At 28.7% G+C, this 43,725-nt stretch carries 44 protein-coding genes and 1 pseudogene; 8 read left to right on the top strand and 37 right to left on the bottom strand.

What is annotated here, in order from left to right:
• Positions 1-136: 136 nt before the first annotated feature.
• The gene (gene secA, locus QZ286_RS03160) at positions 137-2,683 is read right to left on the bottom strand and encodes a preprotein translocase subunit SecA (protein WP_291255532.1); all 2,547 of its coding nucleotides are present in this window, start codon (positions 2,681-2,683) and stop codon (positions 137-139) included.
• A gap of 281 nt (positions 2,684-2,964) precedes the next feature.
• Between secA and QZ286_RS03155 the strand changes: the two genes are divergently transcribed.
• Positions 2,965-3,327, top strand: a complete 363-nt coding sequence (locus tag QZ286_RS03155) for a PAS domain-containing protein (protein ID WP_291255531.1) — start codon at positions 2,965-2,967, stop codon at positions 3,325-3,327.
• Between the two features lie 24 nt (positions 3,328-3,351).
• Positions 3,352-3,678, top strand: coding sequence for a hypothetical protein (locus QZ286_RS03150; RefSeq protein WP_291255530.1), 327 nt, complete (start codon positions 3,352-3,354; stop codon positions 3,676-3,678).
• Between the two features lie 65 nt (positions 3,679-3,743).
• Here QZ286_RS03150 and QZ286_RS03145 read toward each other — a convergent pair whose 3' ends face one another.
• The 9 genes from QZ286_RS03145 to QZ286_RS03105 all read right to left on the bottom strand — a co-directional run bounded on the left by QZ286_RS03145 (position 3,744) and on the right by QZ286_RS03105 (position 12,255).
• The gene (locus QZ286_RS03145; RefSeq protein ID WP_291255529.1) at positions 3,744-5,006 is read right to left on the bottom strand and encodes a PTS transporter subunit IIC; all 1,263 of its coding nucleotides are present in this window, start codon (positions 5,004-5,006) and stop codon (positions 3,744-3,746) included.
• A 12-nt stretch (positions 5,007-5,018) separates the two neighbouring features.
• Entirely contained in the window at positions 5,019-5,405 is a 387-nt protein-coding gene (locus QZ286_RS03140) for a PTS sugar transporter subunit IIB (protein ID WP_291255528.1), read from the bottom strand.
• A 13-nt stretch (positions 5,406-5,418) separates the two neighbouring features.
• Entirely contained in the window at positions 5,419-5,856 is a 438-nt protein-coding gene (locus QZ286_RS03135; RefSeq protein ID WP_291255527.1) for a PTS sugar transporter subunit IIA, read from the bottom strand.
• Between the two features lie 18 nt (positions 5,857-5,874).
• A complete protein-coding gene (locus QZ286_RS03130; protein WP_291255526.1) occupies positions 5,875-6,525 on the bottom strand; it encodes an L-fuculose-phosphate aldolase in 651 nt (216 codons plus the stop codon).
• Between the two features lie 23 nt (positions 6,526-6,548).
• Positions 6,549-8,591 (bottom strand): PTS sugar transporter subunit IIA, encoded by a 2,043-nt coding sequence (locus QZ286_RS03125; protein ID WP_291255525.1) that lies wholly within the window; start codon positions 8,589-8,591, stop codon positions 6,549-6,551.
• Between the two features lie 197 nt (positions 8,592-8,788).
• Entirely contained in the window at positions 8,789-10,099 is a 1,311-nt protein-coding gene (locus QZ286_RS03120) for a Sapep family Mn(2+)-dependent dipeptidase (protein WP_291255524.1), read from the bottom strand.
• The gene (locus tag QZ286_RS03115) at positions 10,089-10,571 is read right to left on the bottom strand and encodes a GrdB-related putative oxidoreductase (protein ID WP_291255523.1); all 483 of its coding nucleotides are present in this window, start codon (positions 10,569-10,571) and stop codon (positions 10,089-10,091) included. Before QZ286_RS03115 ends, QZ286_RS03120 begins: the two co-directional genes overlap by 11 nt.
• 2 nt (positions 10,572-10,573) lie before the next feature.
• Complete coding sequence (gene celB / locus QZ286_RS03110; protein ID WP_291255522.1) at positions 10,574-11,938, bottom strand: PTS cellobiose transporter subunit IIC; 1,365 nt, start codon at positions 11,936-11,938, stop codon at positions 10,574-10,576.
• On the bottom strand, positions 11,938-12,255 hold the full coding sequence (locus tag QZ286_RS03105; protein WP_291255521.1) for a PTS sugar transporter subunit IIB: 318 nt from the start codon (positions 12,253-12,255) through the stop codon (positions 11,938-11,940). The genes celB and QZ286_RS03105 overlap by 1 nt, the downstream gene beginning before the upstream one ends.
• Positions 12,256-12,457: 202 nt before the next feature.
• On the opposite strand from QZ286_RS03105, the gene QZ286_RS03100 reads away from it, so the two are divergent.
• Complete coding sequence (locus QZ286_RS03100; protein ID WP_291255520.1) at positions 12,458-13,594, top strand: replication initiation protein; 1,137 nt, start codon at positions 12,458-12,460, stop codon at positions 13,592-13,594.
• A 133-nt stretch (positions 13,595-13,727) separates the two neighbouring features.
• On the opposite strand, the gene QZ286_RS03095 is transcribed toward QZ286_RS03100, so the two are convergent.
• From QZ286_RS03095 to QZ286_RS03060, 8 genes are read right to left on the bottom strand one after another with little or no spacing between them, the layout of a single operon-like run.
• Positions 13,728-14,480, bottom strand: a complete 753-nt coding sequence (locus tag QZ286_RS03095) for a KDGP aldolase (protein WP_291255519.1) — start codon at positions 14,478-14,480, stop codon at positions 13,728-13,730.
• Between the two features lie 15 nt (positions 14,481-14,495).
• Positions 14,496-15,599 carry a DgaE family pyridoxal phosphate-dependent ammonia lyase gene (locus QZ286_RS03090; RefSeq protein WP_291255518.1) on the bottom strand — a complete coding sequence of 368 codons (1,104 nt, stop codon included), beginning with the start codon at positions 15,597-15,599 and terminating at the stop codon, positions 14,496-14,498.
• A 15-nt stretch (positions 15,600-15,614) separates the two neighbouring features.
• On the bottom strand, positions 15,615-16,253 hold the full coding sequence (locus QZ286_RS03085) for a DUF4310 family protein (RefSeq protein WP_291255517.1): 639 nt from the start codon (positions 16,251-16,253) through the stop codon (positions 15,615-15,617).
• 17 nt (positions 16,254-16,270) lie between these two features.
• Positions 16,271-16,984 (bottom strand): DUF4311 domain-containing protein, encoded by a 714-nt coding sequence (locus tag QZ286_RS03080; protein ID WP_291255516.1) that lies wholly within the window; start codon positions 16,982-16,984, stop codon positions 16,271-16,273.
• A 12-nt stretch (positions 16,985-16,996) separates the two neighbouring features.
• Entirely contained in the window at positions 16,997-17,281 is a 285-nt protein-coding gene (locus QZ286_RS03075; RefSeq protein ID WP_291255515.1) for a DUF4312 family protein, read from the bottom strand.
• A gap of 13 nt (positions 17,282-17,294) precedes the next feature.
• Positions 17,295-17,660 carry an SFCGS family glycine-rich protein gene (locus QZ286_RS03070; protein WP_291255514.1) on the bottom strand — a complete coding sequence of 122 codons (366 nt, stop codon included), beginning with the start codon at positions 17,658-17,660 and terminating at the stop codon, positions 17,295-17,297.
• A gap of 27 nt (positions 17,661-17,687) precedes the next feature.
• Complete coding sequence (locus tag QZ286_RS03065; protein ID WP_291255513.1) at positions 17,688-18,053, bottom strand: hypothetical protein; 366 nt, start codon at positions 18,051-18,053, stop codon at positions 17,688-17,690.
• Between the two features lie 8 nt (positions 18,054-18,061).
• Positions 18,062-19,171 (bottom strand): amidohydrolase/deacetylase family metallohydrolase, encoded by a 1,110-nt coding sequence (locus tag QZ286_RS03060; protein ID WP_291255512.1) that lies wholly within the window; start codon positions 19,169-19,171, stop codon positions 18,062-18,064.
• A gap of 268 nt (positions 19,172-19,439) precedes the next feature.
• Here QZ286_RS03060 and QZ286_RS03055 point away from each other — a divergent pair, with 268 nt between their 5' ends.
• A complete protein-coding gene (locus QZ286_RS03055; protein WP_291255511.1) occupies positions 19,440-20,609 on the top strand; it encodes a replication initiation protein in 1,170 nt (389 codons plus the stop codon).
• 45 nt (positions 20,610-20,654) lie between these two features.
• Here QZ286_RS03055 and QZ286_RS03050 read toward each other — a convergent pair whose 3' ends face one another.
• From QZ286_RS03050 to rplU, 13 genes are all read right to left on the bottom strand, one after another.
• Complete coding sequence (locus tag QZ286_RS03050; RefSeq protein WP_291255510.1) at positions 20,655-20,807, bottom strand: hypothetical protein; 153 nt, start codon at positions 20,805-20,807, stop codon at positions 20,655-20,657.
• Positions 20,808-20,826: 19 nt separating this feature from the next.
• The gene (locus tag QZ286_RS03045; RefSeq protein ID WP_291255509.1) at positions 20,827-22,317 is read right to left on the bottom strand and encodes a carboxypeptidase M32; all 1,491 of its coding nucleotides are present in this window, start codon (positions 22,315-22,317) and stop codon (positions 20,827-20,829) included.
• 18 nt (positions 22,318-22,335) lie between these two features.
• A complete protein-coding gene (locus tag QZ286_RS03040; RefSeq protein WP_291255508.1) occupies positions 22,336-22,806 on the bottom strand; it encodes a thermonuclease family protein in 471 nt (156 codons plus the stop codon).
• Between the two features lie 172 nt (positions 22,807-22,978).
• Positions 22,979-24,454: a GntP family permease gene (locus tag QZ286_RS03035; RefSeq protein WP_291255507.1), complete on the bottom strand. Its 1,476-nt coding sequence runs from the start codon at positions 24,452-24,454 to the stop codon at positions 22,979-22,981.
• 44 nt (positions 24,455-24,498) lie between these two features.
• A complete protein-coding gene (gene ilvD / locus QZ286_RS03030; protein ID WP_291255506.1) occupies positions 24,499-26,223 on the bottom strand; it encodes a dihydroxy-acid dehydratase in 1,725 nt (574 codons plus the stop codon).
• 148 nt (positions 26,224-26,371) lie between these two features.
• On the bottom strand, positions 26,372-27,058 hold the full coding sequence (locus QZ286_RS03025) for a FadR/GntR family transcriptional regulator (protein WP_291255505.1): 687 nt from the start codon (positions 27,056-27,058) through the stop codon (positions 26,372-26,374).
• A 15-nt stretch (positions 27,059-27,073) separates the two neighbouring features.
• A complete protein-coding gene (locus QZ286_RS03020) occupies positions 27,074-28,210 on the bottom strand; it encodes a glycerate kinase (RefSeq protein ID WP_291255504.1) in 1,137 nt (378 codons plus the stop codon).
• A gap of 29 nt (positions 28,211-28,239) precedes the next feature.
• Positions 28,240-29,496: a GntP family permease gene (locus QZ286_RS03015; protein WP_291255503.1), complete on the bottom strand. Its 1,257-nt coding sequence runs from the start codon at positions 29,494-29,496 to the stop codon at positions 28,240-28,242.
• Between the two features lie 140 nt (positions 29,497-29,636).
• Positions 29,637-30,716 carry a sugar diacid recognition domain-containing protein gene (locus QZ286_RS03010; protein ID WP_291255502.1) on the bottom strand — a complete coding sequence of 360 codons (1,080 nt, stop codon included), beginning with the start codon at positions 30,714-30,716 and terminating at the stop codon, positions 29,637-29,639.
• Between the two features lie 77 nt (positions 30,717-30,793).
• Positions 30,794-31,111, bottom strand: a complete 318-nt coding sequence (locus QZ286_RS03005; RefSeq protein WP_291255501.1) for a hypothetical protein — start codon at positions 31,109-31,111, stop codon at positions 30,794-30,796.
• A 684-nt stretch (positions 31,112-31,795) separates the two neighbouring features.
• Positions 31,796-32,080 carry a 50S ribosomal protein L27 gene (gene rpmA / locus QZ286_RS03000; RefSeq protein ID WP_005883067.1) on the bottom strand — a complete coding sequence of 95 codons (285 nt, stop codon included), beginning with the start codon at positions 32,078-32,080 and terminating at the stop codon, positions 31,796-31,798.
• On the bottom strand, positions 32,081-32,416 hold the full coding sequence (locus tag QZ286_RS02995) for a ribosomal-processing cysteine protease Prp (RefSeq protein ID WP_291255500.1): 336 nt from the start codon (positions 32,414-32,416) through the stop codon (positions 32,081-32,083).
• A 19-nt stretch (positions 32,417-32,435) separates the two neighbouring features.
• Positions 32,436-32,747, bottom strand: coding sequence for a 50S ribosomal protein L21 (gene rplU / locus QZ286_RS02990; RefSeq protein ID WP_204688680.1), 312 nt, complete (start codon positions 32,745-32,747; stop codon positions 32,436-32,438).
• A 212-nt stretch (positions 32,748-32,959) separates the two neighbouring features.
• On the opposite strand from rplU, the gene QZ286_RS02985 reads away from it, so the two are divergent.
• Entirely contained in the window at positions 32,960-33,664 is a 705-nt protein-coding gene (locus tag QZ286_RS02985) for a tRNA threonylcarbamoyladenosine dehydratase (RefSeq protein WP_291255499.1), read from the top strand.
• Between the two features lie 11 nt (positions 33,665-33,675).
• The gene (locus tag QZ286_RS02980; protein ID WP_291255498.1) at positions 33,676-34,179 is read left to right on the top strand and encodes a flavodoxin; all 504 of its coding nucleotides are present in this window, start codon (positions 33,676-33,678) and stop codon (positions 34,177-34,179) included.
• Between the two features lie 87 nt (positions 34,180-34,266).
• Here the strand turns inward: QZ286_RS02980 and QZ286_RS02975 are convergent, their stop codons facing one another.
• Both QZ286_RS02975 and QZ286_RS02970 read right to left on the bottom strand, forming a co-directional pair.
• Positions 34,267-34,638 carry a hypothetical protein gene (locus tag QZ286_RS02975; protein WP_291255497.1) on the bottom strand — a complete coding sequence of 124 codons (372 nt, stop codon included), beginning with the start codon at positions 34,636-34,638 and terminating at the stop codon, positions 34,267-34,269.
• Positions 34,639-34,679: 41 nt separating this feature from the next.
• A complete protein-coding gene (locus QZ286_RS02970; RefSeq protein WP_291255496.1) occupies positions 34,680-36,011 on the bottom strand; it encodes an MATE family efflux transporter in 1,332 nt (443 codons plus the stop codon).
• Positions 36,012-36,143: 132 nt separating this feature from the next.
• On the opposite strand from QZ286_RS02970, the gene QZ286_RS02965 reads away from it, so the two are divergent.
• The gene (locus QZ286_RS02965) at positions 36,144-36,554 is read left to right on the top strand and encodes a hypothetical protein (protein WP_291255495.1); all 411 of its coding nucleotides are present in this window, start codon (positions 36,144-36,146) and stop codon (positions 36,552-36,554) included.
• Positions 36,555-36,881: 327 nt separating this feature from the next.
• Positions 36,882-37,040 (top strand): annotated as a pseudogene (locus QZ286_RS02960) (IS256 family transposase); the annotation flags it as partial.
• A gap of 75 nt (positions 37,041-37,115) precedes the next feature.
• Here QZ286_RS02960 and ppk1 read toward each other — a convergent pair.
• The 4 genes from ppk1 to QZ286_RS02940 all read right to left on the bottom strand — a co-directional run bounded on the left by ppk1 (position 37,116) and on the right by QZ286_RS02940 (position 43,512).
• Complete coding sequence (gene ppk1, locus QZ286_RS02955; RefSeq protein WP_291255493.1) at positions 37,116-39,233, bottom strand: polyphosphate kinase 1; 2,118 nt, start codon at positions 39,231-39,233, stop codon at positions 37,116-37,118.
• Positions 39,226-40,158, bottom strand: a complete 933-nt coding sequence (locus QZ286_RS02950; protein ID WP_291255492.1) for a rod shape-determining protein — start codon at positions 40,156-40,158, stop codon at positions 39,226-39,228. Before QZ286_RS02950 ends, ppk1 begins: the two co-directional genes overlap by 8 nt.
• A gap of 264 nt (positions 40,159-40,422) precedes the next feature.
• Positions 40,423-41,745, bottom strand: a complete 1,323-nt coding sequence (gene der / locus QZ286_RS02945; RefSeq protein ID WP_291255491.1) for a ribosome biogenesis GTPase Der — start codon at positions 41,743-41,745, stop codon at positions 40,423-40,425.
• 3 nt (positions 41,746-41,748) lie between these two features.
• Positions 41,749-43,512, bottom strand: a complete 1,764-nt coding sequence (locus QZ286_RS02940; protein ID WP_291255490.1) for a YgiQ family radical SAM protein — start codon at positions 43,510-43,512, stop codon at positions 41,749-41,751.
• Positions 43,513-43,725: the final 213 nt, after the last annotated feature.

The following is a 43,725-nucleotide window of genomic DNA, read 5'->3' as shown; positions in this document are numbered from 1 at the left end:
TTTTTTGTGCTGCCAAAATTTAAATTAAGAAATTAAAAACCTAGGAAATCAATTAAATGATTTCTATTTTTTTGCAAAAAAAGAAAAAGGCGTTGCAACTGATATTTAAAAACCATCAGTTTGCAACAGCCCCTTTTTATAGAAAATTTATCTCTTTAACTTTTAAAGTTGCTCCAAATATCATATATATAGCTTCTTCTTTAAAATTACTAATCATCTCTTGAAATATCTCTCCTGCTAATATTTTATATTCTATCACAGGATTTTTTTGAGCATAACTCCTTAAATGTATACTAGATTTCAGATCATCTAGCTCTTTAATATGGTTTCTCCAATTTTTATCTAACATTGTTAACAGACAGTATTTTTCAAGTTGTGGCATCACACCTACACCAAAAGAGTTCTCTTTTTCAAAATATTTTTTCTCTAAATCTAGATATATTCTCTCTACACACTCATCTATATTCATAGATCTATATTCTTCTAAATTTTCAATACTATGCTGAAATCTTTGATTAAAATACTCAACTAGATTCTCTACATCTAATCTATCATCTATATCTTTCACTATGTTTTTTCTTACTATCTTCTCTGTAACCTCTCTCAACATATTCAAAACTGAACTTTTAAGAGTATCACTACTCAAGATTTTATCCCTATTTTCATAGATAGATTTTCTTTGCATATTTATAATCTCATCATATTCAAACAATCTTTTTCTAGCTGTAAAGTTTCTATTCTCTATACTTTGCTGAATTTTTTCAATTGTTTTTGTTATAGTTGGATGTAAAATCTCCTCATTGGGTTTAAAGTTAAATTTATCAACCAATTTTCTAAAATATTCTGATCCAAATACTCCCATTATCTCATCTTCAAATGATAGAAAAAATTGAGATTCTCCAACATCTCCCTGTCTACCAGCCCTACCTATTAACTGATTATCTATTCTTCTTGATTCATGTCTTTCTGTTCCTAAAATAAATAATCCACCAGATTTTTTTACTTGATCTTTCTCAATTTCACAAATCTTCTTATATTTTTCATAACTCTTCTGATACTCCTCTTCTCCCTGTTCTAAAGAATTTTTCATCGCTAATTTTTCTGGATTTCCACCTAAAAGTATATCAGTTCCTCTTCCAGCCATATTTGTTGCTATTGTCACAGCTCCAAATCTTCCAGCTTGTGCAATTATGTCAGCTTCTTCATTATGGTATTTAGCATTTAATACACTGTGTTCTATCTCATTTTCTTTAAGTAACTGTGATAATTCTTCAGATTTTTGTATAGATGATGTTCCCACAAGAATAGGTTGCCCCTTTTTATGTATCTCCTTTATCTTATTTACAATACCATTTAGTTTCTCTTCATGAGTTCTATACAGTATATCTGCATGATCTTTTCTTTGAACTGGTTTATTTGTTGGAATAATTACTAAATTCAGATTATATGTATTTACAAATTCGGCAATTTCAGTCTCTCCTGTCCCTGTCATTCCAGATAATTTTTTATACATCTTAAAATAGTTTTGAATAGTTATACTTGCTATTGTTTCACTTTCTCCTGTTATTTCTAACTCCTCTTTTGCTTCAATAGCTTGATGTAGCCCATCTCCAAAGTGACGTCCATCCATTATTCTTCCCGTAAACGTATCAATTATAGCAATTTTATTATCCTTCACTATGTATTCTTTATCTTTTCTATATAGTTCCTTTGCATATAGGGCCTGTTTTAAGTAATGAGTTAACTCTACACTCTCTGTTGAATAAAGATTTTCAATTTGAAGTAGACTTTCAACTTTTTTTATTCCCTTCTCTGTTAAAATAACATTCTTATCCTTTTCATTAACTTCATAATCTTTCCTCAATTCCTCTGGAATATCATTAAGTTTTTTTCCTCTTTCATTCAAATCATCTATCTGTTGTAATTTCTCTGTTTCATAACTTCTTTCCAATATATCTGCTACTTGTCGAAAAAGTATATACAAATTTACCTTATCATTATTCGCTCCAGATATTATTAATGGTGTTCTTGCTTCATCTATCAATACAGAGTCAATCTCATCTATAATACAACTACTAAATCCACGTTGTACCTTCTCCTCTCTATTTTGTACCATATTATCTCTCAAGTAATCAAAACCAAATTGTGCTGTAGTTCCATATGTTATATCTGCATCATAAGCTACTTTTCTCTCCTCAGGACTACTATTATTTAATACTACTCCTGTTGTAACTCCCAAAAAATCAAAAAGAGGCTTCATTATCTCTCTATCTCTAACAGCTAGGTAATCATTTACTGTTATAATATGAACTCCCTTTCCTTCCAATGCGTTTAAATACATGGGGCAAGTAGCTACCAATGTCTTTCCTTCTCCAGTTTTCATCTCTGATATCTTTCCTTCAAAGAGTACTATTCCACCCAATAATTGAACATCATAATGCCTCATACCTATAGTTCTTTTAGATGCCTCTCTAACAACAGAAAAAGCTTCAATCAATATCTCATCTAAAGTCTCTCCTTTTTTTAATCTCTCCCTAAACTCTATAGTTTTATAACTTAACTCATCATCTGTTAATTTTATAAACTTCTCTTCCAATAGATTTATTTTATTAACTATTTTTTTTAATCTCTTAATCTCTCTATCATTTTTCGTACCAATAATTTTCTTTACTATATTTAACATACTGTTTTACCCTTTCATTGATAATATACTAATATTGTTAAATATGTTATCACAATTTTATCTTTTATTTTTCTATTTTAGGATTTATACTAAAAAAACACTTCATTATTTTTTGAATTTTTTATTAATTCTGTCCAAAAAAAGACAAATAAATTTAATAAACGTGATATAATTTGTGGCATCAAAATAATAGAAAGTAATTGAAAATTTATACAACTATTTATTTTGGTAGTTAATTTTAATCAGATTGATATTACAGCTTGTAATGAAAAGGAGTCAGTATGCTAGGTAATACAAATTTTAAAAAAATATTACTAGATGTTTTAAATGAAATCTTAGATATAAATTTAGAAAAGGATATCGTTTTTATAAAGGATTCTGATTTTAAATATGTCTATGTTAATAATAAATTTTGTGAGATTTTCTCTCTAGATCAAAATACTGTAATTGGAAAATGCGACAATAATTTTATCCAGGACAAAACTACTCTAGAGAACTGTTATCTCAGTGATTGTAAGGCTTTTGAAGATAATTTTATAATAATTGAAGAGACTACTTTTGGTAAAAAATTCAATGTTCTAAAATTAAAAATTAACTTAGGTCACAATAAAAATGGAATTCTCTGTTTAGCAAAAGAGAATTAAATCTAAAGTAAGGATATTATCAAAATGTATAAGATCAAAACTGAAATAAAAAAACTAGAGAGAGAAAACTATAAACTAAACCTAATCATTGGTAAATTTAAAAAATTAGATAGAAAATTTTATCTATTTGAAACAAAGTTTAAAAAAGCTTTAAAAAATGATAGAGCTAACTTTCATTCAACTATTCCTAAATTGAATATACTTGAATCAAAATTAAATAGAATCCAATTTGAATATAGAAAATTGGAGAGCGAGTGTGGAGATATCAGTATATATCAGATGAAAAAACTTGTTAAACTTAATAATAAAAAAATTTACCAACTTTATTCTAAACTCAAAGACAACTTTTAATTTCACACAAGAAAAGACTGAGGAATCTCAAACTCCTCAGTCTTTTTTTTATTATTCTATCTTATCTAAAATAATGAAAAGATCTTCCAAATTACATATGATAATACATGTGAACCAGCATCCAATGAAGATACACTTCCTACACCTTCAGGTATTGCAAATCCAACCTCTTTTGCTATTGTTGTTAGTAATGGTGCCATAGCTGAACCTATTAAAAGTATCAAGCTCATTACTATTATTGAAGATACTAATGCTCTGAATAAATTTCCTTTAGAAGGAATTATTGCCCAAGTTAATAATATAGGTATTATTCCTAAATCTGCAAAAGGTAACATTGTATTTCCTGGTAAAACCACTGCTAATAATAGTGATATAGGTACCATAATTACTCCTACTGACATTATTCCTGGATCTCCAATAGCTATTGCTCCATCAAGTCCTATATATACTTTTCTTCCTGGAAATCTAGCATTCATAAACTCTTGAGCAGCTTCTGATAATGGAATTAATCCTTCCATCAGTATTTTTACCATTCTTGGCATTAGAAACATTACAGCAGCTAAATTCATTGCTAACATCAATACTTCTTTCCATCCATATCCTGCTAAAGCTCCAATTATAGCTCCTAAAATTAATCCCATTATAGCTGGATCTCCAAAAATTGACATCAATGAATTTGTATTTTTATTTTCTCCAGAGTTCATTCTGATATCAATTTTATTTATTCCTGGAATCATATCTATTAATTTATTAATTCCATATCCTACAGGCAACCAGTTTATTGACTCCATATGAGCGAAAGTAACACCTTCCATTCCAAAGTATTTACTTATTATTGGTGCTGCCCAGTCAGCTAATTTTATGATTATCACTATTGAAATTGCTGTTGCTATTAAAGCTAATACCATAGAATGTGTTGTATAATATACTAAGGCTCCGGTAAAAATAAAGTGCCAGAAATTCCATAAATCAACGTTCATTACATTTGTCCAATTCATTGTCAACATAATTAAATTTATTACTAATGCTAATATGAAAACCCAAATTACTAATGGTGTTGCAAATGAAATAGCTGATTCTACTGGCCACCCTACATCCATTGTTGTCAAATTAAGATTAAATCTTTCTGACATCTTTTGTGTAGCTGTTCCTAAATTTCCAACCAACATTCCTATTACTAAATTTACTCCAACAAATCCTATTCCTATTGTCAAACCTGATTTAAAAGCATCTTTTACCCTTAATCTAAAAAATACTCCTATTAAAAATATTATAATTGGAAGTACGACTACAGCTCCCATATCCAATAAAGCTTTTATTATTCCCATAAAATTCCACCCCTATTTTTTTATACTATCTATAATTTCATCTAGTGCTTTTGTTAATCCTACTCCTGTTAAAAAAGGTACTCCTGAAAATACAGGACAATCAAATGTTAATCCTTGTGGTAAAACTACAGTATGTATTACAAAATTTGGCTTTTGTACTTTAGCTAAATTCTCTAATTCTCCTATTTTACATTGAGTTATCTCAACTTTCAATCCTCTTTCTTCAAATCCTTTTTCTATTTTCTTTCTTGCCATAGTTGAAGTAGCAACTCCACTTCCACAAGCTATGATCGCTCTATATTTTTTATTATCTGTTGTATTTACCTCTTCAACTACAACATCTTTTTTCTCTACCTTTTCTCCCTCATTATTTTTAAACAATTTGCTAAATAACCCCATTTTCTCCTCCATTCTACATTAGAAACTCTAATATCTCTTGATTACTCATATTTATAAAGTTCTTTAATTTTTCTTCATACTGTTCAAATAAGTCCATTAGTACTACTAAAATATCATTTTTATTTTCCTTAGTAAGTGCCATTACAAAGAAAACATTACATTCAACTTCTTTATCTAAGTCATCAATACTTTTAAATACTACTGGTTCTTTACTTAAAATAATAGCTATCTTATCTTTTAATACATATTCATCATCTGAATGAGAGATAGCAGTCTTTGTTCCACCTTCTAATATCAATCCAGTAGGATACTCATTTTCTCTTTTTTTTACAGCAACTATAAATTTTTCGTTTACAATCCCATCTTTTAAAAATTCATTCCCTACTTTTTCCAACACTTCATCTCTTGTCATCTTCTTATCAATTCTAAATATATACTTCTCTTCAAACATTCCTCTTCACTCTCTATTTTATAGTTTACAATATGATCCAAATTTCTCTATGTGTCTATCTATTTCATCTTTAGGTAAAATTACTGGCTCTCCAATTGATTTTGCTTTAACATACAATTCAGCACAAAATTCTACATATTCAGTTATTGCAAAAGCATTTTCTATATCTTCTGCTCCAACATTAACTCCGTGATTTGCTAACAAACAAGCTTTAGCTCCTCTAATTGCTTCAGTTGCATTTTTAGCTAATTCAGGTGTTCCAAAAGTAGCATATTCAGCACATTTAACTTCATTAGTCCCTGTTATTGCTATCATATAATCCACTGCTCTTAATGGTTCTCTTAAACATGCTATCGCTGTACAATTCATTGCATGAGTATGAATAAATGCTCCAAAATCTTTTCTTTCTCTATAAGCACTTAAATGCATCTCTGTTTCTGAAGATGGTTTATAGTCTGGATTTCCGTCAACAATCTTTCCTTCTAAATCGACTACCATAATATCATATGGTGTTAAAATATCATATGGAACACTACTTGGAGATATAGCCACTAAATTTTTCTCTCTGTTATAAATAGAGATATTTCCTCCTGTTCCCTTAGTCAACCCTTTTTGTACAAGTAAGTTTAAGTATTTTACTACTTTTTCTCTTTCTAATTGTAGTATCATTTTTTATCACCCCTTCAATTATTTTAAAGATTTTTCTCTATTATTTTTAACACTTCTTTTTTATCTAAACATTTTTCTAACTTTATTCTTAATTTTTTTTCTTCTAAAAGTTGCTTTAATTCCAAAAGTCCTTTTATATGTTCTTCTGAATTCATAGTACATAAAGCAAATATATGTTTGACAGGTAATCCTCCTGGAAAAATAATATCTTCTGCTAATTGTACATATGATAATCCTGTTTTGAAAACATTTCTCTCCATATCTCCGTGAGGTAACAAAACTTTCTCATCTATCAACATATATGTTCCCAAATCTACAATTTTATTTTTCATCTCTTCTATATACTCTTTATCTATGTAACTATTTTTTAATAATATCTCTCCAGCTTCTTCAATAGCTTCTTGCCAAGAATCAATTTTCACACCTAATCTTATATTTTTTAATGGTAATAATTCTAATAATGATTTTGAAACTAAAGAGTTTATCTTCTCTTTTTCAGATGAGTATTCTAACAATTTTTTCTTTATTGTCCCTCTATCTTTAATATCAATATAGTTTTCTATCACTTCTAATATCTCTTCAACTTCTATTTCTATCTTTTTATTTTTTATTCCATAACTTAATAATTTTATAATATCTTCTTTTTTTAAAAAAGCATTTACTCTTATTATTGGAATACTTATTTTCTCATCTTTTATCTCCATTGTTGACAACACATAATCAACATCTAACTCTGTTATATTGTTAATATTATTTAGTGGTACTATATCCACAACCTCTATATCAAATAGTTCCTCTATTTCTTGCTTTAATAAATTAGATGTTCCATATCCCAAACCACAAACAATAACAACTCTTTTATGATTTCTTATTTTTTCCTCTTTTCTTTTTAAAGCTAAAATAAAATGTACTACTAAAAAAGCGATTTCATTATCTGAAAAACTTTTTCCTATATAATTTTCAATCTCTTTCACAAATTTTTTTATATTCATATAATAGTTAGGATATTCATATCTTATCTCTTCTGCTATGGATTCTTGTAAAACAAGATTGTTTTTCAATCTATATATAGTTGGAACTATATGATTTATTAAACCTTCTCTCAAAACTTTATCTTCATTTAAATTTATTTCTATCTCTTTGCTCATCTTTCCTATTAAATTATCAATAAATCTCTCTATTAAAATCCAATTCTCATAAAATGAATACTGAAAATTGTAGGTGTGTGCTCCCAAAATAAACTCTGTTATTTTTATAATCTCTTCACTATTTATTTTGATATTTTTCTCTTCTAAAAGAGCAATGTTATTTTGAATCACCTTATAATCTTCTGTACTTTTTATGAATTGAGAATTTTGACACTTCTCAAGACGCAATTCCTCTCTTAATCTCTTCAATGTTATTAATAAATATATAAAAATAATTTGAAAAGCTTCATCAGAAATTTTCTTTTTTAAATCTATTTTTATTTTTTTAAAAAATACTGCTACTCTCTCAATTAGATCCTTCTCTAAAAAATCCTCTATAATTTTTCTTTTTAATAAATCCAAATCTTCCAATAACTCTATTTTTTCATTTTTTACTACAAAATAATTTCTCAATTTCTCTAAAATTAATTTTCTAATTTCCAGCTCTTCTCCAACTATAATCAGTCCTTTGTTAGCCTTAGATATGATCTCTATGTTCTTTTCTTTTAATTCTTTTCTTAATATTTTTAAATCTTGTTTTAATGTGCTTCTACTTATATTTAAAATAGTTATAATTTTTTCTGCTTTATAACCTTCTGGATTAAATAATAGTAATAGTAGTATTATCTCTATTCTTTCATTGGAACCAAAGACATACTCTTCTTGTTCTAAAATTTTCTCTAAAAATGAAATTTCTCCCTTAAATTTTATAATCTTTTTCTCTATATAAATGAAATTTTTTTGAGAAGAAAAATTTTCATTTAAATCTTTTATTCTATATCTTATAGTTCTCTCTGATATTTTCAATTCTTCTGCTACTTCTTCAATGCTCTTATTAATGTATCTCAATAATTTCAAAGTTAAACTATCATAATACAACTCTTTTTCTCCTCCTCAAAACTTTTATTCCTTTATAGTATTATATTAATATATTTTACTTTTTTTTAAAAGGTCTTTTTCCTTCATTATTTTGTGAAAAAAACAACTTTTAATATTATTTTAATACTTTTTGTTTTATAAATATCTACAAAATATAAAAAAACTGAAGAATTACAAACTCCTCAGTCTTTTTTTTATTATTCTATCTCTAGTAACTTATAAATTGCCAAAGCATATATTTTTATTAATTTATAAAAATGCTCCACCTCTATATATTCATCTCTATTGTGAGCAATTCCTTTTTCATTTGGAAAAGATGGTCCAAAAGCTACTATGTTAGGTACTTTTCTAGCATAAGTTCCACCTGTAGTAGTAACTGGGGTACTATCTAGGTTAGTCATTTCTAAATATGCTTCAGACATCTTTCTAACCATTTCACCCTCTCTATCCTTAACTACACTTGGCATTGAAAATTCAATTTCAAACTTACCACTAACTCTTTTTTCAATCTCTTCAACTATAGTTTTTTCACTACAATTAACAGGGTATCTTACACTTAAATCTACCTCTAGTTTTTCCTCATTTTTCTTAATCTCATATAAGCTCACTAAGACCTCTCCTGTCTCAGGATTCTTATACTTTATTCCCAATCTCTCTCCATAAACATCTGAAAATAGATCCAATATCTCTTTAAAAGCAGATCCAGCATCTAATTTTTCCAATATCTCATCTGAAATTGAGGAGATAGCATTAATTAGTGAGTTGCTTCCTAAGTATGGATTATTTGAAGGAGCTTTTTTTCCCTCACCAACTATTTCTTCTATTTTTTCACCATTTTGATAACAGATTTTTGTATAATCTGGAATAAAAGCTTTTGAATACTCTCCCTCTATTCTCTCTAATCTATAACTTTTTCCCTCAAGTAGAGGATAAGTAAGTTTTATTCTCAATACCCCATTCTCTCCATAGACTACTGGAAATTTACAATCAGGAGTAAATCCCATAACTGGGGGCTTCTCCTTAGAAAGATAGTAGTTCATGTCACTCATTCCACTCTCTTCATCTGTTCCCAAAACTATTCTAACTTTTCTATTAAAATTTATTCCCAACTCTCTTAAGATTTTTACACCATAGATACAAGCTAATATTGGTCCTTTATTATCTAATACACCTCTAGCGTAGAATTTCCTGCTATCTTTTGTCAAAGTATATGGTGGAGTCTTCCAACCTGTACCCTCTGGAACCACATCTAAATGTCCAAAAATTCCTATATAGTCATCAGATTCTCCCATCTCCAATATTCCAGCATAACCATCTAAATTTCTTGTTTTAAATCCTAGTTTTTCTCCTATATTTAATCCTGTTTCTAAGACTTTTCCTATCTCTCTTCCAAAAGGATAACCCTCTTCCTTTTCTCCTTTTAAACTTCTAATTGAGATTAAATCTGAAAAATCTCTCTCTATCTCAGGTTTTAAATTATTTAGCAAATTTTCAATTTTATTTTTCACAGCACTCAACAGCTTTCTTAACTATATTTTTCAAAGCATCATTTAAGCCTATTCCACCTTTTTTAGGAGTTTTTACTAGATCTAATCCACTATATTTTTCATATGCTGGATTATCTTCACTCATAGCTCCCACACAAGGTATATTAGTATTTTCTCTTAAGAATCTTACTAAATAACCACACATCTCTCCAAATCTTTCATAGTTAAATGCTGGTCCACAAACAATGACATCAGCTTCAAGTTTTTTTGCCATAGCTGCTATTTTCTTACTATTTTCTAGTTCATTTTCTAAAAAATTCTTGTCACCACAGAATATTGTTGCTATTATCTTAGCATCAAACTCCTTTAGATATGGTTCCATCATAACTCCAGGCCCTAAAGCTCCCTTTTTTCCAGCTAGAGATAGAGAAGAGTTCTCCTCTCCACCTTGTCCAGCTTGTGTTTGATTTAATACTAACATTATCTTTGTCATAGTTACACCTCTAAATCATCAAAAGAAACATCTTCAAAAGAGATATCGTCCTCTTCTTCCTTCTCCTCTTCTTTATTTTCTTCCATTAAATATTGTTTATCCATGATTTTAATAAATGGAATATATATTAAAACTCCAATTACGAATAGTATTCCTTGTAAAATTGCTCCTCTTACTCCTGTTGTTAAGAATCCAGAGAAAATAATTGGTGTTGTCCAAGGTAATTGAACACCATTTGTATATGGTACCAATCCAAAGAACATAGCATAGTAAGCTACAATAATATTGAATGTAGGAACTATTATAAATGGAATTAACATCAATGGGTTTAACATCATTGGTAATCCATAGATAATTGGTTCATTAATTCCAAATATTCCTGGTAATAATGATAAACTTCCTAAATTTCTTATTCTCTTACTTTTACATACAAATAACATTGCTACTATCAATGATAATGTACTTCCAGCTCCTCCAAATGTTGCAAACATATCTTGGAATTGTCCTGTTATTATATTAGGTAGAGGTGCTCCTGTTTTGAAAGCCTCTAGGTTTTCAATAGATAAAACTCTTAATATTGGGTTATATACAGCTCCAACTACACTTGAACCATTTATTCCAAAAAACCAGAATAGGTGTAAGAATATATATGAAATAACACAAGCTGGTAAAGTTGCTCCTATAGACACCAATGGTAACTGTAAAAACTTGTAGATAAATGTATGAATATCATTAAATTCTGTCATTTCAAATAGAGTTTTTATTATAAATACAACTATCATAACTATAGCTGAAGGAATTAAAGCCTCAAAAGATTTTGCTACTGTAGGTGGAACTCCTTCAGGCATTCTTATAATTATTCCTTTCTTTATTATCTTAGCAAATAGTTTTACTGATAATATAGCTGTAAACATACCAACGAAAACACCTTTTGATCCCATCCAACCTAATGGTATACCACTTACAGAATAAGTGATTGAAGAACCTTGAGGAACGAAAGATATAACAAATGGTGTTAAGATAAAGAATGATACTAGAGCTATTGCTGCAGAGTTTATTCCATTTACCTCCTCTTGACGTCCATAACTATATCCTATTCCTATAACTGCTAATATTGTCATTACATCAAATGTTGCTGATACTGGATGTGATAATTTATCTGCCCATCCCTCTCCAAAGAATCTTGCCCAAAACTCATTCCAACCTGGTATTGGAAAGTTAGCAACTAGAAGGAATAAAGATCCTACTATTAATAGTGGTGAAGAAACTAAGAATCCATCTCTAATAGATATTAGATACTTATCTCTTCCAATCTTTTCAGCCAATGGCATTAAAACTTTTTCCAAATTTCCCATTAATTTATTCATTATTTACCCCCTTTTAATACTCTGATTATCTCTTTTAATACTTTTTCTCCGTTCATAGCTCCATAATCAGCTGTATCTACTACCATTACTGGAGTTGGTGCATACTTCTCTTTCATATCTTCAAACATAAACTTTACTTGTGGTCCTAGTACTATGCAATCAGGTTTTTGTTCTGGTATTATTGTATGAGCCTGTGCATATGAATGAGCCTCTATCTCAATTGGTAAATTAAATTTCTCCACTACTTTATTCATTTTTGCAACTAATAAGCTAGTTGACATTCCTGCATAACAAAATAAATAAACTTTCTTCTTCATAAATACTCCTCCAACTTCATATATCATATATTTTTGTACCTATAATATATATTACATTTCATTTTCTGTCAAAACAGACATTTTTATTTCATTTTCGTTGATTTTAATTGATATTTCAATAAAAATATGATATTATTTACATATAACGAGAGTCTTTTTTTATCTTTTTCGTGTGTATTTTTTTTTAGGAGGTACTCAAAAATTGCAAAATTCTTTCATACAACATCTTACTAAAAAGAATTTATCTAATTTTCAAATAAATTTTAATAAATTTTTAACAAAAAAGGATAAGGCCATTCTCCTTATTTTTAAAAATAATAATTATAATCGTTACTCTGAAATCAACAAAGAGATTTTTTTAGAGAAAAAAATATACTCTGACTATGAGGAGTTGGAAAAAAATATTTTTTACGATCTTTTAAAATTAAAAGAGAAAAATATTATCATCTCTTATGATGACAAACCAATTACATATATATCTATAATATCTTCATTCCATATTGACAAAAATATTATCTGTATAAATTTTTCTCAAGAGTTCTATAGCTCTTTTAATGAAAACTCTTTTTTTAACAAGTTAAATTTAAATTATCTGCTTGAATTTAGAGAGAGATACACACACTTACTTTATCAAAAATTTATTCTTGATAAACAAAATGAATATATTTTTGATATTGAAACTTTAAAAACACTATTCAATTTAAACGATAAAAATTATAGTAGATTTTATGATTTCGAGAAGAATGTTCTTCTTCCTATTATTGAGGATATCAATAGTAATTCAACACTAAAAATCGTCTATGAAAAGGTCAGAGCTTCTGATCATAAAAACTCCAAAATTTTAAAATTAAAATTTATTTGTACATTCAATTACGAAAACAATAAAATTATAAACTATTTATTAAATATAATCAAAGATAGAATTGAAAATTTTGATCATGTCTATAATGAGATGAAAAAAATACTTGATATTGAAGGAAAACAGTATATAGAAGAGAGAATAAACTATGCTATAAAAATAAATCCTAAAAATTTTGAAAGTTATCTTTTAAAACTTTTAACTTTAGATAACTATAAAAAAGAGATTGTACTATTTAAAAGAAGTGAAACTTTTACCTCACTTTTTGAATTACATAGCTCTGTTTTAAAGATGATAAAAGAGCTACACAACAGAAATATAATTATTAATTTTGAAATTTTCTCAATTCAATTTCTATCAAAAATATTTTTTCTAACAAAAGATAAAGTATTACAATATCATGAAAAAAATTATAGTATCTACTTAGATTATAAAAAAGAGGGGCAATCAACTTTCTTGGTAAAACAACATCTTAACTAAAAATTTAAATAGTTAAATATCCCTAGTTTATATAAAATTAGAAATTATTTTAAATGAAAAAAGAGAGTATAGAAAAATATTTCTCTATACTCTTTCTTCATATTTTAACAATTTATTTCTAATATTCTCTATTTTATTCAGCTAATAACTCTTTCATCATTTCATAAACTTTTTTTACATCTTCTATTTTTGTTTTTCCAGTTTCTGAATCTATTACAGCATTATAAATATGAGGCATTACTTTTTTAACTCCTGCATCTAAACATACCTTTGTTATAATTTTAAAATTTTCTAGTGTTATTCCACCTGTAGGTTCAAGCATTGGAACTCCATGTCTTACACATGCCTCTGCTACAACTTTTAACTCTTCTATTGATTTTAATCCTCCCATCGGAAAAAATTTTACTGAATGAGCTTTCATATCTAATAACATAGCCATTGCTGTATCTACATCTACAATTGCATCTTCTTCTTTAGAACTTAATTCTCCTGTTGAAATTTTGACTTTTCCAAGTATTCCTGTAGGACTCATCAAAACATTTATTGCAGTTTCATCTGCTGATAATACTTTCATAGCCCCTGCTGCATATCCAGCTCCTGTAAATACTTGATTTACATGTCCTGGATTTGTTGCTGCTGCTATAAGAGCTGCTTTTTGAAATTGTGCTGGATCTCCAGAACCTAATCCTACAGATACTACTGGAACACTTTTTTGAAATTCTTTTACATATTCTATTCCTTCTTCTACATTATTAAATTGTTTAGATAAAACACCTACAGCCGTATACCCTTCAATAGCTTCATATACTTCTTTTCCATTTTCTTTATCTTTAGCTAAAAAATTTACTGCTAATTTATCTTTATAAAACTTTATTTTTGTTCTCATATTTTCTCCCTTTGTTTATTTTAAAATTTCTTTTATTCTTTTTGCTATAAATTCTATATCTTGTTCTGTTAATGCTCTCATATCGACATTTATAATACCCAAATTCGCATAATGCTTTCTAACATGTATTTCTACTTCCCCTTGTTGAAGTTGTTTCATAAATTCTTTTCCACTAATATTAGTTAATTCCTTATTTAGACTAATTTGAACTCTATAAATTTCTCTACCAGCTTCATCCTTTACTATAGATGTAGATACCTTATTTTCATCATCTAAATTTTTTATTAATAAATTAGCTAATCTTATTTGCTCTTCTACTATTTTATTTTCATCTCTCTTCGAATATTCTTCAACAGCTTTCAAAACTCCCATCATACACATTTTTCCAATTTTCATAGCTCTACCTATTCCCTTATATTGAAGTTTTATTGCTTTAATATATTCTTTTTTCCCTGTTACAAATCCTGAGGCTGGACCACACAATGCCTTAGCTCCTGAATAAATTACTAAATCTCCCCCTAATTTTAGATATTTTTTAATATCTTCTTCAGCAGCAGCATCTATTATTAATGGCAGTGAATATTTATGTGCAATCTCTGCCATTTCTTCTATTGATAACATTCCTTTTTGAACTGAATGATGTGATTTTACATAAAGTAACCCTACTACTTTATCATCAATTGCTTCTTCTATATGTTCTTTTTTTACTTCATTACTATAACCAACTTCAACTGGAACTCCTCCTCCAAGTCTTATCATTGTAGTTATTGGTGCTCCAAAATTAACAGAATGACCTTTTTGTAAGATAATCTTATTTTTTAATCCTGTACTATCCGGCATTCTTTCAACTAATGATATATTTTCCCCTGTAATCAATCCTGCTGTAGTCAGAGCTATTGCTGCTGATGCACTTGAAGTTACACATGTATCTTCTCCATCAGTTATTTTTGATATCAGTTCACCAACACGATCAATCAAATCATCAATTACAACAAAATTTTGTCCAGCTTCTTTCATTGTTTCAACTACTGTATCACTAACTTTAGAAACTCCTAAAGCAGTCATCTTCCCACTGCCATTAATTACTCTCTTTAATCCAATTTTTTCATAAATATTCATTTTTCATCTCCTATTTTAAAATAGTAACGCTAATCCTCCTAAAAGCATTGCTCCTATTATTGCTCCTCCAGCTATATGTCTATCATATTTATAAAATAATGCTGCTCCTAAAAATGCCCCTATTCCTGCTGGTATATTATATTGAATAGCTGATAAAATAATTAATGGTCCTAAAAATCTTCCAGTTGCGTTTCCTGCTCCCATCATTATTCCAGTTCCACTTGCAGACATCCCTTCTGGCATAGCTTTTCTTATTCCTATTATTATTAATCCTATTAAAACTCCAATAACTCCTCCACATATAAGTGCTAATGGAAAATTTTTAACTGGTGTCTCTATTCCAGAAGCTAATAGTAATGCTGGTATTCCAACTCCAACTCCTGTCATTAAAGCACCACCAATATCTAACAAACCAACTAAAGGTCCTTCTAATATTCTTGCTATTAGAAATCCTGCTGCAAATCCTGCTGCCGCTGCATAATCTCCACCATTAAGACCTTGATCTAGCATTTTTACAACAAATATTTCATTAAATGCTCCAACTTTATGAACTACATACATGTGTGTCCCCGCAAATATAGCTGCACAAGCCATTCCTACTAACAAAGGAAATGATATATCTGCTAATAAAAAATTCTTTTTATTATCTTTCATTTAGATTCCTCCACTTTTTATAATCCTAATTTCCCTAAAAATCCTCTAAAATATGCAATTATTACAAATAAAACTATAACTATGGTTATCATAATTTTAACTGATTTATTGTATCCACTTTCATCTATTGTTTGTCCTATCAAAATTCCTAATACTATTCCTGGAACAGCATTTCCCATTATCATGTGTGACAATCCTCCCAAAACTGTTGCCCAAATACCTGTTATTTTTCCTGCATCTAAAGCTGCAAGCCAAAAGACTATCGGCATAACTGGATTTATCATCATTGCTGCTGCTGGTGATAAAATTTCTTTTGCTATATTAGCTAATGAAAGTGGAATTAAAAAAGCTACTGTATTTAAAAAAGTAATTACTATTGCCCCTATTATTCCTCCTACAACTCCCATTTTAAAAGGATCGTATAAAGTTTCTTCTACTTTTTTATTCTTCACTAATAATATTGCTGCTGCAAAATTCGGTATTACTCTATGAAATACATCTTGAGTTAATGCTCCTGAAGCTACTACTGCTGCCGCTGAGTTAAATAAAAAACCTAATCCAAATGAAAAATGAGCCATTGTATCTCCTTGACATGCATTTAATTCCCCTAATGTTCTAAAAGCTCCCATTGATTGAGAATTAGGAGTATGAAACATCCTTGCAGCTCCTGCTGTTAAAGCAGCTCCACCTATAAAGCCAATTATTAATGATTTTATTATTATTGTTAACATACTTTCTCCTCTCTATATTTTTATATACTTTACTTCATATTCTATTTCTAATTCAACACAATATACCGTTTTCTCTCTCGGCATAAAAACTTCTAAAAACTTTTCTATTTTTTTCTCTTCTTTTATATCTATGAGATATGTTTCTATTGGTTCTAGTTTTAAAATAACTCCATCAATATTTTCTTGAACTTTTTTTCTAAATGAGGCAAATATCTTTCCTAATGCTTCTTCTTTTGTTTTCCCTATTTCTTTTATTATTATATTTTTCTTTTCAATTTTTAGCTTTGCCTCTCTCATCTTATTCACCTTCTTATAAATTATTTATTCTTTTGTATTCTTCTACTAATTTTTCACCTAATTCTTCAGTATCTAAAAATCCAAAACCTACAACTTGATATCCTTGTTTTATTGCAGTAACTCCTGCTTCTACTGACCTCAAGTGATGTGTTGCTTTATACCCATATTTTGTTTGAGCCATTATTGCTCCTGCTCCTCCACTTCCACAAAATGAAATTCCTATAGTTGCATTATTTTCCTTCATTACATCTCCTAATTTCATATCTGCCGCCATTCCAGAAATAACTATTGCTTTTCCTCCTGCTTTTTCTACTCCTTTAGCCACATTTTGACCTTTTCCCAATCTGTGTCCTATTACCACAATTATTTCTTTTTCCATTTTTCCTCCTTAATAATTTCCTTATCTTTATTCTTGTTTTTGCATTTCAATTGCTAATTGTAACTGAATTCCTGCTAAAATAATTTCCATTCTATTTAAATCTCTAACATACTTTTTTGCTAATGGTTCTATTAATTTTTCTGCAACTTTAATCGCTCTTATTTCCACTTCCTCTTCTGGGCAATCTTCTCCACAATTTAAAGGAATATCTTCTTTTAATCTTTTCATTAGACTTACCATATGTGCATAAAAAACTAATTTAAAATCTGGCTGAAATTCTATTTCTTCGTCTTTTAAAATTTGAGTAATATGTTTTATATCTGCATCATAAGATAGAAACTCCTCATCTGCCATTTTTAATCTTTCTTGTACATCTTTTAATAATAACTCCATATTTCCTCCTATATTTCTATCAACTCTTCTTTTATATACACAAGTTTAATTTTTATATATTTATTAATTTCTAATTTTACTCCTACACTATCTTCTACTTGAATTTTATCATTTTTTATTTCAAAAATAGTAAAATCTGCAAAAGATCCTTTTTTTAATTCTCCTAAATTATTTAGTTTAAAAACTTGAGCAGGAATATTTGTTACCTTTTCTATACATCTTTCTAGTGGTACTCCTAGATTCCACATTTTATTGATAGTCGTCTCTAAACTTTGCACTGGCTTTAGTATATTTCTTTCATATAAATCTGTACCTATTAACTCTGCTTCAAAATCTTTTTCTAATGCTATTTTTGCTGTATCAAATGAAAAACTTTCAGATCCATGTCCCACATCAAATAGCACTCCTTTTTTCTTTGCTTTAAAGACTTCTGGAATAACATTTCCTTCTCTAATTAATCCAGTTTTTTTATTATTATAACAATGAGTTACTACATCTCCCTTTTCTAATAAATTTAATACTTCTTCTACTTTTGGTGGAGCATTCCCAATATGAACAACCAAAGGTAACTTTAATTCCCTTGCTATTTGCTTAGCTCTTTTTATAGGTTCAATTCCTTGTTCTTTGACCACCGATCCACTGGCTCTAGCTTTTAATCCAACTATTACTCCTTTATATCTTCTTATAATTTTTTCTATTTTCTCTTTTTCGATATTATTTAAATTCGATAATTCACTCAAAGTTCTCAATCCTAAACTTGAAATATTTAAATTAGAAAATATTCTTGTTTTTGATTTTAATACAAACTCTTCATAAAATTCATCCATTGTATCTGCCCCTGCAGTTCCAGCATCTATTATGGAAGTAACTCCCATTTTTATACCTATACTATCAGGAATTGCACTTATTACAGTATTTTTAGGAAAACAATGCACATGGACATCTATAAATCCTGGTGAAATAATTTTATCCCTTAAATCTATTTCTTTTACTCCAGGTTTATCAATTACTTCAGCTATTCTTTCTATTCTACCATCTTTAACTAAAATATCCGATTTTTTATAAAGAAAATTATTCTTAATATCTAATAATTTTCCATTTTTCAGTATTAACTCCATTTTTACCACCGCCGCTTCATAAAATTATATAACATTTCGTATCAAATATAAACTTTATTTTCAATATCAGTTATACTACTTTTTATATTTTTTGTCAAATTTTGATTTTTCGTCGTTATTTTTTTATATATTTTTTATTATTTAAACTTTAATTTAGTAAAATAATATGTTATTATATGTATAACGAAAAAATAAATTTATTTTTATCGTTGATAAAATCATAAAATATATATTTTCAATATAAATTTTTTAAAAAAAGGAGAATTTTATGGAAAAAAATTATATAAGTTTAAATGAAAATGATATTTCCGTTAGATTAAATAAATCATTTACCAAAAAAGAAAAATTATTTTTAGACTCTTTAATAAAAAATAAAGAAGATCTTCTTCAAAATAATATTTCTATTTCTATTTTAAAAATTAAAAAAAAACTTTTTCTTGGTGAATTAGAAAATATTTTAAAATTTATTCAAAAATTAATGGATAAAAAAATTATTTATTCAATTTATAAACTAGATATTTTAGAACAACGAGGTAGTTTTGCAATTATTTCTTCTTATTATATTGAAAAGGATTCTATAAAACTAAAATTTTCTGAAGAATTTATTTCAATATTTAAAAAAAATTCTTACTTTCAAAAAAATGATTTTGAAATACTTTTTTTCTTACAAAATGAGCATGCAATAACTCTATATAATTTATTAAAATTTAATATTTCTATGAATAAATCTATTGAGATATCTATCTCTAAATTAAAAACTATTTTAAATCTAACTAATTCATATGATCGCTTTTTTGATTTTGAAAAACTTATTTTAAAACCTGCAATTAATGAAATTACAAATATTACTGGAAAAAGTATTACATATACAAAAATAAAAAATATAAACTCAAGCAACTCAAAAATAATTGGTTTATTTTTAGAAATAAAAGATATCAATGAGGAAGAAAAAATATATTTAACGAATAAACTAATAAGTATTATTGAAAAAGATATTCCTACTTTAAGTCATAAGCAAGAAATTTGGTCTTTTATTTTCAAATTAATTGATGATAAGGGATTTGAATATATAAAAAAAAATATTCAGTATACACTTGAACATTTTGATAAAAATAATTTTTTTAATTTTCTGATTGAAGCTTTAAATTTAAATTATTTTGATAATCGTTTTAAAAATAAAATTAAAAATTTTCACGATACTTTTAAACAAATAGAAAATATAGAAAAAAAATACGATTCTCTTGCTCAATTACATTCAGATTTATTTAAAATACTTGCAAACTTACAATTTAACTATTTAACATTAAATCCACATTTTCTAAAATCCTTACAAAATTTAAGATTAATACATGAATTAGAATACTTTGATAATGAATTTATTATTTTTGCTGAATATAATACTAATAGTATTAGTTATATATCTCTTTTTGAAAATTAAAATACAGCACCATCATCTTAATTATTTAGATAATGGTGCTGTATTTTATAACAATCCTTGAGTATATTGATAATACAAGTATCCTGTGACACATAGAATAAATCCTATCTTAAATATCATACTTGTACTTTTGTACAGAATATAAAGTGTTGCTATACCAAGTATTATATATAGCATTATGTTGCTCGATATCTCCATTTTTAACCTCTTTTCCTATTTAGATATTATATATTTTACCATATTTCTCTTTTAAATACTCTATATAATATCTTGGATTCAACTCTTCCCCTGTGACATCCTTAATTATCTCTGTAGTGCTTCTCAATTTTCCAAATCTATGTATCTTCTCTCCTAACCACTCTCTTATCTTATAAAGCTCTCCAGTTTCTAAGATTTCATCCACATTTAACTCTTTTTTCATAGTGTTATATATCTGAGCTGAATAAGCACTTCCTAGTGCATAAGAGGGAAAATATCCAATAAGTCCTGCTGCCCAGTGTACATCTTGCATTACTCCATCACTATCAATTTCTGGTGCCACTCCTAAATACTCTTTCATCTTTTCATTCCAAATCTGTGGTAGATTCTCAACATTTATCTCTCCAGATATAATTCCTTTTTCAATCTCATATCTCACCATAATATGTAATGAATAAGTTAGTTCATCTGCATCTACCCTTATAAGAGAACTCTCTACTGAATTTATCTCCTCATAAAACTCCTCTAATGATATTTTCTCTAAAAATGAGTATTCCTCTCTCATTCTGTTATATAACCCTTTCCAAAAATGAATATCTCTACCTATAATATTCTCATAAAATCTTGATTGTGATTCATGTATTCCCATAGAACCACCACTTGCTAAAATAGTCCCCTGCAACTCATCTCCAATCTGTTGCTCATAGATACCATGTCCAGATTCATGTATAGTGCTAAATATTGCTGATATAGGATTATCCTCTATATATTTAGTTGTAAATCTCACATCATTTTTATTTATATTCATAGTAAATGGATGTTCACTCTCTGCCATTACTCCTCTTTCAAAATCAAAACCAACATATTTACTGATAAATCTATTGAACTCTCTTTGTCTATTTACATCTACTTTTTCTAAAAGTTTCTTATTCTTTCTCTCTTTTTCTTGAATTTTTTCCAATAGAGGAACTATCTCACTCTTTAACAATGTAAAAAACTCATCTAATTTCTCGGTAGTCATTCCTTTTTCATAGTCATTTAAAAGTACATCATATAGATTTTTCTCATCTTTCTTATGATAATTAGCAAATTTTATTGTATAATCAAAGATTTTTTTCAAATTCTCTTTATATTTTCCATAGTTATTTTCACTCTTAGCCTCTTCCCATACTCCTTGAGTTTTAGCAACTAGCTCTGAATACTCTTGATACTCTTTAGGAGGAATTTTCTTCATTTTCTCTATTGTTTCACTTAATTCCTCAATCTCTTTTCTCTCTATCTCATTTAGTTTTTCACTACTCTCTTTTAAAAACTCTACACACTCTTGAAACTCTTTAGATGTTGTAATCTCATACTCTTTCATACTTAGATTTCCTATTATCTCTGCTATATAGTCCATTCCTTTTTTGGGTGTATTAGTCTCCAAATCCCATTGAAGTACCTCTAAAGCTCCCTCTATTATCTTTTTCTCTTTAATTTTCTCTCTAAATAGTAGTAATTTTTCTTCCATTCTATCACCTCTAAACTATTAGTTATTTCTTGGATTTTTCAATCTAAACTCTCTTGGATTTTGAGGATTACTCTGCTTCCACAAACCTAATTTCTCTTGTTTTGCTTTTTCATAAGCTTTTCTATAAGCTTTTTCATTTCTTGCATGATACTTATAAAACCAAGCATTTCCTGTCTCTAGCATCACTAAATTTATCTGCTTACCATTGCAGTAGACTTTAGCAACCTTTCTTTTGTATTTATCTTCATACAAAACTTTTAATTTTACTTTCTTATGTAAAATCAAACTCTCTAAATATTTTTTACTCTCTGCTCCATAGCTTTGCTTTAATTCTGGAGCATCTATCCCATACATTCTAACTCTTACTCTCTTTCCATAGCTACTCATAACAAAACTATCTCCATCTGATACCTTTACTACATAGCCATTCATTGAAAAAGCAAAGATAGATATTAACATTGTAAAAAATATAACTAAAACTTTTCTCATACTCAACTCCCTTCATATGTATTATATCATAAAATTTTTTCTAACAAAATTATAACTTTTTAAAGAAAATGTGATGAAAAAATACCAAAACTCATTTGTCTATAGAAAATTAAAAGGATTAACTTCTATAAAATATAGAAATTAATCCTTTTCTTTTAAATCTAAATAATTTTTATAATATAAAACTTAAAATTAATGAAAAAATAAATCCACAACCTCCAACTAAAGTTTCCATTACAGTCCATGAACGAAAAGTATCTTTTACATCAAGTCCAAAATATCTACCCACTAGCCAGAACCCACTATCATTTACATGAGATAAAATTGTAGCTCCTGAAGCAATAGAAATAACAAGTAATGCTTTTCCTGGAGCTGAAACTTGAACAACATCCAAAATTGGTGCAACTATTCCTGCAGCTGTTATCATCGCAACAGTTGCACTCCCTTGTGACACTCTTACAATCCCTGCTACTAAGAAAGCTAGAACAATTATTGGTAAGTTTGAATTAGCCATAGTATTTGCTAATAAAGTTCCTATTCCTGAATCTACAAGTATCTGCTTAAATATTCCTCCAGCTCCAGTTACTAAAATAACTAATCCAATTGGTCCAAATGCTTTATTACTAAGATTTAATATCATTTCTTTGCTAAATCCTTCTTTTATACCTAAAACATAAAATGCTATTAAAGTAGATATTGTTAAAGCAACAAATGGATTTCCTAAAAACTCTATAAAATCTGTAACTATACTTTTTTCTATAATTCCACTTCCTACTAATGTAGTTAAAACTGTATTTAATAATATCATTACCAATGGTACAGCTATTACTGTTATAACTTTTTTAAATGAAGGAATTTTCTCAACTTTCTCTTCATTTTCCTCTATAAAATCTTCAGGATTTACATAGATTTTCTTTCCAATAATACTTCCCCAAACTGGTCCTGAAATGATAGCTGTTGGCAATCCTACTATAGCTCCTAAAAAAATTACCCAACCTAAATCAGCTCCTATTATTGCAGCTACTGCTACTGGTCCTGGAGTAGGTGGAATAAATGTATGAGTAACAGCTAATCCTGCTAATAGAGGTATTCCATAATAAATTACAGATTTTTTACTCTCTTTTGCTAAAGAATATACCAATGGAATTAAAATTATAAATCCAACATCAAAGAAAACAGGAATAGCTACTAAAAAACCAGTTAGCATCAATGCCCACGAAGCCTTTTCCTTTCCAAAAGTTTGAATCAATTTTTTTGACAATGCTTGAGCTCCTCCTGAAGCCTCTAGCATTTCACCAAAAATTGCTCCTAATCCTACTATTGTTGCTACTGATCCTAATGTACTTCCCATCCCATTCTGAATAGCCATAATTATACTTTTAAAATCCATTCCTGTTCCAATTCCTACCATTATACTTCCTATAATCAAAGCTATAAAAGCATGAATTTTAAAATATAATACTAATATCAATAATATCATTATTCCTAAAATCGCTACCGAAGTCAATCCATAAACTCCCAGTACTTTTCCAGTTTCATTAAAGTAACTTGAATAAGACATATAATTATTTACTAAGTATACACTACTTACTACTAATAATAATATAATTAATAGATTTACTATTTTTGTTTTTCCATTACTTAACATTTTTAATTACCTCCACTTTTAGACTATTGTTTTAATATCACTAATTATTTGATCTCTATATATCCACCTTTCATTGGTGAAACTGCAAATCTTGTATAAATTCCTAATGGTCCTTTTGTATATTTAGGTGCAGGTTTTTTCCAGTTTAATTTTCTTTCATTTAATATTTTCTCTATTTCCTCTGAATTCTTTCTCTCTCCCTTAACTCCAACTATCTCTAATTTTCTCTCAACAACATTTATTCTAATTAAATCTTCTTCTTCAATTAATGCTATAGGTCCTCCCTCAGATGCTTCAGGAGAAACATGTCCTATTGCAGGTCCACGAGTAGCACCTGAGAATCTTCCATCAGTTATTAAAGCTGTTGAAGCAGAAATTTTAGGATCCGAAGCTATTGCTTCTGTTGTATAAAACATCTCCGGCATTCCACTTCCTTTTGGTCCTTCATATCTTATTATAATCGCATCTCCCGGTTTAATTACTCCTGTTAAAACTGCTTTAATTGCTTCTTCCTCACTATCAAATGGTCTTGCTTTTAATATAGCATCTTGCATTTCTTTTGGCACTGCTGAATGCTTTATTACAGCTCCCTCTGGTGCTAAATTTCCCTTTAATATTGCTAAAGATCCTTGCTTTTGGATTGGATTTTTAATAGTTCTGATTACATCTTCTTTTTTTATATTACGTTTCTCTAATTCTTTATAACATCTCTCATAATATCCATTCCTTTTTAATTCTTCTAAGTTTTCACCTAAAGTTTTTCCAGTTACTGTCATAACATCTAAATGTAAAAATTCCTTAATTTCTTCCATTATTCCAGGAACTCCTCCTGCATAATAAAAGTATTCTCCTGGATAAAATCCACTTGGTCTTATATTTAAAATATATGGAATATTTCTATGTATTTTATCAAATTTATCTGCATCTAGATCTATTCCAATTTCATGAGCTATTGCTGGAATATGTAATAAAGAATTTGATGATCCTGCTATTGCAGCATGAACCATTATAGCATTTTCAAACGCTTTCTCCGTTAAAATATCCGATGGACAAATCCCTTCTTTAGCTAACTCTAATGCTCTAACTCCTACTTCGTATGCTTTCTTTTTTAAATCAGGAGATATAGCTGGAAGTAATGCTGTTCCAGGAAGAGCTAATCCCAATGCTTCTGCCATAACTTGCATTGTAGAAGCCGTTCCCATAAAAGAACATGCTCCACATGAAGGGCATGCATTTTCCTTTGCATAACAAAACTCTTCTTGTGTAATCTCTCCTCTCTCAAATCTAGCACTATAAGTTCCTAATTGTTCTAATGTTAACATATTTGGTCCTGCTGCCATTATTCCACCAGTAAAAACTATTGATGGAATATTTAATCTCGCTGCTGCCATTAAATTCGCTGGCATTCCTTTATCACAACTTGCGACAAAAACTCCTGCATCAAATGGTGTTGTACATGCCTGAATCTCTATCATATTAGTTATAAACTCTCTTGAGGCCAACGAATAGTTCATTCCATCATGTCCTTGAGCTTGTCCATCACAAATATCTGTTGTAAAATATTTTGCTCCTTTTCCTCCATTCTCATTTATTCCTCTTTCTATTTCTTTTACAAATTCTAATAAGTGAGCACTTCCTGGATGACTATCACCATATGTACTTTCTATTATTATTTGTGGCTTTTCTAAATCATTTCTTTTCCAACCCATTCCTATTCTAAGCGGATCTACTTCTGGAGCTATTTTTCTCAACTCTTGACTTTTTAACATTTTACCTCCTAACCAATTTCAACTTGTCCTACAACTTTATTTTTTTTATACTTTTATTATAATATAAAAATAAAAAAAGTCAATGTTTTTGTTTGTATTACATCGACTTTTTATTTTAAAGTATATAAAGTTTTACTTTAGTACACTATTATTTTATTTTTTCTTTTTTAACTTGTAGAACATCTTTAATTGTTCTTAATATATGTTTTCTCATAAATAAATATGCCATATCCTCATCTTTTTCTAAAATTGCTTCTAATATGAGAGTATGTTCTTTAATTCCATTTTCTGACCCTAATATTAAATTTAATTTTTTTTGATGTCCTATCATAATATTAACTAATGTTTCACTTATCTTAACTATTATGCTATTTTTTGTACCTTTAGCTATAAAATTATGAAACATTGCATCATAATACGAAAATTTATCTCTATCATCTCTATTTTCTAACATTTCTTGATGTATTTTTTTCAATTCCTCATAATCTTTTTCACTTGCATTTTTTATAAATAACTTTATATTTTCAGGTTCAAAACTTTTTCTAAATTCTAAAATATCTAAATAATCATCCTTATCTATTATAGTATTTATCAGCATATTATTAAATTCTAATTCTACTGCTTTTGATTGAACAAATGTTCCCTTTCCTCTTTTCTTCACAAGAATTCTCATCCCAACAAGTTTTTCTATAGCTTCTCTTACCGCATTTCTTCCAACTTTAAATTCTTTTGATAACTGTATTTCTGGAGTAATTTGTTCCCCATCCTTCCATTCGCCATTCATTATTTTTTCTTTTAAATATTCAAAGATTATTTCACTATTCTTATTGCTCATATCTTTACCTTCCCACTATTTTGTATAATACTTTACCATTCTAGCAATACTCTCACTCATATATTGTAGATTTTCTTTTCCATTTGATATAGCTTTTTCTAGGCTCTCTACTCTTGGTAAAATTGAAAATACAGCAGTAAAACCATATTCATATAGCACATCTATATCTTTACCTACATTGCCAGCTAGAGCTATTACAGGAATACCATATTTTTTAGCTGTCATAGCTACCCCGTATGGAGTCTTTCCAAATCTAGTCTGGGCATCTATACTTCCCTCGCCTGTTATTACCAAGTCTGCCCCTTGCATCTTTTCTTCTAACTTACTATACTCTATCACTATCTCAATTCCCTTTTTTAATTCGGCTGATAAGAATGCCATAAGTCCTGCTCCTAATCCTCCTGCCGCACCAGCACCTGGAATATTTTCTACATCTTTTCCTACATCTCTTCTTATAATTTCAGCATAGTGTTTTAAGTTTTTATCCAATAGTTCTCTTTGTTCCTCATTAGCTCCCTTTTGTTTTCCAAAAATGTGTGAGGCTCCACTAACTCCTGTCAATGGATTTTGAACATCACAAGCTACTATAATCTTAGTTTTCTCCAATCTTTTATCTAAGTTTGATAGATCTATTTTGGATAGGTTTGATAATTGACCACCACCAAATCCAATCTCTTTTCCACAACTATCTAATAATTTCCCTCCTAGAGCCTGTATCATTCCAGCTCCACCATCATTAGTAGCACTTCCACCTATCCCAATAAGAATCGTTTCAACATTTTTATCCAAAGCTGCTCTAATAAGTTCTCCAGTACCATAAGTTGTAGTTACTGTGGCATCTCTTTTCTCCTTAGGAACAAGCTCCAATCCACTTGTAGCAGCCATCTCTAATATAGCTGTCTTACCATCTCCCAATATTCCAAATCTTGCTTCTACACTCTCACCTAACGGTCCTAAAACTCTTTGTGTATAGAATTCTCCACCTGTTGCATCTACCAATGATTGTGTAGTTCCCTCTCCTCCATCTGCCATTGGAACTGAGATACACTCTAAATCTGGAATAATTTTTTTCATTCCTCTCTCTATCACTTCACAAGCTTCCTTTGCAGTCATACTCTCTTTAAATGAATCTGGTGCTAATATTATCTTCATTTTTCACTCTCCAAACAACTTATTATTCTCTAAAATAAAACTCCATAGATAATCGTTGATACACAAGCTAGTACCAATCCAATTAAAGATTCAAATGGAATTAATGCTAATCTCTCTTTCATATCCATATTTACACTACCACCTGTTGCATGGAAAAAACTTCCATGAGGTAGATGATCTAAAACTGTTGCCCCTGAATGTATCATTGCTGCTGCATTAACTGGTTGGATACCTAAACTAAATATAGTTGGTCCAAAAACCTGACTAGCAACTGCTGTCCCTGAAGTTGTAGAAGCTGTAGCTGCACACATTAATATTCCTGAGAATGGTGCTAATAAGTAAGCTGGTGCTCCTGTTGCTGTCAGTAGAGTTGTCAATGCATCTTTTAATCCAGAGTTAGCAATGATTCCAGAAAGAGTACCTGTTCCTAATAATAGTATAGCTACACCTACTATTTTTCCCAAACCAAAAACACAATATTGGTTGAAATTTCTTACTTTTCCCATAGCTAGACAACCAATAAATCCTCCTACTGGTAAAGCTATCAACGGATCTATTGTAATTCCTGCTAATGGTCTTAATGCCAATATAGCTATTGCCACTATTGGTCCTAAAATTGCAGCAAAAAAGTTTGGTCCGCTCTCCTCTTTTCTATCTCCTAAATCTCCCTCACTTATCTGACTTCCTCTTTTTGAAATCAATTTAGCTACAACTATACTTGCAACTACACCAAAAATTGCTGGTATCAATCCTGCCATCATCACAGATGTCAAAGGAACCTTAAAAGCTTCTGCTGCTGCTATTGCATTTGGATTTGGTGACATAATATTTCCTGCTTTTCCTCCACCTATCATAGCAAGTAAAGCTCCTGTTCTTGAGATTCCTGTTTTCTTAGCTATTGCCATTGCAATTGGAGCTACTGTTATTACTGACACATCAATAAATACTCCTACCATAGTCAATATCATTGTAGATAAAACAATTGCTATTATTGCCTTTGATTCTCCTAATTTATCTATTATTGTCTCTGCAATCTTACTAGCTGCACCTGTTTCGATAAGTACACCTACTAGTACTCCTGCAGTTATTATTCTCAAAATTGCTGGTATCATTCCCTGTGCTCCTGATATCATCAAAGATACAGTCTGCCCTATATTTGCTCCTCCTACAAGTTCCCCTATAATAGACCCTAATATTAGAGAGTATACTGGATTTACTTTTTTAATTATCAATACTATCGCTACTACTAACCCTATAATCGCACCTAAAGCTGATACTGTTACCATATTCTTCCTCCTATTTTAATATATTTTTTTTATTTTCAATACATATATATCTATATTACAATATATATAGCTTTTTAACAATAGTATGTACACTAAATTTATAGTGATATTCTAGATATTTTTTTAGTATAGCAACTAATTTAACTTAACATAAAAGCTAATTTTAACTTAGTAAAATCCTCATAATTTCTCATATCTAAATCTATTTTTTCCTTCAATCTATTCAACTTATATTGAAGAGTATTCGTATGTATAAAGAGTTCCTTAGAGATTTTATTCAATGAACCATTATATTTTTCATAAAAATATAGTATCTCTCTATACTCAACTATCTCTTTTTGAGAGAGATTCCCCAAAATCTTTTTTATATAGATTTTTTTAGTTTTCAGATCTATATTTTTTACTATCAACTCTATATCTAGATCCTCGTAAAAAACCTCTCTTTTCTTATTTTTACTCCCCCATTCAAGAGCATTTATAGCCTCTTCATAGGATTCCCTTATCCTTCCAAACTCTATCTTTATCTCTCCAATTCCTATATTGATATCTCTTTTTTTATCAATTTTTTCAATAAACTCCTCTACTCCTTGACGATTTTTTTCAAAAATCAATATGCACACAGTACTCTGTTTAAGCATTATATATCCAGATTTTTTCTTTACTGCTATTTTTAGTTCCTTATAAATATTCTTAATAGTATTCAACTCATATTTACCATTTAACTTACAGACAATTATGCTGTAATATCTTCTTTTTTCTATATCTTCTACATATTCTGAAAATATAATGGGATTTTCCAACATTAAATCTTGAGATATTAGACTTTCTAAAAAAAGTTGCTCTTTCTCATTCTCCTCTTCCTCTTTCTTGCTTACATAAGCTTCTTTTATCAAAATTTCAGACATTCTCTTTATTATCTTACCATATCTCTCTACCTCTTTTGTCTCTCCTGATATCCCTATCACCCCTATAATATCATCATTGAATTTTACTGGTAAGTTTATCCCCTTTTTAGCTCCAACATACTCTCCATCTCTATTTATTCTGACTATACTTCCTCTCTTGATTACCTCCTTTCCACCTTCGTGATAGGTATTCACCCTTTTTTCATCAGTACTAGCCACTATTATCCCCTCTGAATTGATAAAATTCAGATCTTTTTCTATAATTTTTTTCATCTCTTTAACTATGCTTTCTGCCAACTCTTTTGCTATCTCCATACAATCACACTCCCCTAAATTTCCTCGTACTAAAATTGGAGAGAACAATTATTTCCCACCAAAACTCTTCTATGACTCTATTTAAATGTTCCACTTATTTTCGCCCTATAATAAACTCCATAAACTACAAAAATTATTCCTAAAATTATAAATATCTTCCTGTCGAGTTCGGCTGTCTTCCATATCTCTTTATATTCATAATACAAATTTTTAAAACCTAAACTTAATGGCATAATAAGAAAAGCAACTATAAAGTTTCCTTTTAAAATTTTAAAATTGATTCCAAATTCTTTAAATTTTACTAAATTATAAATAATAACTATTAATAATGCTATAAAATATCCATAAAAAACATAATTAAATATCCATTTTCTTAAATTAAATTTTTTCCTCATATTTTCCCCTCCTTAATTTATATTAAAAGGACCTTGAACTTTATTTCTAGACCTCATTTCTTCCCACCTAAATTTTTTATAACCTTTCTTCAGTGTAAAATTTTACATACAATGATATAGTTTCTTTACCACCAAGTTCACATTTGATAGACCATCTAATGATAGTAGTTCTTTCGACATTATAAATCCTACAAAATTGTCATAAAGAGATATTTAATTTTCTAAATTTCAAAACAAGAGATTCTTTTAGATTAGAACTAACCTTAACTTTTTAGACATATATTATCAACTTTCTTAAAATTACTATTTGTTGATGATATATGTGAGTACTTTATCAATATCATATCAAAGGACATAAATGAAAATCTTTATAGTTTAATGTTGCATAAAGCCTTTTGATAATTATATCTTTTTTCCTAATAAAAGTGCAACCAGTAGAAAATTGAAGATTTTCTTCTTGAATATTCATTAAAGTTTTGATAAAATTATTTCGAGATAATGTAATCACTCCTTTATAGTTAGGTTTTGGTTGATTTAATTTTAAAGGAAATTTTACATTGTCTCAACTTTTTTGAAAAAATAGTGTATCAAGATCTCTTTGAGAAATCCATCAACACTATTTATTATACACAATAGAAAAAAAGCCCCGAAATTTGGGGCTTCTACACTCTCTGATTAACTCAACTATTTTGAAGCGTATACTGATACTTGCTTCTTGTCTTTTCCTAATCTTTCGAATTTTACATATCCATCTATTAGAGCAAATAGAGTATGGTCTTTTCCCATTCCCATGTTGTTTCCTGGGTGGAAAGCTGTTCCTCTTTGTCTAACTATGATGTTTCCAGCTTTTACAACTTCTCCATCATATTTTTTTACTCCAAGATATTTAGGATTTGAATCTCTTCCGTTTTTAACAGAACCTTGTCCTTTTTTGTGTGCAAATAATTGTATATTTAAAGTAAATTGCATCTATTTTTCCTCCTTCTCAACAAGCTTTATATTTTTAGGATAATCTTTTGATAAACTTCTTATCATTATAACCATGCTTTCTAAAAGAGTATTTAGTTCACTATCTTTACCCTTTTTATCAACCTCTCTAATATCTACACTAAGGTATCCATCAGAATCAATCTCAAATTTCGGATAAATATCCAACACATCTTGCATTCCACCTAATGGTAGTTGTAACGCCATAGAAAGTGCTGCACAAACTATATCTTCTCCATATTCAGCATAGCCTGAATGTCCAGTAGCTTTGTATCCTACAATTCTACCTTTTTTTCTATAAATTTCTATTCTTGTCATTGACAATTATTCTAGACAATTAAGCGTTTATTGAAGTAACTTTAATTTCAGTAAATTGTTGTCTATGACCTTTTTTTCTGTGGTATCCTGTTTTTGGCTTGTATTTGAAGTTAACTACTTTAGCTCCTTTACCTTGAGCTACTACTTCTGCAACTACTTTAGCTCCCTCTACTACAGGAGTTCCAACTTTTACAGTTTCTCCATTAGCTACTAAAAGAACTTCAGTTAATTCTACAGTTGTGTTAACTTCAGCATTTAACTTCTCTACTCTTAATACGTCACCTTCTGTAACTTTGTATTGTTTACCACCAGTTTTTATAACTGCGTACATTCTAACACCTCCAAAAGTATTAACAATCGCTGAATAGGGTTGCTGATGACCTTATTTCATGCGTAATCTAAATGAGATTATATCACATTTTTTATACTTTGTCAATAATTCTTAAATTTTTTTACACTTTTTTAATAAAAACTATTGATTTTTTCTCAAAAAAAATGTATTATTTACTTATCTAGTAAATAATTAAGAGGTTGATGTAATTCATGATATTTCAAAGAACAGAACTTTTAATAGGAAGTGAAAACCTGAATAGATTAAAAAATTCACATATTATAGTTTTCGGTATTGGTGGTGTAGGTGGCTTTGCTACAGAAGCTCTAGTACGGGCAGGGATTGGTGAAATATCAATAGTTGATTTTGATACTGTTGATATTACAAATATTAATAGACAGATAATTGCTCTTCAAAGTACAGTTGGATTATTAAAAACAACAGTTATGAAAAAAAGATTATTGGATATAAATCCCAAATTAATTATACACGAATATCCTATTAAATTTTCTAAAGATAATATAGATATATTTTTTAAAGATAAAACTTATTCATATATAGTTGATGCTATTGATTTAGTTAGTTCTAAACTAGATCTAATATCTATTGCTAAGGAAAAAGAGATTCCTATTATCTCATCTATGGGAACAGGAAATAAACTTAATCCTACAATGTTAGAAGTGGCTGATATCAATAAAACATCTGTTTGTCCTCTAGCTAGAGTTATTAGAAAAGAACTAAAAAATAGAGGAATAAAAAAATTAAAGGTAGTTTACTCAAAAGAGGAACCTAAAAAGCCTGAAAATTTAAGTGGAAGCAGAGAGAAAAAGGTAAATGTAGGAAGTATATCTTTTGTACCATCAACAGCTGGATTAATACTTGCTAGTGAAGTTATTAAAGATATTTGTAATTTATAGGAGGAATAGAAGTGAAAAAAATAGGAGTGTTTTATGGTTCAACATCTGGAACAACTTTAGGTATTGTTGATGAAGTTGAATTTTATCTAAAAAAAATGGAGTATGATGTTATCAATGTGGCAGATGGAATAGCATCAATTGGTGATTATGAGAATCTTATCTTAATTACACCTACTTATGGAGTTGGAGAATTACAAGCTGATTGGGAAAATGTTTTTGATGAATTTTCAAAAGTAGATTTCTCTGGAAAAGTAGTTGGACTTATTGGTCTAGGAAACCAATATGCTTTTGGTGAATCATTTGTAGGAAGTATTAAAGTACTTTATGATGTTGTTACTAATAATGGTGGAAAAGTGGTTGGATTCACATCTACTGAGGGATACCACTATGAAGAGTCTGAAGCTGTAATTGGTGACCAATTTGTAGGATTAGCAATTGATGAGGGTAACCAAGGAGATCACACTCCTGATAAAATTAAAAGTTGGATAGAAGAGATTTTACCATCATTTAACTAATAATTTTAATAAAATACATTTATAAAAAGAAGTTGATTAACCTATAAAGTTAGTCAACTTCTTTAATTTGTAATTATTCACTTATAATTAGTATATTCCAGTTGATAGTACCTCTTTTTCTCCTATCTCTCTATCTAAAACCAGTGTTACTTCAACAGGATCTCCTACACCTAGCATCTCTCTTGTATTATCTGCTATCTCTGTAGCTAGTCTATCATACTCTTTTTTATTAAACTCTTTCCATCCACCATCACCTATTAATGACTCAACTTCTAATTTTACATATATTTTATCTCTAAATATTCCGACATCTATATCATCGAGTTTTAGTTTATTTTGCTGGAAGTCACTTAAAATACCGTATTTTAGTTCTAGTTTATCCTCTACATAATCATACTTATCATCTGCTACTCCCAAAGCTGAAATAATTAAAAATAAGCCAATTAAAATTTTTTTCACAGTTAATACCTCCTAGTTTTATCCTCTTCCTCCAAAATATTCTAGACAAAACTTTTAGTTATCCACTTTTTATTTCTCCATCTTATCAACATAGCTATCCCTCTAAACCATTCGTCAGCTGCATTAGCTATCCATATTCCAACCAATCCCCAACCTAGTTTTACACCAAATATATATGAAAAAGGAACTGCCACAATAAAAATAAAGATTATTCCCATAAACATAGGAAATTTTATATCTCCAGCTGCGTGTAGAGAGTTTATTATCACTATATTAAATACTCTTCCTACTTCTAACACTATCATCAATGGAAATATTTTTAAAGAAGCTTCTAAAATAGCTCTATCTTTTGTAAAAACTCCCATTATTTGATTTTTAAATAGCCAAGCTAAAACAGTTACTGAAAAAGCCAATACAATAGATAGTTTTAAGCTTTTTAAGCATTTACCATAAGCCTCTTCACTCTCTTTTGCCCCTACTAATTGCCCTACCTGTATAGCTGTCCCATGTCCTAAGGCTATTGAAAATGTCATCACAAAGTTAGCAATCAACATCAAATAAGTTCTAGAAGCTATTATAGTAGTTCCCATGGTATTTATCATTGACATTATCATCAACTGTCCTATATTCCAAGCCAAATTCTCTCCTGCAGTTGGTATCCCTATAGATAGAATATTTTTTATAACATGGAAGGGAAAGGGTTGTAGAAATTTCTTTCTAAATTTAAAATTACAGTTGTGGCTCATTACTAAAAAACCAACTATACAACCTATTGCACGTGAAACTACTGTTGATATTCCCACACCAGTTGGCCCCAATATAGGTACTCCAAACCAACCAAAAATAAACATACCATTTCCTAAGATATTTAATAAATTTACTCCCATATTTACATATAGCATCTGTTTTGGTTTTCCATGACTCTTCATAATAGCACCACAAGTTAGAGTTATCCCTTGGAAGATACATAACCCTCCAACTAATTTAAAATAGTTCTTTCCAACCTCTATCAACTCAAGTGGAAGTTTTATCTTCTCAAGTATTGTATTCCAAAATGTAAAGTATAAAATTCCCATAAATAATCCTAAAATTAAATTTACGACTAAAGAAACAGTTATTACTTCATGTACTCTTCTCTTATTTTTTGCCCCTATAAATTGAGCACATAAAATAGCTGTTGCTAAATTCACAAACCCGAAAATTACATTTTGAATATTTAAAACCTGACTTATTCCACCTACTGCTCCTACTGCTTTGTCACTATAGTGTCCTAACATTATTGTATCAACATTTCCAACTATTGTTACTAGTAGTAATTCAAAAAAAATAGGAATTGTCAATGACATTAATGATTTCACTTGTATCTTACCCATTCTTCCTCCAAAATCTAAATTTATGTATTTTTTATTCTATAATTTTTTTCAAAAAAAATCTAGTACATTTTTACATTTCTATTAAATATGATATAATAAAATAGTATAATATTTTTGATCAAGGAGTGAACTATGGAAATTATTAGTAAAGATAAACCGAAAGGAAAAACATATAGCATCAATAAAAAGATGAAAAAAGCTAAAAGACTAGAAGAGGAAAAAAAGTTTAAAAGACTTACTGAAAATAAAAGAAAAAATGCTGAAAATAGAAAAGAGAGAGCTATTGAAAAATTTGAAACTGAAAGAGCTACTGAAGTTCTTATCAAAGGATTTTCAAAGGGAATGCTAATAATCTCAATAGAGGGTAAAGAGGAGAAAAGAGCCCTTATTTACGATAAGAAAAAAGTTACAGCTAAAAATTTAGATAGTGAGATTGATAGTTTTGAAGTTAAACTTTATGGAAGTAATTGGAAAATCTCTATTTTACAAGGATACAAAGAGATTCGTGAACAGTTGATATTTGATTTGTGTGAAAAACTCTAACTATAAATAAGTTCTAGCACGTTAAAAAAATAGATAAAATAAAAAGTACTTTTGAAAGTACTTTTTATTTTTATCTCAAAGATTGTGAGGGGAGAGTGTAGAGAAATTTCTGTAAATTAAATAAATATTTCTTTTTAATAGCTTTCTATGATAAAATTTAAATATATCATAGAAGACTATTTTTTATGGAAAGAAAAAGAAGAAATTCTTTTAGATTAGGACTAACCTTAACTTTTTTAGACATATATTACCAACTTTCTTAAAATTAGTATTTGTTGATAATATATGTGAGTACTTTATTGGTATCATATCAGTTTAAATAGTCAGAGGAGTGTATTTCCAAGTGATACATCATTGTTAAAGACATTATATTTAGCAACCTTTGAAGCGATAAAGAAATGGACATCAAATTTAAGAAATTGTGGGAAAATATATGGAGAACTTCAAATAATGTATGAGGATAGACTTTTAGGGGAAGAGAATTAAAGAATAAATAGAAAAATCAAGGATAAAAAAATTTATCCTTGAGTGAAATAAATAAAATTATTATACTATCTTATCTTATAAATGAAATATTTTTTTAAAGATATTTTTTTTCTGAACTTTTTCATCTTCCTCAAGAAGATCATATGTATTTAATTCAACCTTACTTATAAATTCCTCCTGAGAATTTACTGCTTTATTTGATGAGTTAGAATTTTTCCTATACTCTCCATCTGGAGCTAAAATTCTTGCTTTTTGATTATCTTGTAAAATAACACCAATATGATAATTTAATCTCTCTCTTACTTCTTTATCTAAAATAGGACATCCTATCTCAACTCTATTTTCTGTATTTCTAGTCATCATATCTCCTGAAGATATATATATAACTTGTTCATTTAATTCTCCAAAACTATATATTCTGGAATGTTCTAAAAATCTTCCTACAACGCTAATTACCTTAATATTTTCTGTTTTTCCAACAATACCTGGTATTATGCAACATATTCCTCTTATGATCAAAGTTATCTTAACACCAAAATTAGAGGCTTCTACCATTTTATTTATTATTTCGTTATCTGTAAATGAATTACATTTTATAACAACAGTTCCTTTTCCTCCGTTTTTTACTTTTTCTATTTCTTGATCAATATTTTTTAAAATATTCTGTTTGAAACTTGAAGGAGCTACCCATAATTTTTTATAAACCCCTCTTAAGTTTCCTAAGGACATATTTTTAAAAAATACATCTGCATCTCTTCCTATCTCTTCATCTGATGTTATTAGAGAGTAATCAGTATAAAGCATTGAAGTTTTTTCATTATAATTTCCTGTTCCTATCTGAGTTATATATTTTATCTCTTTATCTTTTTTATATGTTATCAAACAGATTTTCGAATGAACTTTAAATCCTTCCATTCCATATATAACTCGACAACCTGCCTCTTCCAATTTTTGTGCCCATTCTATATTATTTGATTCATCAAATCTTGCTCTAAGCTCCATCAACACTGTCACTTCTTTTCCATTTTCAACAGCATTTATCAAATATTCAGCTATTTTAGAATTTTTAGAAATACGATAAAGCGTTATTTTTATAGATTGAATATCTTCTCTTTCTGAAGCCTCTTTTACTAAACTTAAAAATGGTTTCATGCTTTCAAAAGGATAAAAAAGAAAAAGATCCTTTTTATTAACATAATTTATTACACTTTTTCTTTTTTCTACAATTGGGTGAACAATAGGGGAAAAAGGATTATAAGATAATTTTATAATTTTTTTCTGAGATAAATTATTACTCAAATTAGATAAATAACTCAATTCTATTGGACACTCAGAAAAAAATATCTGCTTTTTACTTAAATTTAATCTTTTCAATAATGGACTTAAAAATTTATCACTTATCTGTGATTGAACTTCCATTCTCAAGGGTTCTAACTTATTTCTCCTTTTTATTATCTGTTTCATATATTGTCTATAATCAATATTCTCATCATAATTCTCCATATCTGTTTCAATATCCATATTTCTTGTAATTCTCATAATAGAACTCTCTTTTATTCTATACATTGAAAAAATATTTTTTGTAAAATAAAGGATAAGTTCTTCCAATAAAATATACTTCCCTTCTTTTGTATTAAGCATAATAATTCTTTCAATATTTTCTGGCACTGGTATCATTCCTAAAACTTCTAACTCTTTAACCTCCAAATACACTATTATATTTAATTTTTTATTTAATATAAAAGGAAAGGGGTGCCACGTATCTATTATCAATGGGGATAAAAATGGATAAACATTTTCATAAAAATATTTTTCTAAATAATCAATCTCTTTTTTTGAAAGATTATTTATCTTTTCTTTTCTAATTCCCTCTTTTTTTAAATTTTCCATTAACTCTTTATAAATTTTATCTTTTACTTTATAAAGTTCTCTTACCTTTTTATATATCTCTTCCAATTGCTCTTGTGCTGTCATTCCAGTTCTACTATCTTTATACTCTGGAACATATTTTACATAATCCAACATTGTTCCTACTCTTATCATAAAAAATTCATCTAAATTGCTCTCAAAAATTGATAAAAATTTTAATTGTTCAAGAAGAGGATTCTCTTTTGATATTGCCTCTTCTAAAACTCTTTCATTAAATTTTAACCATGAAATCTCTCTATTTTCTATATAATTTGGCTTAATCAATTTCTATCCCTTCTTTATCTTTGTTTACAACTCTATCTATAAAGTATCCCTCTCTCACACCACTTTTACTCACAATAACTTTTTCTATTCTAAATTTATCAATTATTTCTCTTAGTATAACTACACCACCTGCAAATGAAAAGATTCGTTCTGGTATAATTTTATATAACTCTTTTTTCTCTTTACAATGACTTTCTTTTTTTAAAATACTCATCATTTCATACAAGTCTTCTACAAAAAAAGAACCATTATCTAAAGGAAGTGATTTCGTTTCTTTTATAACATTCATACAAGCTCTTGCTGTTCCCCCTATTGCAAACAGATACTTATAATCTTTATCATTTTCCCATTCAATCTCTTCTAATGCTTCTCTTATATATTTTCTCATATTTTTTATTTCTTTTTCATCTGGAACTATTGATTTAACAAATTTATTTTGGAGATTTAAGGCTCCGATAGAGATACTTTTTAGTAACTCTATCTTACCTTCATTAAAAATTACTATCTCAGTACTTCCTCCACCAATATCTATTAAAATTCCTTTATCTAGTTTTAATTCTGAATTTGCTCCTACAAAATCTAATCTAGCCTCCTCTTCTCCCAAGATAATCTCTGGCTTCATACCAGTTGTATTTTCAATTTCCTTTAATACATCATCAGAATTTGAAATATTTCTAAGTGAAGCAGTAGCAAAAACATAGTATTCTTCTAATTCAAATCTCTCTAAAATTATTTTCAATTTTTTCAAAGCTCTACATACTCTATCTATTCCAATTGCTGATAACTCTCCCTTTTTTATATAACTTGCTAATCCTAATATTATTTTTTTATTTGTTATCAATTTTATTTTATTCAAACTCTTATCATATTTATAAATTGAGAGTCTCACTGTATTTGACCCAATATCTATTACACCTTGTACCATCTTTTTCCCTCCTATACAATATTATCTTTAATAATATATTACCAATGTTAATATAGTTATAATTTCTTGTAAAATTTATGTAAATAATTTTTAACTATCAAAATTCATTGGAATATTTTACTAAAATAAAACAATAAGAAGCCATTAGATCATCTAATGGCTTCTTATTGTTTGTTATCTAATATATAAAATATTTTGGGGAAAGATTTATTATGTATTAATAATAACATAGAATTATGTCAAAATTATTACAAAATTATTAAATTATTCTTCACCATTTTTCTTTTCAAAGCTAATTAATATTGGAGATCCATCAAATCCAAAAGCTTCTCTAAATTTATTCTCTATATATCTAGCATATGAGAAGTGTATCAGTTCTGGATAGTTACAGAATAATGCAAATCTTGGTGGAGCAACTGATACTTGTGTTGCATAGTTAATTTTAACTACTCTTCCCTTTCTAGTTGGTGGGTTATTCATAAGTACAGCTTCTTTTAATACTGTATTTAAGATACCTGTAGATATTCTCTTGTTATACTCTTCAAAGATTGTATCTGCTATCTCTAATAATTTTGTTGTTCTTTGACCTGTTAAAGCTGATACAAACTCTATTGGAGCATATGATAAAAATGGAAGTTCTGCATAAAGTTTCTCTCTCATCTTCTCCATTGTATTTCCTTTTTTATCGACTAAATCCCATTTATTAACAACTATAATTATAGGTTTTAACTCTTCTGCAGCTATTCCTGCTATTCTCTTATCTTGTTCACTCAGTCCCTCTTTTCCATCTAACATAAGTAAACAAACATCTGCTCTTTTTATTGTTTTTATAGCTCTAAGTACTGAATAATACTCTAAGCTCTCTTCAACTTTTGATTTTCTTCTGATACCAGCTGTATCTATTATCATATATTTTTTCTCATCAAACTCAACAATTGTATCTATTGCATCTCTTGTTGTACCAGCAATATCACTTACTATTGTTCTCTCTTCTCCAGAAAGTCTGTTTACTAATGATGATTTTCCAGCATTAGGTTTTCCTATAATAGCAAGTTTTAAAACATCTTCCTCATCTTCAGGAATATCAATTTTTTTAATTGTGTCAGTTACCATATCCAACATATCTCCAAGGTTTACCTTGTGTCCCCCAGAAATAGGTATTAGATGTTCAAATCCTAGAGCCCAGAAATCATAAACATCATCTTGTTGCTCTAAGAAGTTATCAATCTTATTTACACATAAGATGATTGGTTTATTCTTCTTTCTTAAAATATAGGCAATCTCTTCATCTAAAGGATTTACCCCACACTTTCCATCTACAACAAATAAAATTACATCAGCTTCATTCATAGCAACTTCAGCTTGTTGTTTTATCTTTGTCATCATAAAATCATTATTTCTTGGCTCAAGTCCTCCAGTATCAACTACTACAAACTCTGTCCCATTCCATTCTGTCTCTCTATACAGTCTATCTCTTGTTACACCTGGCATATCATCTACTATAGCCACTCTATCTCCTACCAGATTATTAAATAATGTTGATTTTCCAACATTTGGTCTTCCAACTATTGCAACAATAGGCTTCATTTTTTACCTCCCTATCTTTCTATTATAATTTTTTTTATTTTTATTATTAGTATTTCCATTTTTTAATTTCGAACTTTTTTCTTGAACAACTACTATATCTTTCTGCTTCTGTTTCTTCCCATTATCCTTTTCAACATACATTTTTTTCATTGTAAATGGATTTATCTCTGTATAATACATGAGTGTAGAGTATGTTGAAGGAGTCGGTGTAAATATCTGTACCTGCTCAGGGTTTACTCTCAATTCTGCAGATGCAAATCTCTTTAAGTCTAACATATCTTTTTCTGTACAACCTGGGTGTGCTGCTATTAGATAATAAGTCAAAAACTGTTTCAAGCCATACTTCTCATTAATCTTGTAAAATCTCTCTTTAAAATCCTTTAAAAGTGTTTTCCCCTGTTTTCCCATAAGAGAAAGTACCTTATCTTCAGTGTGTTCTGGAGCTATTTTCATCTGCCCAGATACATGATCCTTTATTATATCCTCTAAATACAACTGTCCACATTTTTTATCATCTAAAATCATATCATATCTTATTCCAGATGCAATAAATATTTTCTTTATCTTATCTATTTTCTTTAATCTATTCAACAGATCAACTTGCTTACTATGATCTATTTTTAATGCCGGACATTTTTGTGGATATAGGCATCTCCTATCCTGACAAGCTCCTAACTTCAGTTTTTTACTACATTCCACTTGATACATATTAGCTGTAGGTCCTCCCACATCTGCTATATATCCTTTAAACTTTGGTGCTCCTGATATTTTCTTTATCTCTTCGACAATAGAATCCTCACTTCTTGAGATTACAGTACGACCTTGGTGAATTGCTATTGCACAGAAATTACACTCACCATAACAACCTCTATGAGTTGTTACAGAGTTTCTTATTGTATCTAGTGCTCTCACATCACCCATTTTTTTATAGTAAGGGTGTACCTCTCTTTCAAATTCCATTGAATAGATATCATCTAACTCTTGTGAAGAGAAGTTTTCACTCGGTGGATTTTGAATCAAATATCTATCTCCACATTTTTGATAAATTCCCTTAGCAGTTATAGGATCACAATTTCTATAAAAAATATTAAAAGCTTCTATAAATTTTAATTTATCTTCTAAACACTCTTCGTGGCTTGGTAGTTGTAAGTAACTATCCTTTTTATCTTTGGCTATATAACACAACCCTTTTATATTTCTCCATTCTCTTCCACCCTTTAAGGCTTTAGCTAGGGCTAACATAGATTTCTCTCCCATTCCATAAGATAGAATATCTGCCTTAGCATCAAATATAACAGGTCTTCTCAAATTATTACTCCAATAATCATAGTGAGTAATTCTTCTCAAACTAGCCTCTATTCCACTTATTACAATTGGTATATCTGAATTTTTGAAATATCTTTTTACTAAATTTGTATAAGCTATTACTGCTCTGTCTGGTCTTCTATTATTCTCTCCACCAGGAGTAAAATCATCTTGTTTTCTCTTCTTCTTAGTAGCTGTATAGTTAGCCACCATTGAATCTACACAACCCCCTGATATTGCCCAATATAATCTAGGTTGTCCCAATCTCTTTATATCTACATCACTATTTATATCTGGTTGAGCTATTATTCCAACTCTAAAACCATTTTTTACTAACCATTTTCCTATGACAGCACTTCCATTGTAAGAGCTATCTATATATGTATCCCCTGATACTAATATTATATCTAATTCTTCCCATCCTATTTTTTTTACCTCTTCCATTGTAGTAGGCAAAAACATAACATCACCTATTCCTTTATAATTTACCCTTTATTTTACCATATTTTATAAAAATTTACGAATTTTTTTTATAAAATAAAAGGGGCTGTTGCAAACTGATGGTTTTTAAATATCAGTTGCAACGCCTTTTTCTTTTTTTGCAAAAAAATAGAAATCATTTAATTGATTTCCTAGGTTTTTAATTTCTTAATTTAAATTTTGGCAGCACAAAAA

It is taken from the genome of Fusobacterium sp. (genome assembly GCF_019012925.1).
GTDB lineage: Bacteria > Fusobacteriota > Fusobacteriia > Fusobacteriales > Fusobacteriaceae > Fusobacterium_A.
The sequence above is the reverse complement of the archived record's forward strand: the minus strand, read 5'-3'. Positions and strand labels throughout refer to the sequence as shown.

Excerpts from the sequence above, each read along its gene's own strand:
- secA (WP_291255532.1), bottom strand. The coding sequence starts at position 2,683 with ATGTTAAATATAGTAAAGAAAATTATTGGTACGAAAAATGATAGAGAG.
- QZ286_RS03155 (WP_291255531.1), top strand. The coding sequence starts at position 2,965 with ATGCTAGGTAATACAAATTTTAAAAAAATATTACTAGATGTTTTAAAT.
- QZ286_RS03150 (WP_291255530.1), top strand. The coding sequence starts at position 3,352 with ATGTATAAGATCAAAACTGAAATAAAAAAACTAGAGAGAGAAAACTAT.
- QZ286_RS03145 (WP_291255529.1), bottom strand. The coding sequence starts at position 5,006 with ATGGGAATAATAAAAGCTTTATTGGATATGGGAGCTGTAGTCGTACTT.
- QZ286_RS03140 (WP_291255528.1), bottom strand. The coding sequence starts at position 5,405 with ATGGGGTTATTTAGCAAATTGTTTAAAAATAATGAGGGAGAAAAGGTA.
- QZ286_RS03135 (WP_291255527.1), bottom strand. The coding sequence starts at position 5,856 with ATGTTTGAAGAGAAGTATATATTTAGAATTGATAAGAAGATGACAAGA.
- QZ286_RS03130 (WP_291255526.1), bottom strand. The coding sequence starts at position 6,525 with ATGATACTACAATTAGAAAGAGAAAAAGTAGTAAAATACTTAAACTTA.
- QZ286_RS03115 (WP_291255523.1), bottom strand. The coding sequence starts at position 10,571 with ATGACAAAGATAATGTTAGTATTAAATCAAACACAAGCTGGACAAGGT.
- celB (WP_291255522.1), bottom strand. The coding sequence starts at position 11,938 with ATGAATAAATTAATGGGAAATTTGGAAAAAGTTTTAATGCCATTGGCT.
- QZ286_RS03105 (WP_291255521.1), bottom strand. The coding sequence starts at position 12,255 with ATGAAGAAGAAAGTTTATTTATTTTGTTATGCAGGAATGTCAACTAGC.
- QZ286_RS03095 (WP_291255519.1), bottom strand. The coding sequence starts at position 14,480 with ATGAGAACAAAAATAAAGTTTTATAAAGATAAATTAGCAGTAAATTTT.
- QZ286_RS03090 (WP_291255518.1), bottom strand. The coding sequence starts at position 15,599 with ATGAATATTTATGAAAAAATTGGATTAAAGAGAGTAATTAATGGCAGT.
- QZ286_RS03085 (WP_291255517.1), bottom strand. The coding sequence starts at position 16,253 with ATGAAAGATAATAAAAAGAATTTTTTATTAGCAGATATATCATTTCCT.
- QZ286_RS03080 (WP_291255516.1), bottom strand. The coding sequence starts at position 16,984 with ATGTTAACAATAATAATAAAATCATTAATAATTGGCTTTATAGGTGGA.
- QZ286_RS03075 (WP_291255515.1), bottom strand. The coding sequence starts at position 17,281 with ATGAGAGAGGCAAAGCTAAAAATTGAAAAGAAAAATATAATAATAAAA.
- QZ286_RS03070 (WP_291255514.1), bottom strand. The coding sequence starts at position 17,660 with ATGGAAAAAGAAATAATTGTGGTAATAGGACACAGATTGGGAAAAGGT.
- QZ286_RS03065 (WP_291255513.1), bottom strand. The coding sequence starts at position 18,053 with ATGGAGTTATTATTAAAAGATGTACAAGAAAGATTAAAAATGGCAGAT.
- QZ286_RS03060 (WP_291255512.1), bottom strand. The coding sequence starts at position 19,171 with ATGGAGTTAATACTGAAAAATGGAAAATTATTAGATATTAAGAATAAT.
- QZ286_RS03055 (WP_291255511.1), top strand. The coding sequence starts at position 19,440 with ATGGAAAAAAATTATATAAGTTTAAATGAAAATGATATTTCCGTTAGA.
- QZ286_RS03050 (WP_291255510.1), bottom strand. The coding sequence starts at position 20,807 with ATGGAGATATCGAGCAACATAATGCTATATATAATACTTGGTATAGCA.
- QZ286_RS03045 (WP_291255509.1), bottom strand. The coding sequence starts at position 22,317 with ATGGAAGAAAAATTACTACTATTTAGAGAGAAAATTAAAGAGAAAAAG.
- QZ286_RS03040 (WP_291255508.1), bottom strand. The coding sequence starts at position 22,806 with ATGAGAAAAGTTTTAGTTATATTTTTTACAATGTTAATATCTATCTTT.
- QZ286_RS03035 (WP_291255507.1), bottom strand. The coding sequence starts at position 24,454 with ATGTTAAGTAATGGAAAAACAAAAATAGTAAATCTATTAATTATATTA.
- ilvD (WP_291255506.1), bottom strand. The coding sequence starts at position 26,223 with ATGTTAAAAAGTCAAGAGTTGAGAAAAATAGCTCCAGAAGTAGATCCG.
- QZ286_RS03025 (WP_291255505.1), bottom strand. The coding sequence starts at position 27,058 with ATGAGCAATAAGAATAGTGAAATAATCTTTGAATATTTAAAAGAAAAA.
- QZ286_RS03020 (WP_291255504.1), bottom strand. The coding sequence starts at position 28,210 with ATGAAGATAATATTAGCACCAGATTCATTTAAAGAGAGTATGACTGCA.
- QZ286_RS03015 (WP_291255503.1), bottom strand. The coding sequence starts at position 29,496 with ATGGTAACAGTATCAGCTTTAGGTGCGATTATAGGGTTAGTAGTAGCG.
- QZ286_RS03010 (WP_291255502.1), bottom strand. The coding sequence starts at position 30,716 with ATGGAGATAGCAAAAGAGTTGGCAGAAAGCATAGTTAAAGAGATGAAA.
- QZ286_RS03005 (WP_291255501.1), bottom strand. The coding sequence starts at position 31,111 with ATGAGGAAAAAATTTAATTTAAGAAAATGGATATTTAATTATGTTTTT.
- rpmA (WP_005883067.1), bottom strand. The coding sequence starts at position 32,080 with ATGCAATTTACTTTAAATATACAATTATTTGCACACAAAAAAGGACAA.
- QZ286_RS02995 (WP_291255500.1), bottom strand. The coding sequence starts at position 32,416 with ATGACAAGAATAGAAATTTATAGAAAAAAAGGTAGAATTGTAGGATAC.
- rplU (WP_204688680.1), bottom strand. The coding sequence starts at position 32,747 with ATGTACGCAGTTATAAAAACTGGTGGTAAACAATACAAAGTTACAGAA.
- QZ286_RS02985 (WP_291255499.1), top strand. The coding sequence starts at position 32,960 with ATGATATTTCAAAGAACAGAACTTTTAATAGGAAGTGAAAACCTGAAT.
- QZ286_RS02970 (WP_291255496.1), bottom strand. The coding sequence starts at position 36,011 with ATGGGTAAGATACAAGTGAAATCATTAATGTCATTGACAATTCCTATT.
- QZ286_RS02965 (WP_291255495.1), top strand. The coding sequence starts at position 36,144 with ATGGAAATTATTAGTAAAGATAAACCGAAAGGAAAAACATATAGCATC.
- QZ286_RS02950 (WP_291255492.1), bottom strand. The coding sequence starts at position 40,158 with ATGGTACAAGGTGTAATAGATATTGGGTCAAATACAGTGAGACTCTCA.
- der (WP_291255491.1), bottom strand. The coding sequence starts at position 41,745 with ATGAAGCCTATTGTTGCAATAGTTGGAAGACCAAATGTTGGAAAATCA.
- QZ286_RS02940 (WP_291255490.1), bottom strand. The coding sequence starts at position 43,512 with ATGTTTTTGCCTACTACAATGGAAGAGGTAAAAAAAATAGGATGGGAA.